42 protein-coding genes, 4 tRNA genes and 1 other RNA gene are annotated in these 49,928 nt (G+C 57.1%); 17 read left to right on the top strand and 30 right to left on the bottom strand.

Going from position 1 to position 49,928, the window contains the following annotated elements:
* Positions 1 to 374: 374 nt before the first annotated feature.
* A tRNA-Met gene (locus BN1936_RS03980) sits at positions 375 to 451 on the bottom strand.
* A 78-nt stretch (positions 452 to 529) separates the two neighbouring features.
* Here BN1936_RS03980 and BN1936_RS03975 point away from each other — a divergent pair.
* From BN1936_RS03975 to BN1936_RS03960, 4 genes are all read left to right on the top strand, one after another.
* Positions 530 to 1,084 carry an NUDIX hydrolase gene (locus tag BN1936_RS03975; protein ID WP_049686660.1) on the top strand — a complete coding sequence of 185 codons (555 nt, stop codon included), beginning with the start codon at positions 530 to 532 and terminating at the stop codon, positions 1,082 to 1,084.
* A gap of 24 nt (positions 1,085 to 1,108) precedes the next feature.
* Positions 1,109 to 1,921 (top strand): arginyltransferase, encoded by an 813-nt coding sequence (locus tag BN1936_RS03970; RefSeq protein ID WP_022443844.1) that lies wholly within the window; start codon positions 1,109 to 1,111, stop codon positions 1,919 to 1,921.
* 38 nt (positions 1,922 to 1,959) lie between these two features.
* Positions 1,960 to 3,009: a quinone-dependent dihydroorotate dehydrogenase gene (locus BN1936_RS03965; RefSeq protein ID WP_049686659.1), complete on the top strand. Its 1,050-nt coding sequence runs from the start codon at positions 1,960 to 1,962 to the stop codon at positions 3,007 to 3,009.
* A 249-nt stretch (positions 3,010 to 3,258) separates the two neighbouring features.
* Positions 3,259 to 5,232: a (Fe-S)-binding protein gene (locus BN1936_RS03960; protein WP_022443842.1), complete on the top strand. Its 1,974-nt coding sequence runs from the start codon at positions 3,259 to 3,261 to the stop codon at positions 5,230 to 5,232.
* A 66-nt stretch (positions 5,233 to 5,298) separates the two neighbouring features.
* Here BN1936_RS03960 and BN1936_RS03955 read toward each other — a convergent pair whose 3' ends face one another.
* Both BN1936_RS03955 and hrpA read right to left on the bottom strand, forming a co-directional pair.
* On the bottom strand, positions 5,299 to 6,330 hold the full coding sequence (locus BN1936_RS03955; RefSeq protein ID WP_157274773.1) for a D-alanyl-D-alanine carboxypeptidase family protein: 1,032 nt from the start codon (positions 6,328 to 6,330) through the stop codon (positions 5,299 to 5,301).
* A 290-nt stretch (positions 6,331 to 6,620) separates the two neighbouring features.
* Complete coding sequence (gene hrpA / locus BN1936_RS03950; protein ID WP_082164445.1) at positions 6,621 to 11,102, bottom strand: ATP-dependent RNA helicase HrpA; 4,482 nt, start codon at positions 11,100 to 11,102, stop codon at positions 6,621 to 6,623.
* A gap of 192 nt (positions 11,103 to 11,294) precedes the next feature.
* Between hrpA and BN1936_RS03945 the strand changes: the two genes are divergently transcribed.
* Positions 11,295 to 11,579: an oxidative damage protection protein gene (locus tag BN1936_RS03945; protein ID WP_022443839.1), complete on the top strand. Its 285-nt coding sequence runs from the start codon at positions 11,295 to 11,297 to the stop codon at positions 11,577 to 11,579.
* A gap of 80 nt (positions 11,580 to 11,659) precedes the next feature.
* Here the strand turns inward: BN1936_RS03945 and rpiA are convergent, their stop codons facing one another.
* Positions 11,660 to 12,319: a ribose-5-phosphate isomerase RpiA gene (rpiA, locus tag BN1936_RS03940; RefSeq protein ID WP_049686657.1), complete on the bottom strand. Its 660-nt coding sequence runs from the start codon at positions 12,317 to 12,319 to the stop codon at positions 11,660 to 11,662.
* 185 nt (positions 12,320 to 12,504) lie between these two features.
* Between rpiA and BN1936_RS03935 the strand changes: the two genes are divergently transcribed.
* The 5 genes from BN1936_RS03935 (at position 12,505) to xth (ending at position 19,451) form a co-directional block, all read left to right on the top strand.
* The gene (locus tag BN1936_RS03935) at positions 12,505 to 14,865 is read left to right on the top strand and encodes a PAS domain-containing sensor histidine kinase (RefSeq protein WP_049686656.1); all 2,361 of its coding nucleotides are present in this window, start codon (positions 12,505 to 12,507) and stop codon (positions 14,863 to 14,865) included.
* A 97-nt stretch (positions 14,866 to 14,962) separates the two neighbouring features.
* Positions 14,963 to 15,634, top strand: a complete 672-nt coding sequence (locus BN1936_RS03930) for a response regulator transcription factor (protein WP_022443836.1) — start codon at positions 14,963 to 14,965, stop codon at positions 15,632 to 15,634.
* A gap of 30 nt (positions 15,635 to 15,664) precedes the next feature.
* Positions 15,665 to 16,531 (top strand): bifunctional methylenetetrahydrofolate dehydrogenase/methenyltetrahydrofolate cyclohydrolase FolD, encoded by an 867-nt coding sequence (gene folD, locus BN1936_RS03925; protein WP_022443835.1) that lies wholly within the window; start codon positions 15,665 to 15,667, stop codon positions 16,529 to 16,531.
* 95 nt (positions 16,532 to 16,626) lie between these two features.
* Positions 16,627 to 18,663, top strand: coding sequence for a M3 family metallopeptidase (locus tag BN1936_RS03920; protein WP_049686655.1), 2,037 nt, complete (start codon positions 16,627 to 16,629; stop codon positions 18,661 to 18,663).
* Entirely contained in the window at positions 18,660 to 19,451 is a 792-nt protein-coding gene (gene xth / locus BN1936_RS03915) for an exodeoxyribonuclease III (protein ID WP_022443833.1), read from the top strand. Before BN1936_RS03920 ends, xth begins: the two co-directional genes overlap by 4 nt.
* A gap of 5 nt (positions 19,452 to 19,456) precedes the next feature.
* Here the strand turns inward: xth and BN1936_RS03910 are convergent, their stop codons facing one another.
* On the bottom strand, positions 19,457 to 20,533 hold the full coding sequence (locus tag BN1936_RS03910; RefSeq protein WP_232422057.1) for a radical SAM protein: 1,077 nt from the start codon (positions 20,531 to 20,533) through the stop codon (positions 19,457 to 19,459).
* Positions 20,534 to 20,638: 105 nt separating this feature from the next.
* Between BN1936_RS03910 and BN1936_RS03905 the strand changes: the two genes are divergently transcribed.
* The gene (locus tag BN1936_RS03905; RefSeq protein ID WP_022443831.1) at positions 20,639 to 21,403 is read left to right on the top strand and encodes a glycosyltransferase family 2 protein; all 765 of its coding nucleotides are present in this window, start codon (positions 20,639 to 20,641) and stop codon (positions 21,401 to 21,403) included.
* 33 nt (positions 21,404 to 21,436) lie between these two features.
* Here BN1936_RS03905 and ntrC read toward each other — a convergent pair whose 3' ends face one another.
* From ntrC to rph, 6 genes are all read right to left on the bottom strand, one after another.
* Positions 21,437 to 22,870 (bottom strand): nitrogen regulation protein NR(I), encoded by a 1,434-nt coding sequence (ntrC, locus tag BN1936_RS03900; RefSeq protein ID WP_049686653.1) that lies wholly within the window; start codon positions 22,868 to 22,870, stop codon positions 21,437 to 21,439.
* A 16-nt stretch (positions 22,871 to 22,886) separates the two neighbouring features.
* Entirely contained in the window at positions 22,887 to 23,990 is a 1,104-nt protein-coding gene (gene glnL, locus BN1936_RS03895) for a nitrogen regulation protein NR(II) (RefSeq protein WP_022443829.1), read from the bottom strand.
* Between the two features lie 77 nt (positions 23,991 to 24,067).
* Positions 24,068 to 25,480: a type I glutamate--ammonia ligase gene (gene glnA / locus BN1936_RS03890; RefSeq protein ID WP_022443828.1), complete on the bottom strand. Its 1,413-nt coding sequence runs from the start codon at positions 25,478 to 25,480 to the stop codon at positions 24,068 to 24,070.
* A 245-nt stretch (positions 25,481 to 25,725) separates the two neighbouring features.
* On the bottom strand, positions 25,726 to 26,913 hold the full coding sequence (gene hemW / locus BN1936_RS03885; RefSeq protein ID WP_049686652.1) for a radical SAM family heme chaperone HemW: 1,188 nt from the start codon (positions 26,911 to 26,913) through the stop codon (positions 25,726 to 25,728).
* Between the two features lie 5 nt (positions 26,914 to 26,918).
* The gene (rdgB, locus tag BN1936_RS03880; protein ID WP_049686651.1) at positions 26,919 to 27,515 is read right to left on the bottom strand and encodes an RdgB/HAM1 family non-canonical purine NTP pyrophosphatase; all 597 of its coding nucleotides are present in this window, start codon (positions 27,513 to 27,515) and stop codon (positions 26,919 to 26,921) included.
* A 28-nt stretch (positions 27,516 to 27,543) separates the two neighbouring features.
* The gene (gene rph / locus BN1936_RS03875; RefSeq protein WP_086936869.1) at positions 27,544 to 28,281 is read right to left on the bottom strand and encodes a ribonuclease PH; all 738 of its coding nucleotides are present in this window, start codon (positions 28,279 to 28,281) and stop codon (positions 27,544 to 27,546) included.
* Positions 28,282 to 28,443: 162 nt separating this feature from the next.
* Between rph and BN1936_RS03870 the strand changes: the two genes are divergently transcribed.
* From BN1936_RS03870 to greB, 6 genes are all read left to right on the top strand, one after another.
* Complete coding sequence (locus tag BN1936_RS03870; protein WP_022443824.1) at positions 28,444 to 29,346, top strand: YicC/YloC family endoribonuclease; 903 nt, start codon at positions 28,444 to 28,446, stop codon at positions 29,344 to 29,346.
* 179 nt (positions 29,347 to 29,525) lie between these two features.
* Complete coding sequence (locus BN1936_RS03865; protein ID WP_022443823.1) at positions 29,526 to 29,945, top strand: DUF4431 domain-containing protein; 420 nt, start codon at positions 29,526 to 29,528, stop codon at positions 29,943 to 29,945.
* A 96-nt stretch (positions 29,946 to 30,041) separates the two neighbouring features.
* A tRNA-Pro gene (locus tag BN1936_RS03860) sits at positions 30,042 to 30,118 on the top strand.
* 26 nt (positions 30,119 to 30,144) lie between these two features.
* Positions 30,145 to 30,221, top strand: a tRNA-Arg gene (locus BN1936_RS03855).
* Between the two features lie 20 nt (positions 30,222 to 30,241).
* Positions 30,242 to 30,317 (top strand) — tRNA-His (locus BN1936_RS03850).
* Between the two features lie 70 nt (positions 30,318 to 30,387).
* Positions 30,388 to 30,960, top strand: a complete 573-nt coding sequence (gene greB / locus BN1936_RS03845) for a transcription elongation factor GreB (RefSeq protein ID WP_022443822.1) — start codon at positions 30,388 to 30,390, stop codon at positions 30,958 to 30,960.
* Between the two features lie 54 nt (positions 30,961 to 31,014).
* On the opposite strand, the gene BN1936_RS03840 is transcribed toward greB, so the two are convergent.
* The 19 genes from BN1936_RS03840 to ffs all read right to left on the bottom strand — a co-directional run bounded on the left by BN1936_RS03840 (position 31,015) and on the right by ffs (position 49,884).
* Positions 31,015 to 33,321 (bottom strand): RelA/SpoT family protein, encoded by a 2,307-nt coding sequence (locus BN1936_RS03840; RefSeq protein ID WP_053101800.1) that lies wholly within the window; start codon positions 33,319 to 33,321, stop codon positions 31,015 to 31,017.
* A 135-nt stretch (positions 33,322 to 33,456) separates the two neighbouring features.
* Positions 33,457 to 33,660, bottom strand: coding sequence for a DNA-directed RNA polymerase subunit omega (rpoZ, locus tag BN1936_RS03835; protein ID WP_022443819.1), 204 nt, complete (start codon positions 33,658 to 33,660; stop codon positions 33,457 to 33,459).
* Positions 33,661 to 33,698: 38 nt separating this feature from the next.
* Complete coding sequence (gene gmk, locus BN1936_RS03830; protein ID WP_022443818.1) at positions 33,699 to 34,331, bottom strand: guanylate kinase; 633 nt, start codon at positions 34,329 to 34,331, stop codon at positions 33,699 to 33,701.
* 150 nt (positions 34,332 to 34,481) lie between these two features.
* On the bottom strand, positions 34,482 to 35,828 hold the full coding sequence (phoR, locus tag BN1936_RS03825) for a phosphate regulon sensor histidine kinase PhoR (RefSeq protein ID WP_232422060.1): 1,347 nt from the start codon (positions 35,826 to 35,828) through the stop codon (positions 34,482 to 34,484).
* Positions 35,829 to 35,853: 25 nt separating this feature from the next.
* Positions 35,854 to 36,564, bottom strand: a complete 711-nt coding sequence (locus BN1936_RS03820) for a response regulator (protein ID WP_022443816.1) — start codon at positions 36,562 to 36,564, stop codon at positions 35,854 to 35,856.
* Positions 36,565 to 36,592: 28 nt separating this feature from the next.
* Positions 36,593 to 37,927 (bottom strand): phosphoglucosamine mutase, encoded by a 1,335-nt coding sequence (gene glmM, locus BN1936_RS03815; RefSeq protein WP_022443815.1) that lies wholly within the window; start codon positions 37,925 to 37,927, stop codon positions 36,593 to 36,595.
* 8 nt (positions 37,928 to 37,935) lie between these two features.
* Complete coding sequence (gene folP, locus BN1936_RS03810; protein WP_049686649.1) at positions 37,936 to 38,778, bottom strand: dihydropteroate synthase; 843 nt, start codon at positions 38,776 to 38,778, stop codon at positions 37,936 to 37,938.
* A gap of 59 nt (positions 38,779 to 38,837) precedes the next feature.
* Positions 38,838 to 40,856 carry an ATP-dependent zinc metalloprotease FtsH gene (gene ftsH / locus BN1936_RS03805; RefSeq protein WP_086936868.1) on the bottom strand — a complete coding sequence of 673 codons (2,019 nt, stop codon included), beginning with the start codon at positions 40,854 to 40,856 and terminating at the stop codon, positions 38,838 to 38,840.
* 164 nt (positions 40,857 to 41,020) lie between these two features.
* Entirely contained in the window at positions 41,021 to 41,674 is a 654-nt protein-coding gene (locus BN1936_RS03800; protein ID WP_022443812.1) for an RlmE family RNA methyltransferase, read from the bottom strand.
* A 24-nt stretch (positions 41,675 to 41,698) separates the two neighbouring features.
* Positions 41,699 to 42,154, bottom strand: coding sequence for a YhbY family RNA-binding protein (locus tag BN1936_RS11175; RefSeq protein ID WP_022443811.1), 456 nt, complete (start codon positions 42,152 to 42,154; stop codon positions 41,699 to 41,701).
* A gap of 23 nt (positions 42,155 to 42,177) precedes the next feature.
* Entirely contained in the window at positions 42,178 to 42,654 is a 477-nt protein-coding gene (gene greA, locus BN1936_RS03790; protein WP_022443810.1) for a transcription elongation factor GreA, read from the bottom strand.
* Between the two features lie 285 nt (positions 42,655 to 42,939).
* Positions 42,940 to 43,548 (bottom strand): D-sedoheptulose 7-phosphate isomerase, encoded by a 609-nt coding sequence (gmhA, locus tag BN1936_RS03785; RefSeq protein WP_232422056.1) that lies wholly within the window; start codon positions 43,546 to 43,548, stop codon positions 42,940 to 42,942.
* Between the two features lie 98 nt (positions 43,549 to 43,646).
* Complete coding sequence (locus tag BN1936_RS03780) at positions 43,647 to 44,471, bottom strand: ABC transporter permease (RefSeq protein WP_022443648.1); 825 nt, start codon at positions 44,469 to 44,471, stop codon at positions 43,647 to 43,649.
* Positions 44,472 to 44,474: 3 nt separating this feature from the next.
* Positions 44,475 to 45,305, bottom strand: coding sequence for an ABC transporter ATP-binding protein (locus BN1936_RS03775; RefSeq protein WP_022443649.1), 831 nt, complete (start codon positions 45,303 to 45,305; stop codon positions 44,475 to 44,477).
* A gap of 88 nt (positions 45,306 to 45,393) precedes the next feature.
* Complete coding sequence (locus BN1936_RS03770) at positions 45,394 to 46,431, bottom strand: ABC transporter substrate-binding protein (RefSeq protein WP_022443650.1); 1,038 nt, start codon at positions 46,429 to 46,431, stop codon at positions 45,394 to 45,396.
* A 327-nt stretch (positions 46,432 to 46,758) separates the two neighbouring features.
* Positions 46,759 to 47,373 (bottom strand): recombination mediator RecR, encoded by a 615-nt coding sequence (recR, locus tag BN1936_RS03765; protein ID WP_022443651.1) that lies wholly within the window; start codon positions 47,371 to 47,373, stop codon positions 46,759 to 46,761.
* A gap of 30 nt (positions 47,374 to 47,403) precedes the next feature.
* Positions 47,404 to 47,721 (bottom strand): YbaB/EbfC family nucleoid-associated protein, encoded by a 318-nt coding sequence (locus BN1936_RS03760; RefSeq protein ID WP_022443652.1) that lies wholly within the window; start codon positions 47,719 to 47,721, stop codon positions 47,404 to 47,406.
* A 13-nt stretch (positions 47,722 to 47,734) separates the two neighbouring features.
* On the bottom strand, positions 47,735 to 49,510 hold the full coding sequence (dnaX, locus tag BN1936_RS03755) for a DNA polymerase III subunit gamma/tau (RefSeq protein ID WP_082164443.1): 1,776 nt from the start codon (positions 49,508 to 49,510) through the stop codon (positions 47,735 to 47,737).
* A 275-nt stretch (positions 49,511 to 49,785) separates the two neighbouring features.
* An RNA gene (gene ffs, locus BN1936_RS11255) (signal recognition particle sRNA small type) lies at positions 49,786 to 49,884 on the bottom strand.
* Positions 49,885 to 49,928 lie beyond the last annotated feature (44 nt).

Raw genomic sequence — 49,928 nt, 5'->3', positions numbered from 1 at the left:
CTTGCATGTGTAAGGCATGCCGCCAGCGTTCAATCTGAGCCAGGATCAAACTCTTGAGTTCAATCACTGCTATTACTTCATTTGCTTCAGTTTCCTGAAGCGTCGCGCTCAAAATTATCGACTGGTATTTCTCAGAAGCTTTCGCTTCTGCATCATTCCATTCGTCTTTTCAAGCACCTGATTTTTTATGAGTTGAAACTCGATCAAAATCAGATGCCCACGCTTATCGGTTCGTTATTGTGTTTTTAAAGAACGTCGCTGTTGAACAGCGAGATTGGTATTTTACGAATTTTCATTCTCTTGTCAAGCCTCAGTTTTGAGGTTTTTTAGGAGAATAAAAAAACCGCTCTTAACCCTGAGCGGTTATCTGCTACTGGTTGCGGGGGCAGGATTTGAACCTACGACCTTCGGGTTATGAGCCCGACGAGCTACCGAGCTGCTCCACCCCGCGGTAACCAAATGCATCAAACAGGTATCATTATACATATGCTAATCGAATTGTCAAGAAAAAATCAGGTCGAATATTTTTATGACAGCTCAATCCCGTATTCCCCATTTCTGCGCGATGTGCGGAAATCCTCTTATAGAAGCCATTCCTGAGGGAGAAAACCGCCCCCGGGCAGTTTGCCCCAGGTGCGGCCATATTCATTATGTGAATCCTCTTCCGGTATGCGGAACCATTCCCGTCTGGGAGGATAAGGTGCTTCTGTGTCTGAGAGCCATCGAACCACGGAGAAATTACTGGACCCTCCCGGGAGGATACCTGGAAAGCAATGAATCCTCTTTTGACGGCGCCTTCCGCGAAAATGAAGAAGAAGCCTGCGCCCGGGTACTGCCCCGGATGCTATTTACCGTAATAGATGTTCCTTTCGCGGATCAGATTCATTTCTTCTATCTCTCTGATCTGAATTCCCCGGACTTTGCCCCGGGACCTGAATCTCTTGAATGCCGTCTCTTTAAAGAAGAAGATATCCCCTGGGATCAGATTGCCTTCCCGACGATCACCCGTACACTGCGATTCTTCTTCGATGACAGGCGTACGGGACTCTTCAGGACGCATCACATCATCCTCAGAAAACCTTAACTTCTCCAACACTGGTCGGGACACATGGCTGACGAACATATCAAGCGAATCATTTTCAAGGAGTACACGACCCCGCCGAACCCCTGCTCTTATTACGAAGACTCAAGAGACATGATGATGGCGATTGAGCACCCCGTATCCTGCACGTCCTCAGAGCTCTATAACCATCTAGCTCTCCATGGCTGCCGCCGTCAGGGAACGATCATTTATAAAACCTGCTGTCCTCAGTGCCGTGACTGCATTTCCAGCCGGGTTCCCGCCGATGAATTCCGGCCTAACCGTACCATGAGGAAACTGCTGAAGCGGAACAGTGATCTCACGCTGATCCCTATTCGGGACCCCAAACCGACCTCCGAGTACTACGACCTCTATCAGAGATATGAAGCATCCCGGCACGTCGGCTCCATGATGACGGACTACAGCTACGGTGAATTCATGGAAGCCCTCTTCGAAACCAATGTGAATACCATTCTTCTTGAAACCCGCCTAGGGCGTGAACTCGTTTCACTCGCCATTGTCGATCTGTTTACCCATGGCGTCTCCGCGGTCTACACATTCTTTTCCCCTGACTACCCTGCCCGCAGCCTCGGTACTTTTTCAATCCTGAAGCAGATCGGTCTTGCCCGTGCCCGCGGTGCTCATCAGTACCTGTATCTCGGCTACTGGCTCTACGAACTGCCTCAGATGGACTACAAACGCCTCTTCAAACCCTTCCAGGTGTTCTGGGACAGCAGGTGGCAACTGCTCGAGGACTGCGAGGGCGAAATCCGTGAATCACGCGATCGATCCCGTGAACTTGCCGCCTGTCCGAGAACAACCTTGTCCGTAAGTATCTAAAATAAAGCTGACTTTTTTGATCCGATAAAAATTACCCTATGCTCTACGACCTCGCTCGATCAGTTCTTTTCCGCCTGTCCCCTGAAACCGCCCACGCGGTGATCATGAATAACATTGACTGGGCCGTGCCTTTCGGACTGATCAAACTGGTGACTCACATTCCAAAGGATGATCCCGCCACCGTCATGGGACTGCGCTTCCCTAACGCCATCGGGCTTGCCGCCGGCATGGATAAAACCGGCTCCCATGTGAGCTCTCTCGGAGGCATGAGTTTCGGTCATATTGAGGTCGGAACAATCACGCCCCGTCCCCAGGCTGGAAATCCCAAGCCCCGCTGCTGGCGTGTCATCCCCGCCAAGGGCGTGATCAATCACATGGGATTCAATAACTGCGGCGCCGATCAGGCCATTAAAAACCTGAAGAGTGCTGATGCCTTCCGGCTTCGGGGCGGCATCCTGGGTATCAATATCGGCAAACAGAATTCCTCACCGCTTTCCGGCGCTCTCGCTGACTACCAGGAGTGCATGGATAAGCTCTATCCGCTTGCGGATTACCTGGCAATCGATATTTCCTGCCCGAATACGCCGGAACTCACGAAACTGCAGGGAGAGGATGAACTCGGACCTCTGCTGAAGGGGATCGCAGATAAGAGAAAGGAACTCGCGGACCGCACCGGCCGCCTCGTTCCGATTACCGTAAAGATCAGCCCGGATCTGGATGATGACGCTATCCGCCGCGCGGCTGATCAGTTCGTGGAGTACGGGATGGACGCTGTCACAGCCACCAACACCACACTCGCCCGGGACAACATCAAAGGTCTTCCGAATGCAGATCAGGTCGGCGGTCTCTCCGGACGTCCGCTCTTCGAGCGTTCAACCGCGGTGGTGCGCGTTCTCTCCGACCACCTGAAGGGAACACTGCCGATTATTGCCTCAGGCGGCGTTATGTCCTCTGAGGATGCTGTGGCAAAAATGGAGGCCGGGGCGAGCCTTGTTCAGCTTTACACGGGCTTTATTTACTCCGGTCCCGCTCTTATCGCTTCCGCCGCCGAAGCGATCGCTGAATGGCGCCATAGCCACAAAGCCTAAATTAGGGCAGTTACCCGATTAAAGGCTCTGCCCCTGCCAATTAAGGGGCAGAGCTTTTTATATATCCCCGTGCTTGCGGTAATGCGATCGGGTTCCGTCAAATTGGCAAACATGAACCCCTGTTTTATTATTTGATCCCGTTAAAACAATCTCGGCACGCAGACACTCTGAAGCCGACACCCGCAGCCCGGCCGGTCTTTTCCTCCTGTCCAACCCAAAAGGCCGCAGCCTGCTCAGGATTTAAATTCCATGACCCCAATACCTTCTCGTCCGACATTTTGGAACGTGCCTGTCTCCGGACAGGTTCTGATTTATGTTCTCGGCATACTGTCTGTTCTGCTCTGTGCCTGGGGAATCGTCAAAGCGGTGAAATTCATCCGCTCAGGTGCCGCCGCGCAGCTGAAAAAAGACGTTCCGGAACGGATGCGCAGACTATGGACCGAAGGCTTCGTGCAGAAACGGATCGTTCGCACACCTGTCGGAAAAGCGCATTTCGCGCTTTTCTGGGGATTCATCTTCCTTTTCTTCGGTACATCGCTCGCCACGATTGACTGGGACATCACCCGTCTGCTCTTCGGCTTCCGGATCCTTCAGGGAGACTTCTACCTCTTCTACAAACTGATCCTCGACTTTGCCGGACTTGCGACACTCGCGGGCCTCGGGGTCGCCGTCTGGTCCCGCTGGATCAAAAAGGGTGTGTCTCTTGAAGCCTCTCCCCGTTTCGCGATGCTGATCGGGTCTCTCGCCCTCATCATCATTACGGGCTTCTTCCTTGAAGCGCTCCGCCTTGCCGCACAGAAACCGGCCTGGGCCGGCTGGTCCTTTGTGGGCAACTTCATCGCTACAACGCTCTTCTCCGGTATCTCTGCCGAAAAGCTGGAAACCGCGCATCTGATCCTCTGGTGGATTCACGGCATTGGTTCCCTCGCTTTCATTGCGTCGATCCCACTTAACTTCTTCTCTCATATGTTCAAGACCCCCTGGAACATCTTTGAGCAGAAGCTCGAACCAATGGGTGCCGCTCCGAAGATCGACAACATTGAGGAACAGGAAACCTTTGGCATTTCCCAGATGAAGCAGTTCACCTGGAAAGACCGTCTGGACTTTGCTTCCTGCACGGAGTGCGCCCGCTGCTCCGCTGTCTGCCCGGCAGTCAAAATGGGAACCCCGCTTGATCCGAAGAACGTTGTGCTGAAGCTTCAGCACGCGTTTGCGAACGGCGGTGAAAATGAACCGACGGAAAAATTCATTTCTGAGGACGAACTCTGGGCCTGCACCACCTGCGGCGCCTGCACCAATGCCTGTCCTTCCCGCATCAATCTTCCGGATGCCATCGTGAAGATGCGCACCCACTATGCGCTTGAAGAAGGCAAGTTCCCCCCGGGAGTCGCGAAGACCCTGCAGAACATCGCATCGGTCGGCAACCCGTGGGGCATGGATCCGGATTCGCGGCTCGACTGGGCCGAGGGCCTGGATCTTCCGATCATGGATCCGGATCGTCCTGTCGACATTCTTTACTGGGTCGGCTGCTCAGCCTCCTTTGATAAGCGGTCCCAGAAAATCGCCCGCTCGATGGTGAAGATTCTGAAAGCCTCCGGTCTGAGCTTTGGCGTCATGGCTGAAGAGCGGTGCCACGCGGATTTCGCCCGCCGTCTCGGCGAGGAGTACCTCTTCCAGACCGCGGCTGCTGAAAATATCGCCAATCTTTCCCAGTACAAGTTTGGCAAGATCCTCTGCGCCTGCCCTCACTGCTTCAATACTCTGGAAAATGAATATCCTGAGTTTGAAGGCGGTAAGTTCGAAGTGATTTCTCACGTTGAGCTGATCCGGAATCTCATCCGTGACGGCAAACTTCCTAATCTGAGCGAAAACGATATTGCGACGACCTACCAGGACCCGTGCTATCTCAGCCGCTATAACGGTCTCTCGTCAGAGCCCCGCGAAATTCTCTCTGCGATGAAGACAGACATGCATGAGCCGCTGTTCTGCAAGGAGAACACCAATTGCTGCGGCGCCGGCGGCGGTCAGTTCTGGTCGGATGGCAGCAAGACTCAGCGCGTCAATGTGATCCGCTTCAATGAGCTGAAGGACACCGGCGCGAAGCAGCTCGCGACTGCCTGCCCCTTCTGCCTCTCGATGATGGAGTCTGCCAAGGCCAAAGAGAAGGATGAGACGATTCAGGTGAAGGACATTGCCGAAATCGTGGCGGAGCACCTCGCCTGATTGCTTCCTCTTCCGCCCATAAAAAAACCGCCTTCGGGCGGTTTTTTTATGACTTCTGAAAAAGCGTTACATGAGGTTATAGGAAAGCTTGGCCGCTCCGCCCTTAACGCCCAGCTGACGCTCATACCAGTCACGCATGCGCTTCATATCGGTAATGCGGTTATTGTTGCTGGTCGAATTCAGAACCACCATCAGGACGCGGTTGCCGCCGACCTCGGTCTGCAGCATCATGCAGTGACCCGCGGCACCGGTGTACCCGGTCTTCTGCATGCCGATATCCCAGGCCCCCTCACGGATCAGGCGGTTCGTCGAGCGGACCTGGATCAGACCGCCGCGCGTGGAGTACCTCAGCTGCTGAGAGGTGGAATACTCACGGATCTTCGGATAACGATAGGCTTCCGCCGCGATACGCGTAATCTCGCGGGCCGTCGTCCGGTTGTTGGCAGAAAGCCCTGTCGGCTCTTCAAAGTGCGTGTGCTTCAGCCCCAGCTCGCGGGCAGTTTCGTTCATTTTCTCAACAAATGCCGGAATACCGCCGGGGTAAGAGCGGGCCAGAAGATGAATGGCCCGGTTATCAGATCCGGTAAGACCGATGTGAAGCAGATCGTCGCGCGTAAAGGTCATCCCAATACGGAGGCGCGAGAAAGAGGAGGACGGAAGATGATAGTCCTCGCTCTGAACCGTAAAGGCTTCATTCATCGGCAGATTCGCGCGCATGATAACCAGAGCGGACATCAGTTTCGTGAGCGATGCGACAGGAAGCTGCGCGTCCGCGTTCTTCTCGAAAAGAACCCGGCCGTTATCCTGATTGAACATGAAAGCACTGGCCGCCGTCAGATTCAGATTGGCGGGGGAAGGTGCCTGGCGAAGCTGCTGAGCGAGTTTCTGATCTTCGGGAATGACGACCGGAGCGGCCTGACGCGGGATCGATGCCTTCACTACTCCGGATGGCGCAAGCTGCCGGTGAACACGGCGTCCCGTGGCTTTGGCCCTGGATACCACCTTCTTTTTGGCAGCCGGTTTCTGAACCTTTTTACCCTTCGCCTTTGCTATCGCATGCACCACAGGATCTTTGGCGGCTGTTTTTGCGGAAGCCACGCCTTGTCCGGCCAGGACAAAACAGGCCATCGTCACGCTAAAAACGATTATTTTCAGGGCAAAGGACATAGGAGCCTCTGTTTCAGGATACAAACCACTTGATCAGAATAACGATATGCCGCCAAAGGCTTATCCAGCCTAGCGTAGAACGCATACCTCGCCTTTTGATGGTACATGGGATTGGCACCCCTTGCAATTAGTGCGAACGCATGCGAACAAAATTGCATAAACGAAAATGTAACTAAATTAATTTTTAAAGTTATTCCGAATCAAGTGTTTGCGGCATAAACTCAATATTTAATTGAATTCCAAATTTTTTGTAACCGTTTAACAGAAACCGGGATCGGAGTCCTCAGCTGCTGTGCGAAAAGCGAAACGCGAAGCTCCTGCAGCTGCCAGAAGAAGTCTTCAAGCCGGGGTTCCTTCTGTCCCCGGAGCTCCGCTATACGGCGGAAGCATGGGACCTCAAGCTGATGAATTTCTGAGGTTTTCTCCGCATCCCGGGCGGGCGAATCCCTGAATTTTTCCAGCCTCATCACAATGGCCGCAATATAGCGCGGGTAGTTCGAAAACGCTTTTGCAGGCACGGTCACCAGGAAGTGTTTCGGGAAAAGCTGTCCGAGCTGCTCCTCGACATCTTCCCGCAGTTCCCTTTGCCCCTTATAGCCATTCAGAAGCTTCGGAATCCTCACCGCTTCCCGCATCAGATCCTCAAAAGTCCGTGCCAGATCCTGCGCGACGAGTGAGAGACGTCCCTTGGTATCCTCAAGCCGGCTGTAAAAATCCTGGCGGTTCTTCGGCAGAGGATCCGCAAGAGCGGTACGCTCGAGGGCGCCGTCAATCACCTGCGTCTTCAGATCCTCGAAGTTATCGAAGCTTCTTGAAATCTGCGGCACTGCGGCGCTCTGCATCAGAGCGCTCTGCAGACTGCGGAGATTCTTATCGATAAATCGGACCTGCTCGCGCAGCTGAATTCTGAACAGACGGCGAAGCCCGTCCCTGTGAACGGAAGCCGCTTTCTGAGGATCATCAAACACTTCAAGCGACACCGTGTCGCCATGATCCACCAAAGCGGGAATACCGATCAGGGTCTGCCCCTTCCGGTGAATTTCCATCAATTCAGGCAATTCATCAAAGGACCAGGTCGTAATGGAATCTTCAAGTTCATCCACCACTTTGGCGTCATGGTCGGCGAGGCCCTGGAAGGTTTCGCGCGCCTTGGCGCCGAGATTGGAGCGGAGCTTTGCGAGGCTGCGATCCATATCAAGCTGTCTGCCGTGCTCATCGATCACTTTGTAATTCATGAAGAGATGAGGCGCGAGCTGCTCCAGCTTGAAGTCGCGCTGCTCGCAGATCGTGCTCTTTTCCTCCCGGAGATCCCGGATCAGAACATCGAGCAGATGTTCCTCCGGCACCTCGCCGATCCCGTAACGCTCAAAAAATCCTTCGGCATACTCCGGAATCGGAATGCAGTTGCGGCGGAGTCTCGGCGGAAGGCTCTTCACGAGCGCCCGGATCTTCTCCTTCAGCATGCCGGGAACGAGCCACTCGCAGCGTCTCTCGTCCACCTGATTCAGCGCGAAAAGCGGCACGACGAGTGTGACGCCGTCTCTCGGGCTGCCCGGGTCGAAATAGTAATTCAGCGCCATTGATATGCCGGCCATCGTAATGGTCTTCGGGTACATATCAAGCGTGATGCCCTGTGCGCTGTGACGCATCAGGTCATCGCGGCTGAGCCAGAGAAGCTTCGGATTGGCAGCTTCCGCGTCCTTCCTCCACGCTTCAAGCGACGCCGCATCACACACTTCATCCCCAAGCTTCCCGTCATAGAAAGCGAAGATATCCTCATCATCCACCAGCACGTCGGGCCGACGGCTCTTCTGCTCGAGATCGCGGATCTCATGAATCAGCGTCTGGTTATGCTGGAAGAACGGCGCCTGGGAATCAAACTCTCCCTCAACCAGCGCTTCGCGGATAAAGATCTCGCGGGACAGTTTCGGGTCATGCTTCGCATAGGACACCGTGCGGCCTCCATAGACCGGGAGTCCATAGAGAGTGCCTTTTTCAAGCGCTACCACTTCACCGCGCTTCTTTTCCCAATGCGGTTCAGTCCAGCTTTTCTTGATAAGGTGAGCGCCGATCCGCTCAATCCACTCAGGCGTCACATCCGCGACACAGCGGGCAAACAGCCGGGACGTTTCCACGATTTCAGCCGCCACAATCCAGGGACCGCATTTCTTCGCCCGGGGAGACCCCGGCCAGATCCAGAACCGGATACCGCGGGCTCCCATATAAGGAGGCGCCCGGAAATCAGCGTCAACCCGCCTCATACCGACCGAGCCGAGAAGACCAGTGAGGAGTGAGCAGTGCACCTGCTCAAAAGTTGCCGGAGCAGTGTTAATCCGCCACCCCAGACCCTTCACCATATCGAGCAGCTGATTCACGACGTCATGCCACTCATGCAGGCGGCGGGGTGACAGGAACTGACGCTTCATCTGATCCTGGAATCTTCGGTTTGATTCCTTATCCCGATACGCCTTCTCGACATAGTTCCAGAGCTTCACGTAGGAGAGGAAGTCACTCTTCGTGTCAGAGAGTTTCCGGTGGGCTTCGTCAGCCGCGGCGGCCTGTTCCGGCGGACGCTCACGCGGATCCTGAACCGAAAGCCCTGCCGCGATAATGAGCACCTCAGCGAGGGCATCATTTTCACTGGCCGCGAGGAGCATCCGGGAGAGCTTCGGATCCACCGGAAGCTGGGACAGCGTCCGGCCAATCTTCGTGAGACCTCCCCTGTCATCCACGCAGTTCAGTTCGGAGAGAATCGCGTAGCCATCTGAAATCGCGCGGGCAGGCGGCGCCTGCACAAAGGGGAAATCCTTCACATCACCGAGACCGAGTGACTTCATGCGCAAAATCACCGCGGCTAGATTGCTACGCATGATTTCCGGATCGGTATAGGCCGGCCGGCGGGCAAAATCTGTTTCGCTGTACAGCCGGATGCAGATACCGTCAGCCACACGGCCGCATCGGCCGCTTCGCTGATTGGCTGCCGCTTGTGAGATCGGTTCAATCAGCAGCTGCTCCACCTTATTGCGGTAGGAATAACGCTTCACGCGGGCAAGACCAGTATCAACCACGTAGCGGATTCCGGGCACCGTGATCGAGGTTTCCGCCACATTGGTCGCGAGAACAATACGGCGTTTTCCGCCGCTCTTAAACACCCGCTCCTGCTGCTCAGCAGGGAGCCTCGCGTAAAGCGGAAGAATATCAACACGGCTCTGGGGATCATTTTTCCTCAGCGTCTCAGCAGCCTCGCGGATTTCCCGCTCACCCGGCAGGAAAACGAGAATGTCGCCGCGGCCTGCCATTTCGAGCTCATCCACGGCGTCCGAGATCGCTCCCATGAGCGTTTTATCGTCGTTTGAGTCATCATCCTCAATCGCTCGGTACCGGACCTCAACCGGATACGTGCGGCCAGACACCTGAATGATCGGAGCGGGGTGATCCTCATCGCGGCCGAAATGCTTCGCGAACCGCTCCGTATCAATCGTGGCTGAGGTAATGATCACCTTCAGATCGCGGCGCTTCGCGAGAAGCCGCTTCAGATAGCCGAGCAGGAAGTCAATATTGATTGAACGCTCGTGGGCTTCATCGATAATCAGCGTGTCATAAGCCCGCAGCAGCGGATCGGTCTGTGTCTCAGCGAGCAGAATACCGTCCGTCATCAGTTTCACCGTGATGCCGGATGTCGTATGGTCAGAGAACCGGACCTTGTAGCCCACGACCGTGCCGAGGTCCGTATGCAGTTCTTCCGCGATGCGCTTCGCAACAGAGCTTGCCGCGATACGGCGCGGCTGCGTGTGGCCAATAAGCCCTGCTGTGCCGCGGCCCGCCATCATGCAGAGTTTCGGGAGCTGCGTGGTTTTTCCTGAACCGGTTTCGCCGGCCACGATCACCACCTGATTCTCCCGGATCGCCTTGACGATTTCATCCGCGCGGGCGGAAACCGGAAGCCCCTCCATCAGCTCAAAAGGAGGGACCGGATTCCTGACCGGCATCTGAACGGGCCTGGCGGCATCCGTCCTCCGATCGGCATGGCGGTGATGCTGCTTCGGTTTTTTGGGATGTGCGTCCTGCTTCGGCTCCGGATGGGACGGCTTCCCGGCATCTTTCGTCTGGGATTTCGCCTGAGGCTTCTGCTGCTGCGGCTTCCGGGACGGTGTCTGAGACTTTTCCTGAGTGTTCTTTAATTTCGGGAACCGGATGCCCTCTCTGGGCTCTTCTTTCTGAGGAGGCACCGGAGACACCCCGGCACGGCCTGCCTGATCCGGTTTCGGACCAGACGCCTTCCATTCAGACCGGACCGCCTGATCCCGGCTTTCTTCCGCGCGCGCCCGTTTTGCTTCACGCGCGTCGGGCAATACCGGTTTTGCCGGCTCTGTATGGGCGGCTTTCACCGTGGGACGGGACACAGGAGTCTTATAGAGAGATGAGGCTTTTTTCTCAGACTTCTGAGGAACCGGGGTAACAGCGGTTTCGGACTCTGTTCTGAGTCTGGCCAGAGCCCCGAGGCCAGAGGCGCCTTCCTTCGGGAATAAAGGCTTCGCTCCCGCAGGCACCGAAGCTGAACGCTTTTTTCTGGCCTTGAAAGGATGCAGCGGATCGAAATCTGCCTTCGCTGCTTCATTCCCCTTTTCCTTGCCGCTGCTACTTCTTTCCGTAAGGAGAGAGGCGAGATCCGACAGACTTTTTCCCGTGTTTTCCAGTTTCATAAATAAGAGGCTCTGAAAGCCTTAAGCGTTAATTCGGAGTATGTCAAAATTATAGGAGTCACTTCTCTGCCTCTGCCGGCTCAGCCCTGGCACCCGGTCGGGAAGAACAGAACAAAAAGAGTAAAGTGTCTGCCGGCAGCGTTGAGGAAGGCCTCACGGTTCTGCCGCACCTAACGAAAAGGATCCCAACTCATGGCACGCATGGTGAAATGCATCAAACTCGGCAAGGAACTCGAAGGACTTGACTTCCCTCCGATTCCCGGCGAACTCGGAAAGAAGATCTGGCTGAATGTTTCCAAAGAAGCCTGGCAGAGCTGGCAGCAGCTCCAGACCATGATGGTAAATGAGTACCAGCTCAATCTGTCGGATCCCAACGTCCGCAAGCACCTGCTGAACCAGTGTGACAAGTACTTCTTCGGCGACGGCGTCGGCACCGAGGCTGTGCCGAACTATGTGCCTCCGACTGAGGAAAAGTAAACCTGATCGGTTTCACAGTGAAAAAGGCGGAAGCATTGCTTCCGCCTTTTCTGTTACCGGCTCATGGAACTCCGCGGCAATCAGAGCGCGGCGCTTTCCTTCACGCCGTCCGCCGTGGCGAGCAGCAGCACATCAGCCCCCCGCCGCGCGAAGAGACCAACCGTCACAACGCCGGGGATCTGATTGATCTTCTCCTCAAGCGCGACGGGATCCGTGATCTGAAGACCGGAAACATCCAGAATCTTGCAGCCATTATCCGTCGTGAAGTCACGAAGCTTCGGCTCGCCGCCCAGCGCTTTCAGCTGACGGCTCACAACACCCACCGCCATCGGAATCACTTCAACCGGCAGAGGGAACCTGCCGAGCACCGGCACAAGCTTGCTTTCATCGGCAATGCAGACGTAAGTACGCGCGAGCGAGGCAAGAAGCTTTTCCCGCGTCAGCGCTCCGCCGCCGCCCTTCACCATGTGGAAGCCGGAATCGATCTCGTCGGCACCGTCCACATAGACCTCGATCTCATCCACTTCATTCGGATCAAGCACCTTGAAGCCGAGGCGCTCCAGGTGTTCGGTCGAACGGACCGAGCTCGAGACACAGGCCGGAACCTTCTTGCCGGAGGCGGCCAGCGCGTCGATGAAGAAATCAACGGTAGAACCTGTACCAACGCCGAGAATCCGGCCTTCCTGAACAAAAGACACCGCGCGCTCCGCAGCAGCCTTCTTCAGCTCATTCTGATTCATAGGAAATATCGCTTTTTTTGTTGGGGGATGTATTGCTGGTTCTCATTTTAATAGTCAAGGCCTTAAACTTTTAGGCGAACCCGCATTAAAGCGATATCCGGCACGGAAGACGCGGCGGCTCTGGGTGCCGGCGCAGGTATAAGGAGACAGGGAAATCGGGCGGACCTGAAATCCCAGATGAACAGATGAAAGTCCTCGCAACGCGAAAAGATGAGAGCCTATTTCAGGGGCTTTCACGCACGGAAGAAATTTCACCGGGCAATTTCGGCTTCTACGCGACATGGATCGCGCTCGCCGTGATTCTTTCGGTTTTCGTTATTTCCGCTCTCTATATCTCGCATATCTACCGCACAAATGAGCGGAATGATATTGCCCAGTCCGCGGAGCTGCTCGCGGAAACCGTTGACGCCCGTCTGTCGACGACGAGCGAGGCGGTTTCCCGCTACTCCTTCAGCATCTTTCACCACCCGAACTGGCGTCTTTCCACCCGTGCCCAGGGGCTGGCCAGACGCCTGATGGAGTCCCGCCCCGAGATTGTTGAAATCAGTCTCGTGAAGGATGAGACTGTTCTCACCTCGTACGCTTCAGGATTTGCGTTCGAGGCCCTCAGCCTCCCCGCGGGCCAGAAGCTCGCGATGCAGGACACACTGGAAACCCTGAAGCGCGCCCACGACAGTGAGACCGCGCTCTTCTCGAATCCCTATTTCTATAAGGGGAACTCAACCCCCTATATCAATCTCATTGTTCCGTCGACCAATAATGAAGCCATCATCGCGCGCATTTCGCTCGCGGGCTTCATGCATCAGGTAACACCGAGCTCGCTCCTTGACCGGGCTTCTCTGTCACTCAAAGTGAACGGGAAGAAATTCATTTCCACTTCCTCCGTCGCTCAGACGACTGAGGAGTCGTTTGACATTCTCCTCCCGCCGCTTCCGCCCGCGGTGACACTCTCTGTTTCCCCCTTCAACCGCCCCTTCCTTTTCACCAAGGATCTGTCAACGCTCTCCATTCTCGGGCTTGGCACCGCGCTGCTTGTGGCGTTTCTGGGTCTCGCCGGGTTCCAGATCCGTCAGCGCCGGACATCCCGGCATCTTCTCGCGGAGTCCGTGATCCGCCGCGCGATGTCTGAAAGCATCGCTTCCGGCCTCCGGGTTACCGACATGCGGGGAATGATCGTTTATGTGAACCGCGCCTTCCGGGATCTCTTCCGCCTCGGAAATAAGCAGATCGCTGGAGAAATGCCCCCCTACAGCTACTGGTCAGAGCACGAACGGGACGAGTATCTGAAGCTCGCGCGTGATGTGACAGACGGCGAAAATCTCCGCCGGCAGTTTGAGACCACGGTCACCCGTCCTGACGGCACAACCTTCATTGCGTCGATCGAACTCAACCCGCTCACCGATGACAGCGGGAACCAGATTGGCTGGCTTGAAATGGTCTCCGATATCACGGAGGCGAAGAAGATCGCGGACGAGCTCGCGCGCGGCCGCGAACGCATCACCAAGGTGCTCGACTCGATTGACTCCGCTGTGAGCGTCCTTGGGAAACGGAACGGCGAAACGATTCTTCTCTACACGAATCCGACGTATCACAACCTCTGGGGAGACGATCCGTCGCCGCACCAGAAACTGGTGTCCGAAATTCCCAATAAGGATGCCTCATCCGGCACTCTCACCGGCATCATTCACTATCTTCCTGAAGACAAGTGGTTTGATGTCCGTGAGCGTGAACTCGTCTGGACAGACGGTCTCACGGCAGAGCTGCAGATTGCCACCGATATCACCGAACGACGGAAAAATGAGGAACTCGTCGCACAGCAGGAAAAGAAGGCTGAACTCTCGTCCCGCCTGATCACAATGGGCGAAATGGCGAGTTCGCTCGCACACGAACTGAATCAGCCGCTCGGCGCCATCACGAACTACGCGTCCGCCGCTCTCACGCTCATGCAGATGGGGAAACTTTCCGAAAGCGACTGCGCCCAGGCCTTTAACAAAGTGTCCAATCAGGCCGAGCGGGCAGCGGCGATTATCAAGCGGATCCGTTCATTCGCGAAGCGTACCGCGCCTGAAATGACACCCACGCCGGTTCAGAAACTGATTGATGAAACGATGGAGCTCGCGCTGATTCAGGCGAAAAAGCGTGACGCCACGGTGAAGCTTGATATTTCTCCTGAAGTGAGCAGCGTCGTGTGCGACGCCGTGATGATCGAGCAGCTGCTTCTCAATCTGCTGAAGAACGCCATGGAAGCCGCGGAACCCTGCGAGAATCATGAAATCACGCTCACCGTGAAGCCAATTGAGTCCGAGCATCAGGTAGCATTCGAGATTTCTGACCACGGCCCGGGCATTCCGGCTGACGTGAAGGCGAAGCTCTTCGAACCGTTCTTCTCCACGAAGGCAGAAGGAATGGGCATTGGCCTCAACATCTGCCGCTCCATCGCAGAAATGCATCAGGGGCGGCTCCGCGTCGAGGACAATCCGGGCGGCGGCACAATCTTCATCCTGACACTGCCGGCCTATACGGAAGGCGCCGCCTTCCAGGCGTAAGTCAGGAGCTTTTCCACAGAACTAGGGTTATAGTTATTTAATGGGCACGATTATTGATTATTCAGGCCCGGGACACCGCAAGGAGTGAGGACATCAGATGACGGTTTTTTCTAATACATCGACTCAGGATACCAAGGGTACCGTTTACGTCGTGGATGACGACGACGCCATCCGCGACTCTCTTCGCTGGCTGCTCGAAGCAAACGATTATAAGGTCGAGCTTTATGACAGCGGCGAATCCTTCATCGCGAAGTATGATCCGAACGCGATTGCAGTTCTGGTGCTTGACGTCCGCATGCCGGGCATGAGCGGCCTTGAGGTCCAGGAGCATCTCCTTGCGAGAAAAGCCGATCTGCCGATCATCTTCATTACCGGCCACGGCGACGTCCCGATGGCGGTCCGCGCTCTGAAGAAAGGCGCGGTCGACTTTATTGAGAAGCCCTTCCAGCAGGCAGCCCTGAAGGCTCAGGTGGAGCACATGCTGAATGAAGCGCGCGAACGCCGGATGAAGAATGAGCGTCAGAGCCTGAACGAGGCGCTGCTCGCGAAGCTCACGCCGCGCGAGCAGCAGGTGCTGGAACGCATCGTTGCCGGCCGTCTCAATAAGCAGATCGCCGATGACCTTGGCATTTCAATCAAGACGGTTGAAGCTCACCGCGCGAGCATCATGGATAAGACAAATTCTGGTACCGTTGCGGATCTTATGCGTGTCGTGATGGACACGTCGCAGCCGGCCAAATTCCTCGATGGATCCCAGGCCGCCAAGTAAACCGCACATTACCGAACAGACAGAGAACGAATGACAGCAAAACTGATTGACGGCAAGGCGCTCGCCGCAAAAATCCGCGCCGATATGAAGGTAAAGGTTGCCCAGCTCGAAGCTGAGCACGGCTACCGCCCGGGGCTCGCAGTCGTCCTCGTGGGCGAAAATCCGGCGAGCCAGGTCTATGTCCGCAATAAGATCAAGGCCTGTGAAGAAGCCGGCATCCGCTCGATTGAAAAGCGTCTTCCGGAAAGCACCTCCGAGGAAGAGCTTCTTAACCTCGTGCGCAGCCTGAATGAAGACCCGTCGGTCGACGGCATTCTCGTGCAGCTCCCGCTCCCGAAGCACATCTCGGATCTGAAGGTCATCGACACGATCAGCCCCGATAAGGATGTCGACGGTTTCCATGTGAACAGCGCCGGACGCCTTCTCGTCGGCCGTCCCGGTTTCCGTCCCTGCACGCCGGCCGGCATTGCCGAAATGCTCGACTCGATCGGTTTCGACTGCACAGGCAAGCGCGCCGTCGTGGTCGGCCGCAGCAATATCGTCGGCAAGCCCATGGCGCTGATGCTCCTTGAACGGAACGCCACCGTGACAATCGCTCACAGCCGCACGAAGGATCTCCCGGCGGTATGCCGTGAAGCTGACCTCCTCGTTGTCGCTGTCGGCCGCGCGAAACTGGTGACTGCTGACTACGTGAAGGAAGGCGCTGTCGTGATCGACGTCGGTATGGACCGCGACGAAAACGGCAAGCTCTGCGGCGATGTGAATACTGAATCCGTCCTCGAAAAGGCCTCCTACGTCACCCCCGTTCCGGGCGGTGTCGGCCCGATGACGATCGCGATGCTCCTGACGAACACCGTGAGCGCCGCCTTGGGTAAATTCGGGAAGTCGCTAAACTAATCATCAAGCATTCACGAGGAAAAAAGCTTCCCGCGTCTGTTGCCGGAAGCTTTTTTCTTTTTACAGCTATTCAATTTAGGAAAAAGTATTTGCCTATGTCGCAGAATCCCCTTCTTAATCTTGACGGTCTTATTGATTTCGCGGCGATCCGCCCTGAACACGTCGCGCCGGCTATCCGCGAGCTGATTGCTGAAGCGCAGAAGACGCTTGACGCCGTGACAAAGCCTGAGGTTCCCGCGGATTTTGACTCGGTCGCCGAGACCCTCACCACGGCGACGCTCCGTCTCTCCCGCGCCTGGGGTGCCGTGAGCCACCTGATGTCCGTGAACGACAGCGAGGCGCTCCGCAACGTCTTTAACGAGATGCTCCCCGAGGTTACGCAGTTCTGGATCGGACTCTCCCAGAATGAGAGCCTGTACGGAAAGTACAAGGCGATGCATGACGCCTCCGGGTTTGAGTCCCTGACACCTGTCCGCCAGAAGATCATCAATGATGAGCTGCGGGACTTCCGCCTTTCCGGCGCGGAGCTCCCCGAGTCTGATCGCCAGGAAGTGAAGGCGATCAGTGAACGGCTCTCCGCTCTCTCTCAGAAATTCTCTGAAAATCTTCTTGACGCGACGAACGCCTGGACGCTTGATCTCGCGGATGATTCCCGGCTGAAGGGCATTCCCGAAGACGCCCGTCTGCTCTTCCGGGAAACCGCAAAACAGGCCTGCAAGGAAGGCTATCGGATCACGCTGCAGTTCCCCTCCTACATCCCAGTTCTGCAGTATGCGGAAGACCGCTCGCTGCGCGAGGAAGCCTATCGGGCTTTCTCTACCCGCGCTTCCGAACTCGGCCCCGATAAGTTCGATAACACGCCGGTGATCCGTGAAACGCTTGAGCTCAGAAAGAAGCTCGCGTCTCTCCTCGGCTTCCGTAACTACGCGGAATATTCTCTCGCGACAAAGATGGCTGAGACCCCCGAACAGGTGGTCGGATTCCTGCGCGATCTGAATAAGAAGAGCCGCCCCTATGCGCTGAAGGATATGGAGGAGCTGCGGGAATTTGCCGCCAAGGAACTCGGTATCGAATCGCTTCAGCCCTGGGACATCAGCTTTGCCGCGGAGAAACTCCGTCAGGCGCGCTACGCGTTTTCGGATGAGGAAGTGAAGCACTACTTCACGCAGGACGCGGTCTTCAAGGGACTCTTCCATCTGGTCGAAACGCTCTACGGCATTCATATCCGTGAGGATCACGCGAGCGTCTGGGATCCGGATGTGAAGTTCTTCCGGATTGAAGATAAGGATGGCAAACTGATCGCCCAGCTCTACTTCGATCTCTATGCCCGTCCCACGAAACGGGGCGGTGCCTGGATGGACGGCGACAGAACCCGCCGCCTCTATAAGGGCAAGCTCGATACGCCGGTTTCCTATCAGGTCTGCAACTTCACGAAACCTGCTCCCGGGAAGACCGCCACGATGACGCATGACGAGGTGCAGACGCTCTTCCACGAGTTCGGCCACGGTCTCCATCATCTCCTCACCCGGGTCGATGAGGCTGAGGTCTCCGGCATCTCCGGTGTTGAATGGGATGCGGTGGAAATGCCCTCGCAGTTCATGGAAAACTTCTGCTGGGACTGGTCTGTCGTTGAATCCATTTCGAAGCATGACGTGACGGGTGAACCGCTCCCCCGCGCGCTCTTCGACAAGATGGTGGCCGCGAAGAACTTCGAATCCGGCATGGCGATGGTGCGCCAGCTTGAATTTGCGCTCTTCGACATGCTTCTCCACATGGACTTTTATCCGGAGCATGACAGCGTGCTGCATCTGCTCACCGAAGTCCGCAAGGAAGTCTGCGTGATCCCGGTGATCCCCGAGAATCGCTTCCCGATGAGCTTCTCGCACATCTTTGCAGGCGGCTACGCGGCTGGCTACTACAGCTACAAGTGGGCTGAAGTGCTTTCCGCGGACGCTTTCTCGCTCTTCGAGGAAAACGGTGTTGTCAGTCCTGAAATCGGCAAGAAGTGGCTTGACGAAGTGATTTCCCGCGGCGGTTCCCGTCCTGCGATGGAAAGCTTCGTTGCCTTCCGCGGACGTAAGCCCACGGTGGATGCCCTGCTTCGCCACTCCGGCATGAGTGAAGACAAATGAAAATCGCGACCTGGAACGTCAACTCCCTGCGCATCCGGCTGCCGCACGTCCTGCAGTTTCTGAAGGACGAGCAGTGCGACGTGATCGGGCTACAGGAAACCAAACTCGATGACGACAAGTTCCCCGAAGCTGAAATCCGGGAACTTGGCTACAGCTGCCTCTTCTCGGGGCATAAGGGCTATAACGGCGTCGCGATCCTGACCCGGGACGGATCAGCTGCGGTGTCCGACGTCTCATTTGGAGTTCCGGGGTATCCGGATCCTCAGAGGCGTCTCGCCGCGGCGACCATTACGGCACAGTCAGGAGCGTCGTTCCGGTTCGTCTGCGGTTATTTTCCGAACGGTCAGGCACCGGGCGCGGCGAAGTATCTCTATAAGCTTGAGTGGTTCTGCGCGCTCAGGTCCGCGCTTGAGGCGCGCCTCCACACGGACTCGAACCTTATCCTGGTGGGCGACATGAATGTGGCGCCGACTGACGCGGACATCTGGGATCCGGAAGGCTGGAAGGGGCACATCCTCGTCTCTGACGCGGAGCGTGACGCATTCAACTCCCTCATTGCCCTGGGACTCACGGACGCGTTCAGAAAAGCCCCGGTCACGGAAGGGGACTGGAGCTGGTGGGATTACCGCAATAACGCCCTGCTCCGTGATCAGGGAGCGCGGATTGACCATACGCTCGTCAGCGAAGCGCTTGCAGGTAAGATCAAATCCGTGAAAATCCGGCGCTTCTACCGGGAGCTGCCGCAGCCTTCCGACCACGCTCCGGTGGTGCTGGAACTCAGTCTCTGAGTCTTTCAGGGCTGAAAATTCTTCAGAGTGCGGGCTCGGAGCTGCCCGCACCCGCCCTCCACATCCTGAGCCGCGGAAACGCGGATTTTGGCAACACCCCCCCGGGACCGGAGGATTTCCGCAAGCTCCAGACACCTTTCCTTCTCGGGCCGGACAAAGTCCGATCCCTCCACCCGATTCACCGGGATGAAGTTCAGCATCGCGTTTTTCCCTTCAAGAAGAGAGGCGAGTTTCTCTATCTCATCCTTCCCGTCATTCACGCCGCGGATCAGCACCCACTCATACTGAACCGGGTACTTCACCGCGTCCGAATACGCCTGGGCGCGGCTGATGATTTCTGTGACGGAAAGCGCTCCGGGCTTCGCGATCAGATGCCTGCGCTTCTCATCAATCGCTGAGTGAAGCGATACCGCGAGCCCCGGCCGGACATCCGTTGGCTTCAGGCTGAGCAGCGCATCAAATATCCTCGGATCTCCAACTGTGGAAATGACAAGGCTCTTATGCCCGAAGTCCCCGTAAGTGCCGAGAAACTGGACCGCCTCCAGAACCGCCCGGAGATTGTGGGACGGCTCCCCCATCCCCATAAAATCCACTTTCCGGATGCCGGGATTGATCCGGCGGGCTGCGGCCACCTGAGCCGCGATCTCAGCGCTTCCAAGCTGCCGGATGAGTCCCGAGCGTCCCGTCATGCAGAACGCACAGCCCACCGCGCATCCGACCTGTGTCGACACGCAGACACCGTCCTTCGGGAGAACGACCGTTTCCACGGTCTCTCCGTCCCGAAGCTTCATCAGAAGTTTTTCTGATCTGCCGTCACCGCCCCCGCTTCGCCGCGCGGGCACTACAAGCGAGTCAAGATACCGCCTGAGGTCCGGCAGCGCTGCCCTCACGGGTTCCGGAAACCGGAGATCATCCTCCGCCGGCCACGCGGCCCGCCCAAGCCAGGCTCGCGCAATGCCTCTCAGATGCTGCTCCTTCGCTCTGAGCGACCGCAGCTTCTCTGTTACATCACTCAGGCGCGGGGCGCCGTCATTCGCTATGAACTCCATGGAGCAGTTTTCCTGATTGGGCAAAGGCGTCATTTTAAAGCCTCCCGGCTTTCCGTTTCTCATCCTCACGCATGGACAGGTATCGTCCGGCGATTAAAATGCATCTACTTATCCAACATTTGGCCCGGCCGTATCTCCATGAATAATCTTGCTGTACTGATCCTCACAAAGAATGAAGAAAAGAACATTGCGGAAACCATACAGAGCGCCAGGCAATGTACGGACGAAGTGATTCTGATCGACAGCGGCAGTACAGACCGGACAGTGGAAATCGCGGAAAAAGCCGGTGCCCGGGTGGTCTACCGGGCCTGGACAAATGACTTTTCCGCTCAGCGGAACTTCGGCCTCTCGGCAACCGACGCGACGTGGGTGCTTTACCTCGACGCGGATGAGCATCTGACACCGGAACTCGCCTCCGCGATCCGCCGCGCCACGGAGCCTGGCGCTCAGCCCGCCGCGTATCGCATGCTCAGACTCTGCTGCGCCTTCGGAAAAACATTCCGCCACGGCGTGATCGGCCCCAACTGGGTAACGAGACTCTTTCCGAGAACGGATGTGACCTGGGTGAACCAGGTTCATGAGCATCCCGAGTGCAGCCTTCAGGAAAAAACCCTTCCCGGCTACATGGAGCACTACACATATGCCGACTGGAGCTCCTGGGAGCGGAAGATGAGTCTCTACTCAACGCTCTGGGCGGAGAACGCTTACCGTCAGGGCCGCAGAACATCGCTTGGCGGTATCTTCGGGCACAGCGCGGGCAGCTTCTTCAAAATGCTGATCCTGAAGCTCGGGTTCCTTGACGGCGCTCTTGGAACCTACCTCTGTTTCCTCAACTTTTCCTACACGATGATGAAATACCTGAAGCTGCACGAGCTTCAGCGCACCGCGGCGGATAAAAAATAAGCCTGAGAAAATCTCTCAGGCTCTGCAGGATCTTTACTCTTCCATCCGCAGTTCTTTGATCTTCCGCGTGATGGTGTTCCGACCCATGCCAAGCCGGGCCGCCGCGTCGATTCTGCGGCCGGATGTCTTTTCAAGCGCGGCCTCAATCACCGTCCGCTCAAACTGATTCCGGAGCGACTCCATGATGTCAGGAGCGCCGCGGTCGAGCATATCGGACACGGTCTGCGAAAGCGCGTCCTTCCAGTCAGAAAGCGCCCCCATATGTCCTTCCGGAAGCGCCGCGTCTTTCCCGGCTTCCCAGTTTCTCACTTCCTCAGGAAGATCCTCCGCTCTCACATTCTGAGAGGGTGCCATGACCGTAATCCAGCGGCAGACGTTTTCGAGCTGACGCACGTTTCCCGGGAAGGGATAGCGGGTCAGCGCTTCCATTGCGTCTGGTTCAAGCCTCTTCACCTCAACCCCAAGCTCCTTCGCGGTCCGGATCAGAAAGTGGTGAGCGAGAAGCGGGATATCCTCAGATCGCTCTTTAAGCGACGGGAGCCGGATCCGGATCACATTAAGCCTGTGGAACAGATCCTCACGGAACTTCCCCTCCGCCACGCGGCGCTCGAGATTCTGATTCGTCGCTGCGATGATCCGCACATCGGCGTGAAGCGGCTGATGACCTCCCACCCGATAGAAATTTCCGTCAGAGAGCACCCGGAGAAGCCTCGTCTGAAGCTCCATCGGCATATCGCCGATTTCATCAAGGAACAGCGTGCCGCCGTCAGCCTGCTCAAACCGGCCGCTTCGGGTCGCTAGAGCTCCGGTGAAAGCGCCCCGCTCGTGGCCGAAGAGTTCAGACTCCATCAGCTCCCGGGGAATTGCCGCCATGTTGAGCGCAATAAAGGGAGCCTTGCTTCTCGGGCTGCTGCGGTGCAGAGCCCGGGCCACGACTTCCTTGCCGGCGCCGGATTCTCCTGTAATAAGGACCGTCATGCTGGAGTGAGACAGTCTGCCAATCGCGCGGAAGACATCCTGCATCACCGGAGCTTTCCCGATCAGCTCCAGCGTTCCGTGTCCCTCTTCCTCATTTTCCTCAGCCTCATCAGCGGCAGCCGATGGCTCCTGATCCGCCATCGCGCGCTGCACAAGCTGGACCGCTTTATTGATATCAAAGGGCTTCGGCAGGTATTCAAAGGCCCCCTTCTGGAAAGCGGACACCGCGCTTTCCAGATCGGAAAACGCCGTGGTGATGATCACGGGAAGCTTCGGATACTTTTCCTTGATGCGCGTGAGAAGGTCGATCCCATTGGGTCCCGGCATCCGGATATCGGAGATCAGCACACCAGGGCAGTCATTCTGAAGGGCGGTCCAGGCGGCGTTTCCATCAGAAAAAGACCGGCAGGTGAACCCGGCCTTTGTCAGCACCTTTTCCAGAACCCAGCGGATCGAGCGGTCATCATCCACAATCCAGACTTCATTCATGAACTTTTCTCCTTAATCACGCGGGGCTGATATCGCCGGTCTCAGGGGGAGAGAGCGGCAGAAGAATGCGGAAATCGGTTTTTCCGGGTTCGCTCTCCACATCAATCGATCCGTCATGCTGACGGATGAAATTCTGCGCGAGTGAGAGTCCGAGACCGCTCCCATTCGCCTTCCCGGTTACGAGCGGATAGAAGATCCGATCCCGGATTTCAGGCGGAACCCCCGGACCGTTATCCTGGATATGAATGGAAAGCGCGAGCCGGTAACGCCTGAGACCGATCTGCACCTGCTGGGCCACGCGCGTCGTCACCCGGATCTCAGCCGTGCCTTCGGCAATCTTTCCGTCAAGCACCTCGGCGGCATTCTTTTCGATATTGAGAAACACCTGCAGCAGCTGCTCACGGTCGCCCCGGAGTGTCGGAACCGAAACGTCATAGTCCCGGATGAAGGAGAGTCCCTTCGGAAACTCAGCCAGAATGATCTGCCGGACGCGCTCCAGCACTTCGTGGATATTGATGTCAGAAAGCGATCGGCCCGTACGGTAAGGGGCCAAAAGCCGGTCGACGAGATTCTGCAGCCGGTCCGCCTCGCTGATGATAACCCCGGTGTACTCGCGGAGCTCCGGATTCGTGAGCTCTCCTTCGAGAAGCTGCGCCGCGCCCCGGATTCCGCCCAGCGGGTTCTTGATTTCGTGAGCGAGGTTCCGGAGCACCTGACGGCTGGTTTCCGAGAGCCCTACCTTCTGCGCCTCATTCTCCGCAATCAGCACGGCTCCAAGATCCGACACCTCAATCAGAATGCCGCCGGTACCCGGGAAACGGCTGACCGTAACACGGACCTTCCGGCTTTCTGTCGGGTTGCTCGGGCAGAACATTTCAGTCCGCTCTGTGAGGGTAGGTTCCCCCCGGACGGTGTCCGACAGAAACCGTTCATTCCAGCGGCGGGCGGAGGGAAAAACAGCTTCGGATGAAATACCGATCAGGCGGTTTTTGGACGCTCCTGAAAGGACCTCGCTCGCCGCGTTGGCATAGACAATCTTTCCCTTCGGATCTGTCGCGAGGACGCCTGTCGCGAGGGAATCGAGAAAAGAGCCCTCAGGCCACGCTGCGTTCTTCGTCATTCAGCCCTCCGCCGTTTATTGAAAAAAAGAGGGGGAAAAATCCCCCTCCTCTGCTGCTTACTGCCTACGCAAGCACATTAGCTCGCGAAGTAGAGCGCGTACTCGAGCGGGTGCACCGCAGCGCGGTACATCGTCACTTCTTCCTGCTTCACCGCAATGTAGGCGTCGATCAGGTCATTCGTGAAGACGCCGCCGCGGGTCAGGAACTCGCGGTCCTGATCAAGGTGAGCCAGGGCTTCAGAGAGATCGCTGCAGACCGTCGGGATCTTAGCGTTCTCTTCCGGCGGCAGATCGTACAGATTCTTATCAGCCGGATCGCCCGGGTTGATCTTGTTCTGGATACCGTCGAGACCGGCCATCAGCAGAGCCGAGAAGGCGAGGTAGGAGTTAGCCGTGGGATCCGGGAAGCGGACTTCAACGCGGCGGCCCTTTTCGCTGAACACCTTCGGAATACGGATAGCGGCGGAACGGTTGCAGGCCGAGTAGGCGAGCTTCACCGGAGCTTCAAAGCCCGGGACCAGACGCTTGTAGGAGTTGGTCGACGGGTTCGTGAAGGCATTCAGGGCACGGGCGTGCTTGATGATGCCGCCGATGTAGTAGAGGGCGGTTTCAGACAGGCCGGCGTAGCCGTTGCCCGCGAAGACGTTCTTGCCGTCCTTCCAGATCGACTGGTTGCAGTGCATACCGGAGCCGTTGTCACCCGGATAGGGCTTCGGCATGAAGGTAGCGGTCTTGCCATAAGCGGCTGCCACGTTCCAGATCGTGTACTTCTGGATCTGGGACCAGTCGGCACGCTGGACGAGAGAGGAGAAACGGGTACCGATTTCGCACTGGCCGGCAGCGCCCACTTCGTGGTGGTGCACTTCAACCGGGATGCCCTGCTGAGCGAGCAGCGTGCACATTTCAGCACGGATGTCCATCAGCTTATCAACCGGCGGAACCGGGAAGTAGCCGCCCTTCGTCAGGGCACGGTGAGCGAGGTTGCCGCCTTCATACTTGAGACCGGTGGACCAGGGAGCTTCTTCGCTTTCGATCTTGTAGAAGCAGTCCTGGGAATCATTGCGATAGCGGACGCTGTCGAAAATGAAGAATTCAAGTTCCGGACCGAAGTAAGCGGTGTCACCGATACCGGTGGACTTCAGATAGGCTTCAGCGCGCTTCGCGAGGGAGCGGGGATCACGTTCGTAACCCTTGCCGGTGTCCGGTTCCACGACGTCGCAGGTGAGCAGCAGCGTGTTCTGTTCACGGAAGGGGTCCATGCGGGCCGTCTCCGGATCCGGAAGCAGCAGCATGTCGGAGGCCTCGATGCCTCTCCAGCCCTTGATCGAGGAACCGTCAAAGACATGGCCCACTTCGAACTGGTCTTCAGTCAGCTGATCTGCGGGGATCGTGACGCTCTGCTCTTTGCCGAGCGTATCAGTAAAGCGGAAGCCAACGAACTTCACGTCGTTGTCTGTGACCATCTGGAGGACGTCATTAGCCGTCGTCATCTTTTTCTCCTAAATCAATCTTGGGCCGGGAGAGCATTTCTCCCTGGCATTCGCCCATATATAAGCAACTACCGTGCCAGTTTTTACTTTTCAGCAAAACCTCAGCAAATAGCCCTTCTCCGACAGACGGTCAGAATTTCACCGTCTGAGCGGATCAAAATGAGGCAGAATCATGCACCATGATAGTGCATTCGCTCCCCAAAAATGAGATTTTTTCAATCCGCAACACTTTACCAGGCACCGGATCAGGGCAGGAAGAGTTCCTGAAGATCGGAAAGAAAGTCGAGTCCTCTGGCGGTTGGCACAAGACAGCCGTCTTCCGCGGTGAGAAGCCCCTCCCCCACCGCCTCGTTTACCGCGGGCTCAATAACGCTGTATCCGAGCCCAGTCCTTTCTTCAAACGATCGGACTGTGACCCCATCCGTGAGCCTCAGTCCGTCCAGCATGAATTCAAACGGCAGCTCATCCCGTCCCACCCAGCGGGATTCCTGGAACGGCGTTTCCAGCGTTCGGACGTTTTCCATATAGCGTCTCGGATCCCCCGCCTGAGCGTAGCGGAAGACACCCCGCTCATCGCTGATCTTTCCGTGAGCGCCGGCCCCGATCGCCAGGTAGTCGCCGTATCCCCAATAGTTCAGGTTATGGCGACAGCGGCGCCCTTCCTGTGCGTATCCCGACACTTCGTAACGCCTGAACCCCGCGCGGGCGAGTTCGCTCAGCACCAGATCCCCCATTTCAGCCAGCGTGTCCGGATCCGGAATTCCTTCCGGCACCCGCCGGGCGAAGGCCGTGCCCTCTTCGATCGTGAGCTGATAGAAAGAGAGATGCGTGCTTCCTGATCCGACCGCTTCCCGCAGCTCATCGGCAAGCGACTCCAGGGTCTCCCCCGGAAGGCCGAACATAATGTCGATATTGAAGTTATCAAAGGCTGCCGCGGCCTGACGGATGGCCGCTCGAGCGTCGTCAGCGGAATGAATGCGGCCGAGAATCCGGAGTTCCCGGTCATTGAAACTCTGAACTCCCAGCGACAGTCGGTTAACCCCGGCCTCTCGGTAGCGGATCAGGGAATCGGATTCGACCGTCCCGGGATTCGCCTCCATCGAGATCTCACACTCGGGGGATACCTCAATCAGATTCCTGACACCCTGCAGCAGCGTTCCGATCTCCTTCCCTGCCATGAGGGAGGGAGTGCCGCCGCCGATATAAATTGTCTCGATACGTCTGCCAGGCTTGAGATACGCGATCTGAGACTCCAGGTCGCGAAGCAGCAGCGACACATAGGTATCTGTCGGCAGAGCTCCCATCACCGGGCGGGAATTGAAGTCACAGTAAGGACACTTACGGACGCACCAGGGCCAATGAATATAGAGGGAGAGCGGTATACGACTGCTCTCCGGAACCGGCACTCCGCCTGTGCCCGGAAGCGTCTTCATGCGGCTTACCACCCCCAGTGGTTCCTGAGAAGCGAGAGAAGGCCCTGAACTGCCTGGCCGCGATGGCTCACGCTGTTCTTTTCTTCCTCGGAAAGCTCAGCCGCGGTCTTCCCTTCCTGCGGAAGGAAAAAGTACGGGTCATAGCCAAACCCATTCTCGCCCCGGGGCGTATCCACAATTTCACCATGCCAGTAGCCGGTCGCGACCAGCGGATCGGGATCATCCGCTGACTTAACGCCGATCAGCACACAGACATAGTGAGCCTTGCGGTTTGCTTCCCCCTGAAGCCGGCTGATGAGAAGCTCGTTATTGCGGGCATCGCTTTTCGGGAGACCGGCAAAGCGGGCGGAATGAACTCCGGGAGCTCCTCCCAGAGCGTCCACGCAGATTCCGGAATCATCGGCGATTGCCGGGAGTCCCGTCTGACGGGAAGCATTGCGGGCTTTTGCGAGGCAGTTTTCAAGGAATGTCTCAAAAGGCTCCTCAGCCGGTATGACGCCGAGCGATCCCTGAGCCACCACTTCAATCCCGAGAGGGGCGAAGAGCTTATTGAATTCACGAATTTTCCCCGGATTATCCGAGGCCAGAACCAGACGCTTCATCCGTCGATCTCCAAATGGTTTCAGTCTTTCAGGCCTTGAGCGCTTCGTTCTGCGCCGCGGCGAGTTCCTTATTGCCTTTTTCCGCAAGGTCAAGCAGGCGGTTCAGGTCGTCGCGCGTGAAGGGATCGCCTTCAGCCGTGCCCTGGATTTCCACAAAAGCGCCGCTTCCCGTCATGACGACATTCATATCGGTATCGCTCGAAGAATCTTCCACGTAGTCGAGGTCGAGCACCGGCTGACCTTCGCTCATGCCGACAGAAATCGCGGACACCGAGTCCTTGAGCGGGCTCTTTTCAATGAGTCCCTTGGAAATCATCCAGTTAACCGCGTCTGCGAGCGCCACATAGGCACCCGTGATCGAGGCGCAGCGGGAACCGCCGTCAGCCTGCAGCACATCACAGTCGATCTTGATCGTATTTTCGCCAAGCGCCTTGCGGTCGATCACCGCGCGGAGACTGCGGCCGATCAGGCGCTGAATCTCCTGAGTACGGCCGGTCTGTTTTCCCTTCGCGGCTTCACGGTCCGTCCGTGTACCGGTCGCGCGAGGCAGCAGTCCGTATTCCGCAGTCACCCAGCCTTCCCCCCGGCCTTTAAGCCAGGAGGGAACCCCCGTGATCACAGAGGCCGTGCAGAGGACCTGCGTTTCGCCGTCTTCAATCAGGACAGAGCCCTCGGCGTACTTCGTGAAGTGGCGCGTAATTTTTACGCTCCGTTTTTCATCTGCTTTCCGGCCGTTTGTACGTTCCACTTCGCTTTCTCCCTGCAGCCCATCGCTGCGCGTATCTGATGAAACAGAGCCGCGAGGCTGACATGAGCCCGCGCTTCCCTGTTGATGATCCCAAAACCGTTACAATCTGCATGCGCCTTCCGCCTGGACTTTTGCATCGCAGGCAGAGGCATTCAGCAAACTCGGACAAGGATATATCTTATGGCATCCGTTTTCAGCATGACAGGTTACGCGACGATCCAGTCTGCGATCGCCTCCGGCCAGCTCACTGTCGAACTGCGCTCCGTCAATTCCCGTTTTCTCGATCTCACGCTCAGAATTCCTGATGATCTCCACTCTCTGGAATCAGCCATCCGTGAAACGATCGGTTCCCGCGTGAAGCGCGGCAAGATGGAGTGCCGGCTCTCCCTTAAGTCTGAGACGCTCGGTGCCACGTCCCGCCTGAGCCCGTCTGCTCTCACGACGCTCGCGTCCCTGCAGGGGGAAGCGCTCAAGGCTTTCCCGGAAGCCCGCGCGCTCTCTGTGAGCGAAATTCTCTCTTATCCCGGCGTTCTTACGTCTGACACCGTCGACGCGGAGCAGGTATCAAAAGATGTTCTCGATGCGCTGAACCGCGCGCTGGATGCCTTCCTCGCCTCCCGCGAACGCGAAGGTGCCGCCCTTGCCAAGGTGCTTCTCGGTTACTGCGACAACATCGAGGGAATCGCCCGCGATATCGCGTCCCGGCTCCCTGACATCCTCGCCGCCATGAAGTCGAAGCTCGAGGAACGGCTCTCTGAGGCCCTCACCCAGGCGCTTTCCGATAAGTCTTCACTGACCCCTGAAGACGTGAACGAGCGGATCCGCGCAGAACTCACGCTTTACGCACTCCGCATGGATGTGGCTGAGGAAATCAACCGGCTCATCACCCACGTCAATGAAGTCCGCCGCGTGCTGACCGCTGGCGGCCCTGTCGGCCGCCGCCTCGACTTCCTCATGCAGGAACTGAACCGCGAAGCGAATACGCTGGGCTCCAAGGCAGTGGCAATCGAGATGACAAATGCCTCTCTCGATCTGAAACTCAATATCGAAAAGATGCGCGAGCAGATCCAGAATCTGGAGTAACAGAAGAAAGGGTGGCATACACCGCTCTCAACTCTTATAAAAGCCCCGTCTCCGCGGGGCTTTTTTTATTTCACATCATTTTCGGTCAGGGTTTCCCTGCAAACGTTAATCGTTATCAACGTTATTACTCTACAAAGTTTGAGTTTATAATTCTCTCAATTTTCTTCAGGAGTCTTTATATGTACCGCTGGCTTCTAGCAGGCCTTCTCGGTCTCACTTTCACGCTTTCCGCCTCAGCCGCCACGTACCGCTACGGCACCCCGGTTTCTGTCACGGGTACGCTCGGCAGCCGTCAGGGTGTCGACTGCTGCAACATGGGGAAAGAAGAGGTGGTCGAATTCCCCGCCATTATCCTGGATCACCCCATCAACACGATCCCGGCCGACAGACAGGATGAGGAAGGTCCGGTCAACGGCGTTCTCATCATGCAGCTCGTCATGGGCAATGACAGCCAGTGGAAGTTTTATAAAAGCAATCAGGGACACCGGGCCCGCCTCACCTGCTCCATGTTCGTCGCAGAAACCGGTCACCATCTGACGCAGGTCCTGTGCAATGTGGGCTCCATGAAAAAGACGTCGCCGAAGGATACCTTCCGATAAGAGACACGCGGAAATTTCACCGTTCTCCAGTCGCTTCCGGGCTTCTGAAATTTAAATTTTGCTTTTTAGCTTTCCTTATGTATAATTGACTTCTCTCGGGGTGTGGCGCAGTCTGGTAGCGCGCCTGCTTTGGGAGCAGGATGTCGGGAGTTCGAATCTCTTCACCCCGACCAGACAGAGTCTGCAAAGCAGAATCGATCCGCCCGTAGCTCAGTTGGATAGAGCATCTGCCTTCTAAGCAGAGGGTCGCTGGTTCGAATCCTGCCGGGTGGACCAGTAGTAAATCAGTTGTAATGGTGGGTGTAGCTCAGTTGGTAGAGTCCCGGATTGTGATTCCGGTTGTCGTCGGTTCGAGTCCGACCCCCCACCCCAGATTCAGAGTCCGTGAAGGTTGATGCCTTCACGGACTTTTTTCATATCTCTCCCAGAAAAGGAGCAAGGCATGAATACGGCTCAGGATGAAGATGACGACGAAGAAGGCGTAAAGCTGCCAGGACTGCCAGCCAACGCCCCGAACTACATGACGCCGGAATGCTATCGGAGAATGCTCGACGAACGGGAAAATCTCGTGAGGACAGAACGTCCGAAAGTCGTGAGTATCGTCTCCTGGGCGGCGTCGAACGGTGACCGGTCCGAGAACGGCGACTACCAGTACGGCAAACAGCGTCTGAGGGCTATCGACCGCCGGATCCGCTTCCTCAATAAGCGGATTGAGTCCGCCCAGGTAGTGGATGTCCGGGGACGAGACACGGATCAGATTTTCTTCGGCGCAACCGTAACCTATGCCAATAACCTCGGCGAAGAGCACACAGTCCGCATCGTCGGCATCGACGAGATGGATCCGGAGCATGGCGATGTTTCCTGGATCAGCCCGGTTGCCCGTGTCCTCATCAAGGCTCACGAGGGCGATGAAGTGAAGCTTCCGACACCGAAAGGCGTGCAGACGCTCGAGATCCTTGAGGTCCGCTATACCGGCGAACCGCCGATTCCTCACGAAACGCCGAAAGAGGATTAAAAACAAAGGAGCGGAAAGAAATTTCCGCTCCTTTGTTGATTCCTGCGTGAGAGATCAGGCTCCGCTGCCGGTCCGGCTCTCCGCGTAAAGATCCTCGGAATTCAGCTTCTTCATCCGGGGTTCATCAGGAGAGGCTTTCGGCACATCATCCTGTTCTGTAGTCCGGCGCCATACCTGCTGGACCCCCGGAATTCTCGCGAGATGACGCAGCACATGGGAGAGGTGGGTCTTATCACGCACCTGAACCACCATGTGGAGACGGGTTGTGCTGCTGTTTTCCGAATCCACGGAGAAGCCGACAATCGCCGACTGCTCTTCAGCGATAGCCGCAACGCTCGCCGCAATCACAGCTTTCTCCTGATCCTCATCCGCAGTGACCTCGATCGGAACGGGGTAACGGGCAGAGAGCGGCTGCGGGAGCCACTCAGCCGCCATCCAGCGGCCCGGGTCGGCGGAACGCCCCTTCACCGTATGCTCGCAGGAAGTACAGTGAATGGAGAGTCCCTTGCCTGGGCGCATGAAGCCCCAGATATCGTCCCCTGGAATCGGATGGCAGCAGGTTGCGAGACTGACTGCGACGCCTTCGTTCCCCGTTACCTTCACCGCCTTCATCATGGGGTTTTCGGTCCGGCCGGCCATCCCCGTGATCGGAGCCGTGAGCGCGGTAAAGCGGTTCACAATGGCGCCCGCGAGATACTTTCCAAGTCCCAGATCCGCGAAGAACGATTCCTTTGAGTCGACACCGGAATCCTTCAGAACAGCCTTCCAGACGGCTTCCGGCACGCTGTCGATATCGAGATTCACTTCCTCACCCGCGCGCTTAAGGAGCTTGTGACCCAGCTTCACCGAATCATCAAACTTCATCGTGCGGAGGAACTGACGGATTTCAGCACGGGCTTTGCCGCTGCCGACATACCGCACCCATTCAGGATTCGGCGTCGCGTCAGGCGATGTACGGATTTCAACCATGTCGCCGTTATTCAGTTCCTGGGTGAGAGAGCAGGGCTCACCATTCACACGGCAGGAAAGCGCGTGATTGCCGACGTCAGTATGAATCTGGTACGCGAAGTCAATCGGGGTGGAACGTTTCGGAAGAGAAATAATCTTTGACTTCGGGGTGAAGACGTAGATGCGATCCGGGAAGAGATCAATCTTGATGTTTTCAATAAACTCAGAAGAATCCGCGCTGTGCTGCTGGATTTCAAGCAGCGACTGCAGCCAAGCGGTCGTTCTCTGCTGAATTTCGGTAGCACTCGCACCGTCATCATTGAAGAGCCAGTGCGTGAGAATGCCGTACTCCGCGATCCGGTTCATTTCCTCAGTCCGGATCTGATACTCGATCGGCGTGCCGTTCGGACCGATCACAGTCGTATGAAGACTCTGATACCCGTTTGTCTTTGGCACTGCGATGAAGTCCTTGAAACGTTTCGGCACCGGCTTATAAAGGGCGTGCAGGGCACCCAGCGTGAGGTAGCACTCCTCAGGCGTCCGCACGATCACCCGGAAACCGTATACGTCCAGCGCCTCACGGAATCGGATGTGCTTATCACGCATCGTGTTATAGATGCCGTACATCGTCTTGTCGCGCCCGATCACGCGGGCCTTGATACCGGCCTTCGGGAGCATGCGGCGGGTTTCATGCAGAATCCGCTCGAGAATGTCCTTTCTCTTTTCACGCGTTCTCACAACAGCGTCATGCAGCACCCGATAGCGGATCGGATGCATGTTGAGAAAGGCGAGTTCCTGCAGTTCGCGGAATACGTGATTCATGCCGAGACGGTGAGCAATCGGCACATAAATATCGAGCGTCTCGCGGGAAATGCGGCAGCGCTTTTCATAGCGCATGATGCCGAGAGTGCGCATGTTATGCACACGGTCAGCAAGCTTCACGAGGATGACGCGGACATCCTTCGCCATGGCGAGCAGCAGCTTTCTGAAGGATTCTGCCGCGGCAACCTGAGTGCTCTTGAATTTGAGCTTATCGAGTTTGGAGACGCCGTCGACGACGTTTGCCACTTCGATGCCGAAGCGTTCCGCCATCTCAATCTTCGACACGCCGGTGTCTTCCAGCACGTCGTGCATGAGTCCTGCCTGAATGGTCACGCAGTCCATATGCCAGCTCGCGAGAATCGAAGCCACCGCGAGAGGATGCGTGATGTAAGGCTCACCCGATTTGCGGAACTGTCCCAGATGATGTTCGTCAGCGTACCGATAGGCCTTGAGAATGGTCTGGCAGTCGCTTTCCGACAGATAAAGCCTGCACCGGGTCAGCAGCTCGTTTGCAGAAACGATCTTGACGTCAGCCGGCTGCATGTAGAGTGGCAGATCATCTGACGAGTTATCGTCCGTCAGACTTTCCATGTGGGGTATGACCACTTGCGAGTCCGCATTGATTGCAGGCATAGGATGTTCCTCGCTTCCGGTTCGGCGGGTTAGAAATTAAAAAGGTCCTGTCCCTTTCTTGGAACAGGACCCGTAAACGGATTGAGAGGCGTCTTAGCGGGGAACTTTCTCCAGCATCTCTTTTCCGGTCTTGCCTTCAGCGATTTCGCGCAGGGCGACCACCGTCGGCTTATCCTTCGCGTCGACCTTCGGGGCATAGCCCTGGGAGATCTGACGGGCGCGGTAAGCGGCGCACAGCACGAGCTCGAAGCGATTCGGAATCTTCTTCAGGCAGTCTTCAACAGTAACACGAGCCATTTATATTTTCTCTTTCAGAAATTTTGAACTTTCAACGATCAGGCGGGAACACCCAAAGATGCAAACAAAGCCTGCTCACGCCTCGCCTGGCACTCATAGCGCAGACGCGCGGCGCGGATGATGGACTGAAGCTCGCAGGAAGCCTGATTGAAATCATTGTTAATTATAACGTAGTCGAATTGCGGGGCATGGACGATCTCCGCCCCGGCCCCCTTCAGACGACGCGCGATGACTTCCGGTGCATCCGTGCCGCGGCCGACGAGACGCTGTTTCAGTGCTTCGATCGAAGGCGGCAGGATAAAGGTGGAAATCACATCCGGAAAAATCTTTTTCACCTGGAACGCGCCCTGCCAGTCAATTTCCAGCATGACGTCGTAGCCGGCGGCGAGTTCCTGCTCAATCCAGAGACGGCTGGTGCCGTAGTAATTTCCATGGACGAAAGCCCATTCGAGGAACTCATGGTTCTTCTTTCTCTCCTCAAAATCCTCCTGCGAGATGAAGTGATAGTCCACACCATCCTGTTCGCCGGGACGGACCTCACGGGTCGTATAGGAAATTGAAAGATGCACGTTCGGATCCTTCGTGATCAGATCATGCACAAGAGAGGATTTTCCTGCGCCGGAAGGCGCGGAAACGAGGAAAAGAAGTCCTTTCGCGTTCGAATTATCCATCGGTTTAATCCTGTCAATGGGCGAAACCGCTGTCTGGAAATAACTTGATCAAGCTATGGAGAGAAGCGCGAGCCGCGAGAAAAAAATTTTCAAGATTCTAACAAAATAAAACGGGCAGTTTTTCCAACTGCCCGTCTTCATCTTTATGACTTATGACGCAATTCCGGATTCACTGTCCTGAATGACTTCAGGCATCGGCATTTCCAGTTCCGGCGGGAACTGCATCGTAAACGTCGACCCCTTGCCAGGCTCCGACTCGATCTTCAGGTGACCGCCATACCGGATCAGGACATGCTTCACAATGGCGAGTCCGAGTCCGGTGCCGCCCGAGTCTCTCGACCGGCTCTGATCCACGCGGTAGAAGCGTTCGGTGAGTCTCGGTAAAAATTCCGGTGCGATTCCGATACCGTCATCCTTCACCGCAAGCTCCAGCCACTCGGGAGATCGCTTCCAGGTGATACTGATATGGCCTCCGGGCGGCGTATAGCGGACAGCGTTCGCTACGAGATTCCCGATGGCACTCAGGATTTCATCCTTATACCCCTTCAGGCAGAAAGGCTCCGCGGTCTCCGTGATCTCGTGGCGGCCGCCCGAAATCGCCCGGCCCTCCTTCGCGGTCTCACGGACCAGCACCGGAACATTCACGGTTTCAGGCGCGCGGTCAGGGTTGCTTTCCTCAAGTTTCGAGAGCGTGAGAAGATCATTCACGAGGCGGCTCATCCGGTCAGCCTGTTCCTTCATCAGCGCCAGATGCTCGCGCCCAATCCTGACCGGCCCCGGATCCTTGGAGCTGATGGCAAGATCAATAAAACCGTTGATCACCGTGAGCGGCGTTCTCAGCTCGTGACTCACGTTCGCCACAAAGTCACGCCGGATCGAGTCGAGCTTCTCGCGGTCCGTGACGTCGTGAGTCACAATCACGGCGTTCTTGCGGCCCAGCACCACGACATGGAGCTCAATCGTCTGAGAGTTATCGCTGTTATGGATCACGAGCGGCTTATCAAAGTTGCCAACCGTGAGGTAATCAATGAAATCCTTGGAGTCGTAGACCTTGTAGACCGGCTGACCGCGGTCCTTCATGGAGTCAAGCCCCAGTTGCTCCTCAGCTGATTCGTTGCACCAGTCGATCCGCCAGTCACTATTCACCAGAGTGATGCCGTCAGGGAGTGACGACAGCGTCTTGCGGTAGCGGGTCTCACGCGTCTGCAGATGCTTCGCGTTCTTTTCAAACTGATGACGTTCATCCCGCAGCATCTCAAAAACGATTCGCCACGGGGTCTCACGCCCGGCTGAAGGTATTTCATCCGCGACCGGGTTTTCAAGCCAGCCGATCAGACGAAACAGAAAGAACAGATTCTGAATAAACAGCCAGATCACACCGGCAAGCGCTACACAGAGCGCCTCTACCGGGCCAAACGTAAAGCCTGTCACTATGGCTACGACAGCAATAATGACGAGCACAAAGACCAGCGGCACTGCCAGCCTGGAGCGCTTCATCTCAGCCAAATCGAATCTCCTCGGATCAGAGGCTCTTTTTCGGATCAACCACCCGATAACCCAGACCTCTGACCGTTTCAACCATGTCTTTCGCGTCAGTCGCGGAAAGCTGTTTCCTTAGTCTGAGAATATGCACATCTACGGTACGCTCGTCAATGGTTGCCGCGTCGTCATCCCATACGCGGCTGAGAAGCTGCTCGCGGCTGTAGACCCGGCCAGGAGTCTTTGCCATCTGCTGCAGGAGCTTGAACTCAATCACTCCCAGCTTCACAGGCTGCCCGCTTACCGTCGCTTCGAACTTCAGTTCATCCATGGTGAGAGGGCCGCACTGCAGCACACTCTCCTTCGTGTCAGACCCGACGCTTCCGGTCCGGCGGCGAAGCACGGCACGAAGCCGCGCCACGAGTTCCCGGGGCGAAAAGGGCTTTACGACATAGTCATCCGCCCCCGCTTCAAGACCGCTCACCCGGTCCTCTTCCGTTCCGCGGGCTGTCAGGAGAACCACCGGAATTTCGGCATAGTCCTCCGAGGCCCGGAGCTGCACCAGCCACTCTAGTCCCGAGCAGTCAGGCAGCATCCAGTCGAGCACAATAATGTCCGGCTTTTCGACCGAAAGCTTTTCCTTTGCCTCTGCGACGCTTCCGGCCTTCAGCGCGTGAAAACCGCTTGACTCACTGGCGAAAGCGACAAGTTCAAGAATGGCACGTTCATCCTCAACGATGAGCACTGTATTCATTTCGGTCGTCCAGCTCCTTCAGTATTGGTTATTTGATGGTCGAAGCAATCCGCTCGGCAAGCGTCTGGGCTTCCTCGCGGTCTTCTGACTCCACCATGATGCGGAGAAGAGGTTCAGTGCCCGACGGACGGATCAGAACCCGGCCGCGGCCTTCTAGAATCTTTTCCACTTCTTCCCGCGCTTCGATCAGAGGTTTCTGACGAGTCCAGTCAAAGCCCGGGGCAAGACGGCAGTTCACGAGGACCTGAGGCAGCATGTGAAGATCCTGCGTCAGCTCAGAGAGCGAACTCCCGGTTCTGCGCATCGCAGAAAGCACCTGCGTCGCGCTCACGATACCGTCACCGGTCGTCTGACGGTCGAGGCAGAGGATGTGCCCGGAACTCTCGCCGCCGTAGAGCCAGCCTTTTTCAAGCAGCCGCTCCAGCACATAGCGGTCACCCACCTTCGTGCGATCGAAGGGGATCTGCATTTCACCGAGACGTTTCTCAAGGCCGTAATTCGTCATCAGCGTCCCGGCGACACCGGCCACCGGATGCTTTCTCAGTCGGTCACAGACGATGATGTAAAGCAGCTCATCACCGTTATAAACACGGCCTTCTGCATCCGCCATGATCAGACGGTCCGCGTCACCGTCCAAGGCGAGACCGACATCGCAGCCCGCCTTTGCCACACGCTCAGAGAGTGTCTCCGTGTGCGTTGCGCCGCAGCCCTGGTTAATGTTGAGACCATCCGGATGATTGAATTCACACGTAACCTCGGCACCGAGTTCGTGGAACACCGCAGGAGCCACCTTGTAGGCAGCGCCGTTCGCGGTATCGATATAAATCTTCATCCCCTTGAAGTCGACCTTACCGGAAATCGTCGACTTGCAGAACTCGATATAGCGGCCAGCCGCGTCATCAAGACGCACCGCTTTGCCGAGACGGCTGCTGTCGACACACTTCGCGACTCCGCTTTCAAGCTCCTGCTCGATTTCAGACTCAATGTCGTCCGGCAGCTTCATGCCTTCGTTTGAGAAAAACTTAATGCCGTTATCACTGTAGGGGTTATGCGATGCGCTGATCACGACACCCGCGGTCAGACGCAGGGCCTGAGTGAGATAGGCAACAGCCGGCGTGGGAATCGGGCCGCAGAGCACGATATCAACGCCAGCGCTCGAAAAGCCGGCCTGCAGACAGGCTTCCAGCATGTAACCCGAAATCCGGGTGTCCTTTCCGATCAGCACCGTGGGGTGCTCATCCGAGGAGTGCTTCGCAAGCACCTTGCCGGCCGCATAGCCGAGGCGCACAACAAAATCAGGAACAATCGGGAAGGTGCCTACCGTACCGCGCACGCCATCCGTACCAAAGTATTTACGAGACATAAAACCTCTTAATGAGTCTGAGCGAGGACGGCTTTCAGCACCGAAAGCGCCTGAAACGTCTCCGGCACATCATGCACCCGGACAAGCTGCGCGCCGCGTTCAACTGCGAGCAGCGCTCCGGCTACCGATCCTGAGACACGCCGGGCCGCATCAGCTTCGCCCGACGCGGCGCCAATCGCCCTCTTCCGGGAGAGCGCCATCAGGAATGGCTGTCCCGCCTCAACAAACCGGCGCGTTTCCGCCACCAGCTCGAAATTCTGTTCCACGGTCTTTCCGAAACCAAACCCCGGATCCCAGCAGATTTTATCTGATTGAGCTCCGGCATCCACCAGCACATTCTGGCGTTCCCGCAGATAGCGGATGACAGCCGTCACTTCGTCCGCTTCGCCACGGTCCGCATCTTCCTTCGCAGCGTCCCACCCGTGCATCACAATAAGTCCGGCACCCGTTTCAACGGCAGCCTCAACAGCTCCCGGAAGCGTGAATGCCCGGACGTCATTCAGGATCTCGGCTCCTGCGGCAACCGCTTCCCGCATCACACGGGCGCGGCTCGTATCCACGGATACCGCGAGACCGCGGGACGCAAGCGCCTGAACGACAGGGATCACCCGGCGCTGCTCTTCCTCTTCAGACACAGCGGCCGCTCCGGGGCGGGTCGACTCACCGCCCACATCGATAATATCCGCTCCGTCCTGCGCCATCCTCAGAGCCCAGGCAATGGCCTGCTTCGGTTCATTATGCTGACCGCCGTCCGAAAACGAATCCGGTGTCACATTCAGAATCCCCATGATGAGAGGCTTGCAGAGATCGAAGCGCCGCGTTCTGCACGGCCAGTACTGTGCTTGAGTCATTGAGCTTTCCCCAAAAAAGAACCGGCGCCTGTTTTACCAGACGCCGGATTGAAATTCAATTATTTCTGATTGTCCGGACTGTCAGCCGGGTCCTTCCTTTCGGAAGGCTGAGCGGGCTGAGCAGCCTCAGGAGCTTTGGCTTCAGGAGCCGGGGCAGGAGGCTGAGAGACCTGCGTTTCAGAAACCGCGTTCTGCTGCGGCTCATCCTTCGCTTCCTTCACCTCATTCTGACGGGCGCGCTCCGGATCCACCTGCGGCTGATCGCCGGTAATCACCTGATGCGGGGGACGGGGAGGACGGCCGGCCATGATGTCATCAATCTGGTCGCTGTCGATCGTTTCCCACTCAAGCAGGGCATGAGCCATCGCTTCCATCTTGTCACGGTTATCCGTGATGATCTTCTGGGCGAGAGCGTACTGCTGATCAATGATCCGACGGATTTCCTGATCAACCTTCTGCATCGTGGCCTCAGAAATCTGCTGGCTCTTCGTGACGCTCTTGCCAAGGAAGACTTCGCCTTCCTTCTCGGCGTAGACCATCGGTCCGAGGTTCTCGCTCATGCCATACCGGGTCACCATGTCGCGGGCGAGGCTCGTGGCGCGTTCGAAGTCATTCGAGGCACCGGTCGTCGCGTGATGCATAAAGACTTCTTCAGCGATTCGGCCGCCGAACAGGATGGCGATCTGATTCAGGATGTACTTGTCGTCGTAAGAGTAGCGATCCTCGGTCGGCAGCTGCATCGTGAGACCCAGCGCGCGGCCGCGCGGAATGATCGTGACCTTATGCACCGGATCGGTTCCCGGAAGCATGCGGGCAACAACAGCGTGGCCGGACTCGTGGTAAGCGGTGTTTTTGCGCTCTTCCTCGGTCATCACCATGCCGCGGCGCTCGGCACCCATCATGATCTTGTCCTTCGCGTTCTCAAAGTCGATCATCTCGACGAGGCGCGCGTTGCGGCGTGCCGCGTAAAGAGCGGCCTCATTCACGAGGTTAGCCAGATCAGCACCGGAGAATCCAGGCGTACCGCGGGCAATCAGGTCCTCACGGACATCCTGTCCAATCGGCACCTTGCGCATATGGACACGAAGAATCTGTTCACGGCCGCGGATATCGGGCAGCGGCACCACAACCTGACGGTCGAAGCGGCCCGGACGGAGCAGAGCCGGGTCAAGCACGTCAGGACGGTTCGTCGCGGCGATAACGATGACGTTCGTACCGGTATCAAAGCCGTCCATCTCAACGAGCATCTGGTTCAGGGTCTGTTCACGCTCGTCATTTCCGCCGCCTAGACCGGCGCCGCGCTGACGGCCGACCGCGTCGATTTCGTCAATAAAGATGATGCAAGGGGCATTCTTCTTAGCGGTTTCGAACATGTCGCGGACACGGGCCGCGCCCACGCCGACAAACATTTCAACGAAGTCAGAACCGGAAATCGTGAAGAACGGAACACCGGCCTCACCGGCAATGGCCTTCGCGAGCAGCGTCTTACCGGTACCAGGAGAACCCACCAGCAGAATGCCGCGCGGAATATGACCGCCAAGCCTCTGATACTTGGAAGGATCGCGGAGGAAATCCACCACTTCCTGCACTTCCTGCTTCGCCTCATCGCAGCCAGCGACATCAGAGAAGCGGACCGGATTGCTCACACCGTCCAGCATACGGGCCTTGCTCTTTCCAAAGGAGAAAGCGCCGCCCTTGCCGCCGCCCTGCATCTGGCGCATGAAGAAAATCCACACGCCAATCAAGAGGAGCATCGGGAACCAGGAGACGAAGATGGTCGTCCAGACAGAAGGTTCTTCCTCAGCCTTGCCGTACACGGCAACGCCATCCTTCCGCAGGTCATCCACCATCCAGAGGTCACCCGGCGACGTAATCTGGTACTCGGAGCCGGAATTCGGCTTCACGAAAATCTTCCGGCCCTGAATATCGACACGCTTGATCTTGCCAGCCTTGGCATCATCCATAAACTGGGTGTAGCTGGTGGTATCAACGGCAACATCGGTGCGGTTGTCGAACTGCTTAAAGACCGTAAAGAGGACGACAGCCACCAGTACCCATATGGCCACGCGTCCAAGCATCTTATTGTCCAATGCTGAGCTCCAATGCTAGAGAAACTGTATCGCAGGCACGAAAACGGCGGTTCCGCTTTCGGTTTTGTGCCGGATAAACATAGTTTATAAGACTAATGGAAAAAAGAGACGGCGTGAGGAATATGCATGGGATGCTTATTCCTCTTTATGAATCAACGGCTCTTTTTAAGATCCCGCGCAACGATGTACTGTTCGGGAGAGGTGTCGCGGCTCGCCTCAGGCTTCAGGGCCTGGACCTTTACGAACGAGCGCTTGACGGTTTCGACAAACTGCGAGTAGCCGCTGCCCTGGAACGCCTTCGCGATGAAGACGCCCCTCGGCTTCAGATGATCGAGCGCGAATTCCAGCGCCAGCTCGCAGAGCAGCATGGAGCGCGAGGCATCGCTTGCCGCAATGCCGGAGAGGTTCGGTGCCATATCAGACATGACCAGATCCACCCGGTCATCGCCCACGATCTCCGCCAGCTGATCGCAGACGGACTGTTCGCGGAAGTCACCCTGCAGGAAATCGACCCCTTCAACAGGGTCCATCGGCAGAATATCCATGGCAACGATCCGCCCATCGAGCGTACCGTCTTTCCTCGAAAGAAGCTTCCTCGCCACCTGAGACCAGCTGCCCGGAGCCGATCCAAGATCGACCACGGACATGCCGGGGTGGAAGATATGCTCCTTCTCATTGATCTGAATGAGCTTATAGGCCGATCTCGCCCGATACCCTTCCTTCTGGGAGAGCTTCACCCAGCGGTCAGAGAGATGTCTCTCAAGCCAGGCCCGGTTGGATCTCAGTTTCTTCGTTGATACAGGCATTTCACCTTCTCAAGCATTCCGCGGTCAGGAAGCAGCGCCCTGGGCCTTCTTCACCGTACGCTTGCGCTTCGGATGAGCGCGGCGGATCGGCGTCTTGCGCTTCGCGATCCGCTTCTTGTCGGTACGGAGAATCTTGCCGCCGCGGCTTCTCGGACGGTCTTCCTCCGAATCCTTGGAGGACACCGCGCGGGAGTTTTCTTTCTCAGGCATCGGGCGCCAGATCGTGACGGTCTTGCCGATCGTCTGGATGCGGGCTGCCCCCATTTCGTTCAGGATCCGTTCAATATCGGCTTCCCGCTCTTCGCGGTCATCGCCCGGGATACGGATCTTCACGAGGCCATGGGAATCGAGCGCTTTGCCGATTTCCTTCAGCACCGCGTCCGTCAGGCCGTTCTGCCCCAGCAGAACCATCGGATTCAGCGCATGGCTCTCAGAGCGCAGCTTGAGCAGCTGCTGACGGTCAATTTTCAGTTCAGTCATATTTTCCTAAATTCAGCCGTGGCTTAGATGTATTCCACCGCGACGACCTCGTAGGTGAGATCGCCCTTCGGGGCGTGCACGGTCACTTCGTCCCCTTCGGATTTGCCGATCAGCGCACGCGCGATCGGGCTGGAAACGGAAACCTTGTTGTGTTCGATATCGGCTTCGTCAACGCCCACGATCTGATAGGTGACCTCCTTGTCGGAGTCCTCGTCAGCGAGCGTCACAGTGGCGCCGAAAACAATCTTGGAACCGGCGTTCAGCGTCTTCGGGTCGATCACCTGAAGCGCGGGAATGCGGCTTTCGAGCACGGCGATACGGCCTTCGATGAAGCTCTGCTTCTCGCGAGCAGCATCGTACTCGGCATTCTCTGAAAGGTCTCCCTTGGAACGGGCTTCCTCAATAGCCGCCACCACTTCCGGGCGGTCAACCTTGCGCAGATGATCCAGTTCCTGCTTCAGCTTCTGGGCGCCGGCGGCGGTAATAGGGATACGGTCCATGATATCAATCCTGAAAACATAAAAAGCCGCCCCTCCGCAGGATTTCCATCCTGCAGAGAAATAGCGGTTAAGTGAAAAGTTAAGCGCCGGAACTGTGCCCGGCGCATTCAGACCAGGAGTGCGGGGCCGGCTGTGCCGCTCCGCCTTTTTTCTGCTGGCCTTCCGGGATGATTCGAGCCGCAACGGCTGAAGCCTCTCCCGGAGAGAGTATGTGTATTAGTAATTCTGCACGGTTTGAACTGCAATTGCAAAAGCTTACAAGCTTTTTTACAAGAGAGTCCGGCGTTACTCCGGGTCCGGATAATTTTCCGGATTGAGCTGCCGCTCAGTGAGCTCAATCAGAATGTGAATCACTTTGATGTGAAGCTCCTGAACCCGATCCGCATAGCGCCCGGCAGGGGTCACAACCGCGACGTCCGCCAGTTCCTCAAGCGGAGAGTCATGACGCCCCGTGAGGCCGATCACTTTCACGCCCTGAGCCTTCGCCGCGCGGACCGCCGCCAGGATATTCCGGCTCGTGCCGCTCGTGCTGATCGCAAGAAGCACGTCTCCCTTCTTAGCCACGCCTTCCACATAGCGGGAGAAGACCGCCTCATACCCATAATCGTTTCCGACACAGGCCATGTGAGAAGGATCCGAAATCGCGATTGCCGCATACGGCTGACGATCGTTTCTGAACCGTCCCGTCATTTCTTCAGCAAAATGCATGGCATCGCAGAGGCTGCCGCCGTTTCCGCAGCTGAGCACCTTGCCGCCCGCCCTCTGGGCTTCCACGATCAGATCAGCCGCACGGCTGATGTTTTCCAGGACTTCCGGAGACCCGATCAGCCGGTTAAGACCTTCTGCTGCTTCCTGAAGGTCAAAACGAATCACGTCAAGCGCATTCATCGGCATCTAAAACTCCTTCCTATACAGTTCGCCCAATTATAGCGGGGCCCCGCCCGGCAACACCGGGAGGGGCCCTGAGAGAAGCGGCTGCAGAAGAGCCTTTATCAGATACCCTGCTCTGTCCTGACACTCGCGGTCTTCGGCTGCCAGCGCATGAGCCGCGCTTCCGCAAGGCTCACAAACCAGTCCAGAATCACTGCGAAAAGCGTCAGCACCAGAATGCCGGCCATCACCGTGTTGATATCGAAAACGCCTTCTGCCTGGAGAATCAGGTAGCCAACCCCCTTCGCGGATCCAAGGTATTCACCAATCACCGCGCCGACGAACGCCATGCCAACCGAAGAGTGAAGCGACGAGAACACCCAGCTCATGGCGGAGGGCAGGTACACTGCGGTGAGGAGCTGACGGCGGTTCGCCCCCAGCATCCGAACGGAATTCAGGACATTCGGATTGACTTCACGGATACCCTGGAAAACGTTGAAGAACACGATGAAGAACACAATCGTGACACCGAGCGCCACTTTGGAGGCCGGCCCAAGACCGAACCACACAGCAAAGATCGGGGCAAGAATCACGCGCGGGCAGGAGTTGAGTCCCTTGATAAACGGGTCAGCGATCGCCGCGGCTCGCGGACTGAGACCGAGCCAGAGCCCCACAATCAGACCGGACACCGTGCCGATCGCAAACGCGAGCACCGTTTCCCAGAGCGTCACGGCAAGGTGCTCATAAATTTCATGGTTCACAAAGAACCAGTCCCAGATACGGTGGAAAATTTCCACCGGCTCACCGAAGAAGAAGGCCGCCTGGGTGTCATTCTCAAAAATGAAGGGGGGAATGAGCCCAGGTTTCGTGAGTGCCCACCAGGCAACGAAAATGACGGCGAGAAGCACCGCCTGCCAGAAGTGAAGGATCCATTTGCTTTTAAACATGACTTACTTCCTCTGCATCTGATTTTCGTAGCCCTTCAACACTTCCTCGCGAAGCACGTTCCAGATCGACCGGTGGAGCGAGACAAATCTCGGGTCCCCCCTCACCTCCGTGACATCCCGGGGACGGGGCAGGTCAATCAGGAATTCGCCGATTGGGTGTGAAGCGGGACCGGCTGACATCACGATCACCCGGTCACTCATGGAGATAGCTTCATCAAGATCGTGCGTGATAAAGAGCACTGCTTTCTTTTCACCTGACCAGAGATCAAGCAGCAGGTTTTCCATCAGCTGCCGCGTCTGGATATCCAGCGAGGAAAAGCTTTCATCCATCAGAATGATGTCGGGATCCATGATGAGTGTCTGTGCCATCGAGACACGCTTTCTCATGCCGCCTGAAAGATGATGCGGATAGCTGTCCTCAAATCCGGCGAGCCCCACACGGCGCAGCCAGTGACGGCCCTTCTCAATTGCCTCGCTCTTCTTCACGCCTTTGAATTCAAGTCCGGCGATCACGTTCCCGAGCGCGCTTCGCCACGGCATCAGGTTCTCCGCCTGGAACATATACCCGGCCCGTCGGTTCAGCCCGGAAAGCGGCTCGCCGAAAATGCGGATCGTGCCGTGAGACGGCTTCAGGAGCCCCGCAGTCATATTGAGAATCGTGGATTTTCCGCATCCCGTGGGACCCACGATGCTCACAAATTCACCGGCTCGGATGGAGAGATTGACGTCCCGGACCGCGGTGTAATGCGACTCCTTCTTTCCGTCGCCGGAAATAAAGGTGCAGGCGAGATCCGAGATTTCGATCGCGGGCGTATTGGTTTCAGGTGTATTCATTTCTTATAGCCTGGGTTTCTGTGCGTGAATTCAGGGGGAAGGATTCCGGGGCTGCCGAGGGGGTCAGCCCGGAATCCTCCTGCGGGGCTCAGCGATAGCGCTTATTCGCTTCCGCCGCGAAACGGTTCGTATAGGTCGCCTCAAGATCAAGCCTCGCGCGCTCAATCTGAGGATTCACCGTGCTCAGGGCGTGCTTCGCGACTTCAGGAGCCTTCGCGGGGATCAGCCCGTCGCGGGAAAGCGCCGGACGGTTGCTGAGGAACGACTGGATATAGAGCTTTTTATCCCCCATGAAGTATCTGGAAGGCACGACCTTCACGACCTGTTCCGGCGTCGCCTTGGCGATCCACTTATCGGCGCGCACCATGGCGTTCGTGATTGCCTGGATCGTGTTCGGATTCTTGCGGATAAAGGATTCCGGAGCGTAGAGGCAGCCTGCCACCATAGGCCCGCCGTAAAGCCGGTCGCTCTCCGCCACCTTGCGGGTATCAGCAATAATCGCGATTTCCTTCTTTTCCATCAGCATCGAAATCACCGGATCCAGCTGCACGAAGGCATCGACCTGACCCGAACGGATCGCGGCAATGGCGCCGGAGGAAGAGCCGATGCCAATGATTGACACCTCGTTCGGCTTGATGCCGGCGGCCTTCAGACAGTAGTTCGCCATGATCTGGGAGGAGGATCCGGGCGCCGTCACGCCGATACGCTTTCCCTTCAGTTCCTTCGCGCTTCGGAAATTCTTCATCGTGTGGAGATTCGCCGCGAAAACGCATTGAGGCGCCCGGCCCTGAAGCACGAAGGCCTGCATGCGCTGACCGCGGGTCTGCATGATGACTGTGTGCTCGAACGCGCCGGAGCAGATGTCAGCCGATCCGCCCACAACCGCCTGAAGCGACTTGGAGCCGCCCTGGAAATCGATCACGCTGACATTCAGTCCCTCATCGCGGAAGTAACCGAGACGGTCCGCAATTGTGAGGGGAAGGTAGTACACAAGCTGCTGACCGCCGACCGCAATCTTGATGTTCTTCTTCTCAGGAGCGGCAGCAAAGGCCTCGCTGAACGGGAAGGCGGAAGCCGCAGCCATGCCGGCAGCAGCGGTGATGAATGCACGACGGGTGATAGTCATTTTCGGTACTCTCCAAACGATTCAGGCAATAAAAAAAGCGGATACACAACAGACTCAGATGAATCCGTGTATCCGCCTATGGCGACAAATATGTTTAAAAAACGGCTCTATTCAGCCCTAAACAATCCTCCCATGGCGGATAACGGGTAGCAGTAGTCCGCCTAGGGCAAGAAGGAATTCACGGGCAGCACGAACGGGGGCTTTCTTGGAAAGTCCCTGGCAGGCGTTCGGATTGTCAGCCGTGAAATGCACTTAAGGTGCCTCTGAATAAAAGTCGTAAGAATTACATTATTCCCGAATAGGGAAAAAAGCAAGAAAATCGCTCTTTTATCGCGATTCCGCGTCACGCCGTCCCAGGATTGCGTGAGCCACGGTTGCCACATCGGTGTACTCGAGCTCAATCCCGGTCGGGATGCCCCGGGCAAGTCTTGTCAGCCGGATATCCGGGCGATGGCGGGACACCGCAAGCGCAATGTAGTGGGCTGTGGCGTCGCCTTCGGCTGTGAAGGAAGTCGCCAGAATCACTTCCTTTACCTCCGGCTCCTTGATTCTCTCGATCAGACGGCTGAAGCCCAGCTGCTCAGGGCCCCGATTCTCCACCGGGGAAAGCCGTCCGCCGAGTACATAGTAGAGTCCCCGGTACGAGTGCGACCCCTCGATCACGAGCTGATCCGCCGGCGTTTCCACGATGCAGAGCTTGTCTTTCTCGCGGGTCTCGTCGGAACAGGTGTCGCAGATCTCGGACTCGCAGAGCGTATTGCATCGGGCGCAGTGCCTGACGGATGCCGCGGCATCCTCAAGCTCCTTCGCCAGACGGTGCGCTTCCGCGTGCTCGTCATCCGAAAGGAGATGAAACGCGATCCGCTGAGCCGAAAGCGGGCCGATGCCCGGCAGTTCTGCGAGCGCCTCCGCGAGTCTTCTCAGCTTGGGACTAAGAGCCATAGCCGATCTCCGGATTCCGGGGCGGGATCATCAGAAGCGCATCCCGGGAGGAAGCGGCATGCCGGCCGTGGCGACCTTCATGCGTTCCTGGGTCGTACGCTCGACTTCCTTCAGCGCGGCGTTCACAGCGGCCGTCACGAGATCCTCGATCATGTCGCGGTCTTCGTCGTAAAGCGACGGATCAATCTGAATCTGCTTGCAGACGTACTTGCAGGTCATCGTGACCTTCACCGCGCCGCTGCCCGCTTCTCCCGTCACTTCGACGTTGGCGAGTTCAGACTGAAGATGCTGAAGGTTCTGCTGCATCTTGGCGGCCTGGGCCATCAGCGAATTAATGTTTCCTCTCATGTTTTCCTCTTACTTAGTGCAGGGGCTTCGGTTTCGTATTCCAGTCCACGGAATCCTCGCGCACCTCGCCCTCAAACTGGTTAATGATATTGCTCACAACACCGGAGCTGCGGAAATCCTGAATCAGTTTCTGCCTCGCGGCAGCTTCCTCCCGGTTCACCTGAGCCCAGACGGTATCCCCTTTCACCTCACCGGTCTGGAAGGTTACTGAGAAGGGATGGCCAAGACGCTTCGAAAGCGCCCGTTCAAGGCTCTTTCTCACGTTATCGGACGTCAGCGTGGACGAACTGTTCTTCAGCACCACTCCGGTGCTCTTCAATTCAACCCATTCGGACCGGGAGGCAGACTGCCACTCCAGCCCTGAAAGTTCCGCGCTGCGGATCAGACTCTGCCAGTCGAGCTCCTCTGAATCGGCGGAACGCTCTTCAGGGGGGATAGATTCCTCGGCTGGCTCAAGCTGCACCCAGGGCGGAAGATCCTCCTCTTGTTCGGGTGAGGACTTTTCTTCCGGGGCCGGCGGCGCGGGCGGCGTCTTAGGCTTGGGCTTGGGTTTGGGTACCGGAGACGGACTCTCAGTCCTGGCGGGCACCGCAGCTGCCGCGGGTTCCGCTCTGGGAGCCGGAGCCGCTGGCGGGGGTTCAAGCGGTTTCCCTCCATGAGGCAGCTTCGCAATACGGGCCGCCACCGGGCTTCCGGCCGGCTTGAAGGCGAGCATCCGGAGGAGTGTCATCGTGAAACCCGCGTATTCATCGGGCGCCAGGTGAAGGTCATTCCGTCCGTTGATCGCGATCTGATAGTAAAGCTGCACTTCGTCTGGCGTAAAAGCCGCAGCCAGCTCCCGGATGGAATCCGCCTCAGCGTCTCCGGAAATACTATCCGGTACCCGCTGGGCAATCGCTGTCCTGTGAAGGAGGCTCGCGATATCGCGGAGCGCCTGACGGAAGGAGAAGCTGCGCATCGCCATCTCATCCGCGATGGCGAGCATGCCGGCCGCGTCGTTATCACGCAGACAGCCCAGCAGTTTCACGAGGATTGAGGAGTCGACAACGCCGAGCATTGACTGAACGCCGGCAAGCGTCACCGCACCATCCGAAAACGCGATCGCCTGGTCAAGAAGCGACAGACCGTCACGCATGGATCCCCGGGCACCGGCAGCGAGGAGCCGCAGCGCCGCGGGTTCGGCTTCGATCTTCTCCACCTGCAGGATATGCGCCATATGGTCCGCCACTTCCTGCGGTGTCATATTGCGGAGATTGAACTGCAGGCAGCGGGACAGCACCGTGATCGGCACCTTCTGCGGATCTGTCGTCGCAAGAATGAATTTGACGTACTCGGGCGGCTCTTCCAGCGTCTTCAGCATGGCATTGAAGGCCGTGCTGGACAGCTGATGCACTTCGTCGATCATATAAACCTTGAAGCGGGCGTTCGTCGGCGGGTACATAGCCTGCTCAAGCAGTGCCGTCATCTCATCCACGCCTCGGTTGCTCGCCGCGTCCATTTCGATGTAATCGACGAAATGCCCCTCATCTATCGCGCGGCATGCTTCACAGACGCCGCAGGGCTTATCGGTAATATCACCCTTGCCGTCAGGACCCGTGCAGTTGAGGCATTTCGCTAGGATGCGGGAGAGCGTGGTCTTGCCAACGCCCCGGGTTCCGGTGAAAAGGTAAGCGTGATGAATCCTCTTTTCACGCAGCGCATGTCTCAGGGCTTTGACGACGTGCTCCTGGCCCACCACGCTGTCAAAGTTGTGTGGTCGCCATTTTCGAGCAAGAACCTGATAGGACATTAGTCATTTCCTATTGGGAAGAGACGCGGATCCGGCAGCCGGATGTTCGCAGGAGTGCGGCCGGGAGCGCAGACTTTTCTGCCCCGGGATTTTCAGTCGGATCTCCGGACAGTCTTCCGGCGTCTCAGCCGAACCTTAGCTGAATGATCGTTGACTCTAGCAGAATTTGACCGCAGGGGCGATCGCTTGGGGAGACAGTCTGGGGAACAGTTCTGAAACGGATATCCGGCGGCGGAAGCGAATGTTCTGCCCGAAACGGATAGTACAGATACAAAAGTGGCGAGCCTTATCCTCGGCACTGAAGAAAATCCACTATGGCTGCTTCGTTCCCGACCTGACCAGATTCATGGCTTCCTCATGCGAGGGGACCCGCCGAGGACGCATTGTACACGAATTCCCCGGAGAATCCAGACCGGCT

Origin of the sequence: Dakarella massiliensis (genome assembly GCF_001182045.1) — a bacterium.
GTDB classification, from domain to species: Bacteria; Pseudomonadota; Gammaproteobacteria; order Burkholderiales; family Burkholderiaceae_F; genus Mesosutterella; species Mesosutterella massiliensis.
This window is presented reverse-complemented; position numbering and strand designations above follow the sequence as displayed.

What these genes read in the sequence shown, in the direction of transcription:
- BN1936_RS03975 (WP_049686660.1), top strand. Translation starts at nt 530, where the DNA reads ATGACAGCTCAATCCCGTATTCCCCATTTCTGCGCGATGTGCGGAAAT.
- BN1936_RS03970 (WP_022443844.1), top strand. Translation starts at nt 1,109, where the DNA reads ATGGCTGACGAACATATCAAGCGAATCATTTTCAAGGAGTACACGACC.
- BN1936_RS03965 (WP_049686659.1), top strand. Translation starts at nt 1,960, where the DNA reads ATGCTCTACGACCTCGCTCGATCAGTTCTTTTCCGCCTGTCCCCTGAA.
- BN1936_RS03960 (WP_022443842.1), top strand. Translation starts at nt 3,259, where the DNA reads ATGACCCCAATACCTTCTCGTCCGACATTTTGGAACGTGCCTGTCTCC.
- hrpA (WP_082164445.1), bottom strand. Translation starts at nt 11,102, where the DNA reads ATGAAACTGGAAAACACGGGAAAAAGTCTGTCGGATCTCGCCTCTCTC.
- BN1936_RS03945 (WP_022443839.1), top strand. Translation starts at nt 11,295, where the DNA reads ATGGCACGCATGGTGAAATGCATCAAACTCGGCAAGGAACTCGAAGGA.
- rpiA (WP_049686657.1), bottom strand. Translation starts at nt 12,319, where the DNA reads ATGAATCAGAATGAGCTGAAGAAGGCTGCTGCGGAGCGCGCGGTGTCT.
- BN1936_RS03935 (WP_049686656.1), top strand. Translation starts at nt 12,505, where the DNA reads ATGAAAGTCCTCGCAACGCGAAAAGATGAGAGCCTATTTCAGGGGCTT.
- BN1936_RS03930 (WP_022443836.1), top strand. Translation starts at nt 14,963, where the DNA reads ATGACGGTTTTTTCTAATACATCGACTCAGGATACCAAGGGTACCGTT.
- folD (WP_022443835.1), top strand. Translation starts at nt 15,665, where the DNA reads ATGACAGCAAAACTGATTGACGGCAAGGCGCTCGCCGCAAAAATCCGC.
- BN1936_RS03920 (WP_049686655.1), top strand. Translation starts at nt 16,627, where the DNA reads ATGTCGCAGAATCCCCTTCTTAATCTTGACGGTCTTATTGATTTCGCG.
- xth (WP_022443833.1), top strand. Translation starts at nt 18,660, where the DNA reads ATGAAAATCGCGACCTGGAACGTCAACTCCCTGCGCATCCGGCTGCCG.
- BN1936_RS03910 (WP_232422057.1), bottom strand. Translation starts at nt 20,533, where the DNA reads ATGACGCCTTTGCCCAATCAGGAAAACTGCTCCATGGAGTTCATAGCG.
- BN1936_RS03905 (WP_022443831.1), top strand. Translation starts at nt 20,639, where the DNA reads ATGAATAATCTTGCTGTACTGATCCTCACAAAGAATGAAGAAAAGAAC.
- ntrC (WP_049686653.1), bottom strand. Translation starts at nt 22,870, where the DNA reads ATGAATGAAGTCTGGATTGTGGATGATGACCGCTCGATCCGCTGGGTT.
- glnL (WP_022443829.1), bottom strand. Translation starts at nt 23,990, where the DNA reads ATGACGAAGAACGCAGCGTGGCCTGAGGGCTCTTTTCTCGATTCCCTC.
- glnA (WP_022443828.1), bottom strand. Translation starts at nt 25,480, where the DNA reads ATGACGACGGCTAATGACGTCCTCCAGATGGTCACAGACAACGACGTG.
- hemW (WP_049686652.1), bottom strand. Translation starts at nt 26,913, where the DNA reads ATGAAGACGCTTCCGGGCACAGGCGGAGTGCCGGTTCCGGAGAGCAGT.
- rdgB (WP_049686651.1), bottom strand. Translation starts at nt 27,515, where the DNA reads ATGAAGCGTCTGGTTCTGGCCTCGGATAATCCGGGGAAAATTCGTGAA.
- BN1936_RS03870 (WP_022443824.1), top strand. Translation starts at nt 28,444, where the DNA reads ATGGCATCCGTTTTCAGCATGACAGGTTACGCGACGATCCAGTCTGCG.
- BN1936_RS03865 (WP_022443823.1), top strand. Translation starts at nt 29,526, where the DNA reads ATGTACCGCTGGCTTCTAGCAGGCCTTCTCGGTCTCACTTTCACGCTT.
- greB (WP_022443822.1), top strand. Translation starts at nt 30,388, where the DNA reads ATGAATACGGCTCAGGATGAAGATGACGACGAAGAAGGCGTAAAGCTG.
- BN1936_RS03840 (WP_053101800.1), bottom strand. Translation starts at nt 33,321, where the DNA reads ATGGAAAGTCTGACGGACGATAACTCGTCAGATGATCTGCCACTCTAC.
- rpoZ (WP_022443819.1), bottom strand. Translation starts at nt 33,660, where the DNA reads ATGGCTCGTGTTACTGTTGAAGACTGCCTGAAGAAGATTCCGAATCGC.
- gmk (WP_022443818.1), bottom strand. Translation starts at nt 34,331, where the DNA reads ATGGATAATTCGAACGCGAAAGGACTTCTTTTCCTCGTTTCCGCGCCT.
- phoR (WP_232422060.1), bottom strand. Translation starts at nt 35,828, where the DNA reads ATGAAGCGCTCCAGGCTGGCAGTGCCGCTGGTCTTTGTGCTCGTCATT.
- BN1936_RS03820 (WP_022443816.1), bottom strand. Translation starts at nt 36,564, where the DNA reads ATGAATACAGTGCTCATCGTTGAGGATGAACGTGCCATTCTTGAACTT.
- glmM (WP_022443815.1), bottom strand. Translation starts at nt 37,927, where the DNA reads ATGTCTCGTAAATACTTTGGTACGGATGGCGTGCGCGGTACGGTAGGC.
- folP (WP_049686649.1), bottom strand. Translation starts at nt 38,778, where the DNA reads ATGACTCAAGCACAGTACTGGCCGTGCAGAACGCGGCGCTTCGATCTC.
- ftsH (WP_086936868.1), bottom strand. Translation starts at nt 40,856, where the DNA reads ATGCTTGGACGCGTGGCCATATGGGTACTGGTGGCTGTCGTCCTCTTT.
- BN1936_RS03800 (WP_022443812.1), bottom strand. Translation starts at nt 41,674, where the DNA reads ATGCCTGTATCAACGAAGAAACTGAGATCCAACCGGGCCTGGCTTGAG.
- BN1936_RS11175 (WP_022443811.1), bottom strand. Translation starts at nt 42,154, where the DNA reads ATGACTGAACTGAAAATTGACCGTCAGCAGCTGCTCAAGCTGCGCTCT.
- greA (WP_022443810.1), bottom strand. Translation starts at nt 42,654, where the DNA reads ATGGACCGTATCCCTATTACCGCCGCCGGCGCCCAGAAGCTGAAGCAG.
- gmhA (WP_232422056.1), bottom strand. Translation starts at nt 43,548, where the DNA reads ATGCCGATGAATGCGCTTGACGTGATTCGTTTTGACCTTCAGGAAGCA.
- BN1936_RS03780 (WP_022443648.1), bottom strand. Translation starts at nt 44,471, where the DNA reads ATGTTTAAAAGCAAATGGATCCTTCACTTCTGGCAGGCGGTGCTTCTC.
- BN1936_RS03775 (WP_022443649.1), bottom strand. Translation starts at nt 45,305, where the DNA reads ATGAATACACCTGAAACCAATACGCCCGCGATCGAAATCTCGGATCTC.
- BN1936_RS03770 (WP_022443650.1), bottom strand. Translation starts at nt 46,431, where the DNA reads ATGACTATCACCCGTCGTGCATTCATCACCGCTGCTGCCGGCATGGCT.
- recR (WP_022443651.1), bottom strand. Translation starts at nt 47,373, where the DNA reads ATGGCTCTTAGTCCCAAGCTGAGAAGACTCGCGGAGGCGCTCGCAGAA.
- BN1936_RS03760 (WP_022443652.1), bottom strand. Translation starts at nt 47,721, where the DNA reads ATGAGAGGAAACATTAATTCGCTGATGGCCCAGGCCGCCAAGATGCAG.
- dnaX (WP_082164443.1), bottom strand. Translation starts at nt 49,510, where the DNA reads ATGTCCTATCAGGTTCTTGCTCGAAAATGGCGACCACACAACTTTGAC.